The 57,671-nt window shown below is 27.4% G+C and carries 55 protein-coding genes (2 of these 55 running past the window's edge); 7 read left to right on the top strand and 48 right to left on the bottom strand.

Annotated elements, in window-relative coordinates:
- The 20 genes from ABIV_RS04360 to ABIV_RS04265 form a co-directional block, all read right to left on the bottom strand.
- Positions 1–536, bottom strand: partial view of a glycosyltransferase family 2 protein gene (locus ABIV_RS04360; RefSeq protein WP_114838739.1) — the 5' portion only. The gene continues 415 nt to the left of window position 1, outside the view; 536 of the gene's 951 nt are visible here — the first part of the coding sequence; its start codon is at positions 534–536; its stop codon lies beyond the left edge, outside the window.
- The gene (locus ABIV_RS04355) at positions 529–1,503 is read right to left on the bottom strand and encodes an SDR family NAD(P)-dependent oxidoreductase (protein ID WP_114838738.1); all 975 of its coding nucleotides are present in this window, start codon (positions 1,501–1,503) and stop codon (positions 529–531) included. The genes ABIV_RS04360 and ABIV_RS04355 overlap by 8 nt, the downstream gene beginning before the upstream one ends.
- Before the next feature lie 63 nt (positions 1,504–1,566).
- Positions 1,567–2,709, bottom strand: a complete 1,143-nt coding sequence (locus ABIV_RS04350; RefSeq protein WP_114838737.1) for a glycosyltransferase — start codon at positions 2,707–2,709, stop codon at positions 1,567–1,569.
- Entirely contained in the window at positions 2,706–3,830 is a 1,125-nt protein-coding gene (locus tag ABIV_RS04345; protein WP_114838736.1) for an N-acetyl sugar amidotransferase, read from the bottom strand. Before ABIV_RS04345 ends, ABIV_RS04350 begins: the two co-directional genes overlap by 4 nt.
- 12 nt (positions 3,831–3,842) lie before the next feature.
- Positions 3,843–4,451, bottom strand: a complete 609-nt coding sequence (locus tag ABIV_RS13740) for an acyltransferase (RefSeq protein ID WP_114838735.1) — start codon at positions 4,449–4,451, stop codon at positions 3,843–3,845.
- Complete coding sequence (locus ABIV_RS04335; RefSeq protein WP_228254333.1) at positions 4,448–5,707, bottom strand: lipopolysaccharide biosynthesis protein; 1,260 nt, start codon at positions 5,705–5,707, stop codon at positions 4,448–4,450. Before ABIV_RS04335 ends, ABIV_RS13740 begins: the two co-directional genes overlap by 4 nt.
- Entirely contained in the window at positions 5,708–6,793 is a 1,086-nt protein-coding gene (locus tag ABIV_RS04330) for a DegT/DnrJ/EryC1/StrS family aminotransferase (protein ID WP_114838734.1), read from the bottom strand.
- Positions 6,794–6,802: 9 nt separating this feature from the next.
- Positions 6,803–7,381: an acyltransferase gene (locus tag ABIV_RS04325; protein ID WP_114838733.1), complete on the bottom strand. Its 579-nt coding sequence runs from the start codon at positions 7,379–7,381 to the stop codon at positions 6,803–6,805.
- Positions 7,381–8,346 carry a Gfo/Idh/MocA family protein gene (locus ABIV_RS04320; protein WP_114838732.1) on the bottom strand — a complete coding sequence of 322 codons (966 nt, stop codon included), beginning with the start codon at positions 8,344–8,346 and terminating at the stop codon, positions 7,381–7,383. Before ABIV_RS04320 ends, ABIV_RS04325 begins: the two co-directional genes overlap by 1 nt.
- Before the next feature lie 3 nt (positions 8,347–8,349).
- Complete coding sequence (locus tag ABIV_RS04315; protein WP_114838731.1) at positions 8,350–9,624, bottom strand: nucleotide sugar dehydrogenase; 1,275 nt, start codon at positions 9,622–9,624, stop codon at positions 8,350–8,352.
- A 93-nt stretch (positions 9,625–9,717) separates the two neighbouring features.
- Positions 9,718–10,773, bottom strand: a complete 1,056-nt coding sequence (locus ABIV_RS04310) for an NAD-dependent epimerase (RefSeq protein ID WP_114838730.1) — start codon at positions 10,771–10,773, stop codon at positions 9,718–9,720.
- Position 10,774: 1 nt separating this feature from the next.
- Positions 10,775–11,980 carry a glucose-6-phosphate isomerase gene (locus ABIV_RS04305; RefSeq protein WP_114838729.1) on the bottom strand — a complete coding sequence of 402 codons (1,206 nt, stop codon included), beginning with the start codon at positions 11,978–11,980 and terminating at the stop codon, positions 10,775–10,777.
- Complete coding sequence (locus ABIV_RS04300; RefSeq protein ID WP_114838728.1) at positions 11,980–12,717, bottom strand: Gabija anti-defense Gad2 family protein; 738 nt, start codon at positions 12,715–12,717, stop codon at positions 11,980–11,982. The genes ABIV_RS04305 and ABIV_RS04300 overlap by 1 nt, the downstream gene beginning before the upstream one ends.
- A gap of 11 nt (positions 12,718–12,728) precedes the next feature.
- On the bottom strand, positions 12,729–13,940 hold the full coding sequence (locus ABIV_RS04295; protein WP_114838727.1) for a nucleotide sugar dehydrogenase: 1,212 nt from the start codon (positions 13,938–13,940) through the stop codon (positions 12,729–12,731).
- A gap of 64 nt (positions 13,941–14,004) precedes the next feature.
- On the bottom strand, positions 14,005–14,940 hold the full coding sequence (locus ABIV_RS04290) for a glycosyltransferase family 9 protein (RefSeq protein WP_114838726.1): 936 nt from the start codon (positions 14,938–14,940) through the stop codon (positions 14,005–14,007).
- A complete protein-coding gene (locus ABIV_RS04285) occupies positions 14,930–15,997 on the bottom strand; it encodes a hypothetical protein (RefSeq protein WP_114838725.1) in 1,068 nt (355 codons plus the stop codon). Before ABIV_RS04285 ends, ABIV_RS04290 begins: the two co-directional genes overlap by 11 nt.
- Position 15,998: 1 nt before the next feature.
- Positions 15,999–16,610, bottom strand: a complete 612-nt coding sequence (locus ABIV_RS04280; protein ID WP_114838724.1) for a YrbL family protein — start codon at positions 16,608–16,610, stop codon at positions 15,999–16,001.
- Positions 16,611–17,543, bottom strand: coding sequence for a hypothetical protein (locus ABIV_RS04275; protein ID WP_114838723.1), 933 nt, complete (start codon positions 17,541–17,543; stop codon positions 16,611–16,613).
- Positions 17,536–18,477 (bottom strand): glycosyltransferase family 9 protein, encoded by a 942-nt coding sequence (locus tag ABIV_RS04270; protein WP_114838722.1) that lies wholly within the window; start codon positions 18,475–18,477, stop codon positions 17,536–17,538. Before ABIV_RS04270 ends, ABIV_RS04275 begins: the two co-directional genes overlap by 8 nt.
- Positions 18,477–19,223, bottom strand: coding sequence for a lipopolysaccharide kinase InaA family protein (locus ABIV_RS04265; RefSeq protein ID WP_114838721.1), 747 nt, complete (start codon positions 19,221–19,223; stop codon positions 18,477–18,479). Before ABIV_RS04265 ends, ABIV_RS04270 begins: the two co-directional genes overlap by 1 nt.
- 141 nt (positions 19,224–19,364) lie before the next feature.
- Here ABIV_RS04265 and ABIV_RS04260 point away from each other — a divergent pair, with 141 nt between their 5' ends.
- The gene (locus tag ABIV_RS04260) at positions 19,365–21,002 is read left to right on the top strand and encodes a phosphoethanolamine transferase (protein WP_114838720.1); all 1,638 of its coding nucleotides are present in this window, start codon (positions 19,365–19,367) and stop codon (positions 21,000–21,002) included.
- Between the two features lie 14 nt (positions 21,003–21,016).
- Here ABIV_RS04260 and ABIV_RS04255 read toward each other — a convergent pair whose 3' ends face one another.
- From ABIV_RS04255 to ABIV_RS04215, 9 genes are read right to left on the bottom strand one after another with little or no spacing between them, the layout of a single operon-like run.
- Positions 21,017–22,141 carry a glycosyltransferase gene (locus ABIV_RS04255; RefSeq protein ID WP_114838719.1) on the bottom strand — a complete coding sequence of 375 codons (1,125 nt, stop codon included), beginning with the start codon at positions 22,139–22,141 and terminating at the stop codon, positions 21,017–21,019.
- Complete coding sequence (gene rfbH / locus ABIV_RS04250; RefSeq protein ID WP_114838718.1) at positions 22,135–23,466, bottom strand: lipopolysaccharide biosynthesis protein RfbH; 1,332 nt, start codon at positions 23,464–23,466, stop codon at positions 22,135–22,137. Before rfbH ends, ABIV_RS04255 begins: the two co-directional genes overlap by 7 nt.
- Position 23,467: 1 nt before the next feature.
- On the bottom strand, positions 23,468–24,355 hold the full coding sequence (locus ABIV_RS04245) for an NAD-dependent epimerase/dehydratase family protein (protein WP_114838717.1): 888 nt from the start codon (positions 24,353–24,355) through the stop codon (positions 23,468–23,470).
- Positions 24,352–24,906 carry a dTDP-4-dehydrorhamnose 3,5-epimerase family protein gene (locus ABIV_RS04240; protein WP_114838716.1) on the bottom strand — a complete coding sequence of 185 codons (555 nt, stop codon included), beginning with the start codon at positions 24,904–24,906 and terminating at the stop codon, positions 24,352–24,354. The genes ABIV_RS04245 and ABIV_RS04240 overlap by 4 nt, the downstream gene beginning before the upstream one ends.
- On the bottom strand, positions 24,906–26,000 hold the full coding sequence (rfbG, locus tag ABIV_RS04235; RefSeq protein ID WP_114838715.1) for a CDP-glucose 4,6-dehydratase: 1,095 nt from the start codon (positions 25,998–26,000) through the stop codon (positions 24,906–24,908). Before rfbG ends, ABIV_RS04240 begins: the two co-directional genes overlap by 1 nt.
- The gene (rfbF, locus tag ABIV_RS04230; RefSeq protein ID WP_114838714.1) at positions 26,000–26,773 is read right to left on the bottom strand and encodes a glucose-1-phosphate cytidylyltransferase; all 774 of its coding nucleotides are present in this window, start codon (positions 26,771–26,773) and stop codon (positions 26,000–26,002) included. Before rfbF ends, rfbG begins: the two co-directional genes overlap by 1 nt.
- Before the next feature lie 14 nt (positions 26,774–26,787).
- Entirely contained in the window at positions 26,788–27,351 is a 564-nt protein-coding gene (locus tag ABIV_RS04225) for a YrbL family protein (protein WP_114838713.1), read from the bottom strand.
- An 8-nt stretch (positions 27,352–27,359) separates the two neighbouring features.
- Positions 27,360–28,457 (bottom strand): glycosyltransferase family 4 protein, encoded by a 1,098-nt coding sequence (locus tag ABIV_RS04220; RefSeq protein ID WP_114838712.1) that lies wholly within the window; start codon positions 28,455–28,457, stop codon positions 27,360–27,362.
- A complete protein-coding gene (locus ABIV_RS04215) occupies positions 28,447–29,190 on the bottom strand; it encodes a glycosyltransferase family 2 protein (RefSeq protein ID WP_114838711.1) in 744 nt (247 codons plus the stop codon). The genes ABIV_RS04220 and ABIV_RS04215 overlap by 11 nt, the downstream gene beginning before the upstream one ends.
- Positions 29,191–29,275: 85 nt before the next feature.
- Here ABIV_RS04215 and ABIV_RS04210 point away from each other — a divergent pair, with 85 nt between their 5' ends.
- On the top strand, positions 29,276–30,346 hold the full coding sequence (locus ABIV_RS04210; RefSeq protein ID WP_114838710.1) for a glycosyltransferase: 1,071 nt from the start codon (positions 29,276–29,278) through the stop codon (positions 30,344–30,346).
- Position 30,347: 1 nt separating this feature from the next.
- Here ABIV_RS04210 and cptA read toward each other — a convergent pair whose 3' ends face one another.
- The 14 genes from cptA to gltB form a co-directional block, all read right to left on the bottom strand.
- Positions 30,348–32,027, bottom strand: a complete 1,680-nt coding sequence (cptA, locus tag ABIV_RS04205) for a phosphoethanolamine transferase CptA (protein ID WP_205526952.1) — start codon at positions 32,025–32,027, stop codon at positions 30,348–30,350.
- Positions 32,028–32,117: 90 nt separating this feature from the next.
- Positions 32,118–32,711 carry a YrbL family protein gene (locus ABIV_RS04200; protein ID WP_114838708.1) on the bottom strand — a complete coding sequence of 198 codons (594 nt, stop codon included), beginning with the start codon at positions 32,709–32,711 and terminating at the stop codon, positions 32,118–32,120.
- Positions 32,708–33,829 carry a glycosyltransferase family 4 protein gene (locus ABIV_RS04195; protein WP_114838707.1) on the bottom strand — a complete coding sequence of 374 codons (1,122 nt, stop codon included), beginning with the start codon at positions 33,827–33,829 and terminating at the stop codon, positions 32,708–32,710. Before ABIV_RS04195 ends, ABIV_RS04200 begins: the two co-directional genes overlap by 4 nt.
- A 7-nt stretch (positions 33,830–33,836) precedes the next feature.
- The gene (locus ABIV_RS04190; RefSeq protein ID WP_114838706.1) at positions 33,837–35,168 is read right to left on the bottom strand and encodes an O-antigen ligase family protein; all 1,332 of its coding nucleotides are present in this window, start codon (positions 35,166–35,168) and stop codon (positions 33,837–33,839) included.
- A complete protein-coding gene (locus ABIV_RS04185; protein WP_114838705.1) occupies positions 35,165–37,171 on the bottom strand; it encodes an LTA synthase family protein in 2,007 nt (668 codons plus the stop codon). The genes ABIV_RS04190 and ABIV_RS04185 overlap by 4 nt, the downstream gene beginning before the upstream one ends.
- Before the next feature lie 3 nt (positions 37,172–37,174).
- Positions 37,175–37,960: a BUD32 family EKC/KEOPS complex subunit gene (locus ABIV_RS04180; protein ID WP_114840445.1), complete on the bottom strand. Its 786-nt coding sequence runs from the start codon at positions 37,958–37,960 to the stop codon at positions 37,175–37,177.
- Complete coding sequence (locus ABIV_RS04175) at positions 37,951–38,307, bottom strand: diacylglycerol kinase (protein WP_114838704.1); 357 nt, start codon at positions 38,305–38,307, stop codon at positions 37,951–37,953. Before ABIV_RS04175 ends, ABIV_RS04180 begins: the two co-directional genes overlap by 10 nt.
- A complete protein-coding gene (locus ABIV_RS04170) occupies positions 38,308–39,216 on the bottom strand; it encodes a lipid A biosynthesis lauroyl acyltransferase (RefSeq protein ID WP_114838703.1) in 909 nt (302 codons plus the stop codon).
- Complete coding sequence (gene waaC / locus ABIV_RS04165) at positions 39,200–40,204, bottom strand: lipopolysaccharide heptosyltransferase I (RefSeq protein WP_114838702.1); 1,005 nt, start codon at positions 40,202–40,204, stop codon at positions 39,200–39,202. Before waaC ends, ABIV_RS04170 begins: the two co-directional genes overlap by 17 nt.
- Positions 40,201–41,673 (bottom strand): Ppx/GppA phosphatase family protein, encoded by a 1,473-nt coding sequence (locus ABIV_RS04160; protein WP_114838701.1) that lies wholly within the window; start codon positions 41,671–41,673, stop codon positions 40,201–40,203. The genes waaC and ABIV_RS04160 overlap by 4 nt, the downstream gene beginning before the upstream one ends.
- Positions 41,673–41,927 carry a YfhL family 4Fe-4S dicluster ferredoxin gene (locus tag ABIV_RS04155; protein ID WP_114838700.1) on the bottom strand — a complete coding sequence of 85 codons (255 nt, stop codon included), beginning with the start codon at positions 41,925–41,927 and terminating at the stop codon, positions 41,673–41,675. The genes ABIV_RS04160 and ABIV_RS04155 overlap by 1 nt, the downstream gene beginning before the upstream one ends.
- A 41-nt stretch (positions 41,928–41,968) precedes the next feature.
- The gene (locus ABIV_RS04150) at positions 41,969–42,703 is read right to left on the bottom strand and encodes an inositol monophosphatase family protein (protein ID WP_114838699.1); all 735 of its coding nucleotides are present in this window, start codon (positions 42,701–42,703) and stop codon (positions 41,969–41,971) included.
- 4 nt (positions 42,704–42,707) lie between these two features.
- The gene (locus tag ABIV_RS04145) at positions 42,708–44,081 is read right to left on the bottom strand and encodes a glutamate synthase subunit beta (RefSeq protein WP_114838698.1); all 1,374 of its coding nucleotides are present in this window, start codon (positions 44,079–44,081) and stop codon (positions 42,708–42,710) included.
- Between the two features lies 1 nt (position 44,082).
- The gene (gene gltB / locus ABIV_RS04140) at positions 44,083–48,519 is read right to left on the bottom strand and encodes a glutamate synthase large subunit (RefSeq protein WP_114838697.1); all 4,437 of its coding nucleotides are present in this window, start codon (positions 48,517–48,519) and stop codon (positions 44,083–44,085) included.
- Between the two features lie 283 nt (positions 48,520–48,802).
- On the opposite strand from gltB, the gene ABIV_RS04135 reads away from it, so the two are divergent.
- The 4 genes from ABIV_RS04135 to ABIV_RS04120 all read left to right on the top strand — a co-directional run bounded on the left by ABIV_RS04135 (position 48,803) and on the right by ABIV_RS04120 (position 52,974).
- Complete coding sequence (locus ABIV_RS04135; RefSeq protein WP_205526951.1) at positions 48,803–49,861, top strand: TRAP transporter substrate-binding protein; 1,059 nt, start codon at positions 48,803–48,805, stop codon at positions 49,859–49,861.
- Positions 49,862–50,005: 144 nt separating this feature from the next.
- On the top strand, positions 50,006–51,064 hold the full coding sequence (locus tag ABIV_RS04130) for a TRAP transporter substrate-binding protein (RefSeq protein WP_205526950.1): 1,059 nt from the start codon (positions 50,006–50,008) through the stop codon (positions 51,062–51,064).
- Positions 51,065–51,067: 3 nt separating this feature from the next.
- Entirely contained in the window at positions 51,068–51,691 is a 624-nt protein-coding gene (locus ABIV_RS04125) for a TRAP transporter small permease (protein WP_114838696.1), read from the top strand.
- Positions 51,691–52,974: a TRAP transporter large permease gene (locus ABIV_RS04120; RefSeq protein WP_114838695.1), complete on the top strand. Its 1,284-nt coding sequence runs from the start codon at positions 51,691–51,693 to the stop codon at positions 52,972–52,974. Before ABIV_RS04125 ends, ABIV_RS04120 begins: the two co-directional genes overlap by 1 nt.
- A gap of 295 nt (positions 52,975–53,269) precedes the next feature.
- On the opposite strand, the gene ABIV_RS04110 is transcribed toward ABIV_RS04120, so the two are convergent.
- The 4 genes from ABIV_RS04110 to ABIV_RS04095 are packed head-to-tail and all read right to left on the bottom strand — an operon-like array spanning position 53,270 to position 56,736.
- Complete coding sequence (locus ABIV_RS04110) at positions 53,270–53,578, bottom strand: AzlD domain-containing protein (RefSeq protein WP_114838693.1); 309 nt, start codon at positions 53,576–53,578, stop codon at positions 53,270–53,272.
- Positions 53,571–54,254 (bottom strand): AzlC family ABC transporter permease, encoded by a 684-nt coding sequence (locus tag ABIV_RS04105; RefSeq protein ID WP_114838692.1) that lies wholly within the window; start codon positions 54,252–54,254, stop codon positions 53,571–53,573. The genes ABIV_RS04110 and ABIV_RS04105 overlap by 8 nt, the downstream gene beginning before the upstream one ends.
- 46 nt (positions 54,255–54,300) lie before the next feature.
- The gene (locus tag ABIV_RS04100) at positions 54,301–55,131 is read right to left on the bottom strand and encodes an AraC family transcriptional regulator (RefSeq protein ID WP_114838691.1); all 831 of its coding nucleotides are present in this window, start codon (positions 55,129–55,131) and stop codon (positions 54,301–54,303) included.
- Between the two features lie 48 nt (positions 55,132–55,179).
- On the bottom strand, positions 55,180–56,736 hold the full coding sequence (locus ABIV_RS04095; RefSeq protein ID WP_114838690.1) for a cache domain-containing protein: 1,557 nt from the start codon (positions 56,734–56,736) through the stop codon (positions 55,180–55,182).
- A gap of 62 nt (positions 56,737–56,798) precedes the next feature.
- Here ABIV_RS04095 and ABIV_RS04090 point away from each other — a divergent pair, with 62 nt between their 5' ends.
- Positions 56,799–57,479 carry a response regulator transcription factor gene (locus ABIV_RS04090; protein ID WP_114838689.1) on the top strand — a complete coding sequence of 227 codons (681 nt, stop codon included), beginning with the start codon at positions 56,799–56,801 and terminating at the stop codon, positions 57,477–57,479.
- Between the two features lie 2 nt (positions 57,480–57,481).
- Here ABIV_RS04090 and ABIV_RS04085 read toward each other — a convergent pair whose 3' ends face one another.
- Positions 57,482–57,671, bottom strand: the final stretch of a protein-coding gene (locus ABIV_RS04085) for an EI24 domain-containing protein (RefSeq protein ID WP_114838688.1). 629 nt of this gene lie beyond the right edge of the window; the window shows 190 of its 819 coding nt (coding positions 630–819); its start codon lies off the right edge, out of view — the gene reads right to left on this strand; the stop codon is at positions 57,482–57,484.

Below are 57,671 nucleotides of genomic sequence, written 5' to 3'. Positions count from 1 at the left end.
GTCATTTTTTCGATAGGTATATTCTTTAATACATCATTTTTTATTGCTGTATATCCACATTGAGGATCCATTGAAAAATAATATCCCGTAGCAAATTTTGTTAATATAGTTAATAATGAATTTCCAAGAAACCTATAGGTTGGCATAGATTCTATATTTTGATGCAGTAATCTATTGCCTTTAACATAATCATAGTCTTCATCTATTATTTTGTCTAATAATGCAGGTAAATCATCTGGATGCATCTGATTATCACCTGCCATCACAGCTGTAATATCAATATCATCTTCTTTACTTTTAACATATCCATCTATTAAAGACTGACCAAGTCCCTTATTAGTTTCATGATGAATAATTATAATTCTATTATCTATTTTTTGTCTTTCTTTTAATAACTTTAGAGTTTTATCTTTACTACAATCATCAATAACATACATTTTATCTACATAATTTGGCATACCATCTAATGTTTCTAAAATCAGCAATTCTTCATTATATGCAGGTATTACAATTCCAATTTTATTTTCTCTATACATTTTTATTTACCATTTTTTTATACCATTTAAATGTTTCTTCAAGTCCTATATCAAAATCTAAATATTCATATTCAAAACCAATATTTAATAGTTTTTGATGACTTACCTCAAAATCTTTGATATCACCTGTCTTCCAGTCTTCATATTTAATTTTAGAATTAGCATTAGCAAGTGAAATAGTTTTTTCTGCCATATCCTGTATAGAAACTTTTAAGCCTGATGCACAATTATAAGCTTCACCTTTTCCACCCTTAATTGCAACAATTTTATTAATATTTACAACATCCTTAACATATGTAAAGGATCTGATTTGTGTTCCATCACCATATATAGTCAAATCTTCATTTTTCAATGCTTTCTCACAAAAAATTGCTATGACACCTCCATATTGTCCAGAGTTTTGTTTAGGCCCATATACATGGTAGTATCTTAAAATAGAAATATCCATATCATATAAGTCACTAAAAACTCTTGCATATTTTTCACCTGCTAGTTTACTCACTCCATAATATGATGTTGGATTTAAAGGATGACTTTCATCTGTTGGAAAATATTGAGCAACTCCATATACTGATCCTGTTGATACATGTACAAACTTCTTAACTTTATAATCTCTTGCTAATTCTAATAAGTTAAATGTTCCTGCAGCATTAACTTCAAGATCTCTATGTGGATCTTTTAAACAAATAGTCATTTTTGAACATGCTTGATGAAATACAACATCTACACCATCGAAGTACTTTTCAAGGTCCTTTTTATTTGTAATATCACAGTTAGCTTCAATTAGTTGTTCCTCATATATTTCTTTTAGATCTTTAAGGTTTAGATTTGTTCCAGCACTATAGTCATCTATACTAATAACTACCAATCCATCTTCTAATAAGGACTGAACTAAATTGCTACCTACAAATCCGGCACCACCTGTTACAATTGCTCTTTTAAATTTACCCTTTAGGCTATATTTCATATATATTTCCTTTCAAAATAGATATTGATATCTAATTAATTATACTTAATTTTTAACAAAACTCTAATTATAGTCTAATATTTCTATTAATTTTTTCAATCCATATTCTCTTGAATAATTATAACTATCAAATTCTAATTGACTCATGGATAAACAATCTTTTAAGATTTTTCTTAAAATATACTCAATCTCTTTTTCATTATTTTTAGCCCAAAAAACAAATGGATATTCTTTCGTAATATTATTTAATTGTCCTGTTCTAACTTCTCCTTCTGTGATTATTAATATAATTTTATTTAAAGCTATATAATCAAATATTTTTGTTGTGGATTCAAATAAATGTCCAGAAGTAAAAATTGTACAAACATCAAAACTTACCATTGTTTCTAATGTTTGCTTATATGACATAAATCCTAAAGAGCTTATTTGTTTAGATTCTTCCTTAATATATTCACTTTTTTCACCAATATGATAAAACTTAATATTATCAAATTTTTCTATACACTTAAAAAATACTTTGGGATTTCTATCTGCATAAAGTTTTCCAGCATATGTAAATTTGATTACATTATCTTCTGATTTTTTAATATATTCTTTTTTCTCAATACTCTTAAATAGTTGTTCATCATAACCATTATCTATTATTTTTATTTTATGCAGATATTTTTTATAGTTTTCAAATAACTCGATACAATATTGATTTACTGTAATAATACAATCTGCTTTAGATAAAAAATAATCTTCTATATTTCTCAATATAAAATGTTTAATTTTTTTAACAAATGTATCTTTTACTATTCCTCTAGGATTATTTGCAAATGGATCACGAAAGTCAATGATCGTTTTTATTCTTAATTTTTTAAAATCATTTATTATAAAAAAATGTAAAAATGGATCTCCAGTCAAAACTACAAAATCATATTCATTTTGTTTGATATTATTTTTTACAAATTTTTTTAAATCATACAGCCAAGAGGCACCTTTATCAAATCGGATAACTCTTCTTAATAATCCTTGATTTGTATTTTTTACATAAAATACATTATCAATAGTATCAAATTCTTCAGTTTGAGATATTGTGGTAATAACATCACATATTGATATATTACTATCAACTCTTTTTAAATGCTTTGCCCAATATGAAATTCTTTTAGCGCCAACACTTGAAAAAGGTTCGAAATAATAAGCTATAAATAAAATTTTCATCTTTTTATAATTCTTTTAATAACTTCGACAAGATATCTATAGTAAACATACCACAATTTATTATAATCACTTTTATAGTCTCGATGCTCTTTTAATGGTAAGTTCATTATTTCATTCCACTTTTCAAGTGTTATATCTAGTTTTTTACATATGTATTCTTTATCATTTTCTAGTTCATTCAAATCATATAAATCATTTTTAAGTTCCATTAAAGCTTCATTTCTAGTTATTTGATTTGAAACTATAAGATTAGATAAATGAGCTTTTCGTTTATCAAAACCAAATTTTGTTGGTAAATAATATGCTTGAAAGAATTTTGTAAACCTAGATTCAAAATGTTTACCTCCATAATCTCTCCAACCTAGTTTTTCTTGAATAAACTTTTTTACTTCTTCTTTATTATAATAGACATAATTCAAAATTCTATGAGATTTAATAGGAAAAATCCAACGATAAATAAATATTCTATCAAATAGTGAATACCTCGGATATTTTTTTAAAGGCATTTTTCCAAACTTTTTATGTATATCTAGTATATGTGTCAAATCATTGCTATCATAAGACCAATTTCTAGGAAGTATATACTCTGTAACAATATTATGTCCACTTATAATATGTTTTATTTTATTTTGTTTTGCAATTTTGTTTAGTAATGCAGGAAAAACATGGTCTTGAGGAATATCACAATCTGGAATAGAGGCTTTAAAAAATGCAAGTTGTAAGTCTTTCATTTCTTCCCAATCAATAACATGTGTATGTAAATCTAAATTTAATTTATTCACAACATTTTCAATATTTTGAACAGCTATTTCAGAATTCCATCCTGTATCTATATGTACAACCAAAGGTCTTAGTCCAAGTTCAACAACAAGATATGCAAGATATGTACTATCCACACCTCCACTTAAACCTAAAATACAATCATACTTTTTACCTTTACCATCTTGTTTGATCTGTTTTACAGTTTGATTTAATACTTCTTTTGCTTTTTCTCCATGAGGAATAGTCTTTACAACACTATCATATTCTCTACAATAATTACACACTCCATTTTCATCAAAGGTTATATCTTCAACCGTAGTATCTAACACACACTTAGAACATTCTCTTTTACTTTTCATACATTATCTCTTTTATACATTTAAATATTTATCTTTATATTCGTTAAATTCATGAGTATTAAGATACCCGTGATATTCATAATTATTCTTAAAAGGTTTACACTTCTCTTTATCAATTTTTTTAATAACTTTTGCTGGATTACCAGCTATTATACAATATCCTTCTGAAAATGATTTTGTTACAACACTTCCAGCTCCTACAATAGTAAAATCTCCTAATTCTACACCTGGCAATATCATTGAGTTCATACCTACCCAACAATATTTTCCAATTATTACTGATTTTACTTCATGTTTTCTAGTATCATAAATGTTATGATTAGCTGTTATTATTCCAACATTTGAAGAAATTTGAGAATAATCACCAATATATATTTTACCTATTCCTTGAATGTAACAGCCAGGCATATATCCAGGAGAAGTATCTATTCCTGCATAAATATTCTTCACACCTGTTACAATACTTGTGAAATGCATAGGCCAATATGCTTCTTTATTAAAACCTAAAACTCTTTGATAAAACCACATTTTAAACTTTACTGGTGTTTGAGAATAAGATGTTTCTAACATTCTTTTTGATAAATCTTTAAAAAAAAATTTTTTAATAAGTTTAGATATCATTTTTGTATACCCTTTGATAAGAAATATGAATATATTAAATAAACTAAATAAATAATTGAATATCCTATTGAAAAAAACATTATTAAAATTTTTTCATCTTTATAAAGTAATCCAATATAAATAGAAATAACTACAATTATTAAAAGTAATATTTGACCAATTAAATCATTTTTTTGTTTTTTTGCAATATAAAAAGTATAACTTAAAGGATTAATAATAAATTTTAAATATAACATAGGAATAATAATCTGTGCAAATTCTCCTGCAACTCTCCAGTTTGCACCAAATACAAAAGAAAAAATTTCTGGCGCAAAAAAAAACAAAATAGAAAAAGGAATAATTCCAATTAAAAATAAACTCTTAAAAGTTTTAATAAAGATATCTTCACAATTTCCATATTTATTATAATCTTCTGTTGCCCTCTGCTTAAAGACATCTAAAATACTATTTGAAAGAAGACCTATTGGCATCATCAAAACTTTATACATTAAAGAATAAAAACCAACTGTACCTAAACTAAAATACTTACCTAAGGCAAAAAGAGGTAATTGATTTGAAAGAATATTTACTAATACAGAAGGAACATCATATTTAGGAAAATTTTGATATTCTTTTGCTACCTTATTAATAGAATTATCTTTAAAATTAAAATATTTATTTACTGTTTTACTTTTGACAATAAAATATATAGAAACTATATAACTAATTATATTTCCAATAAGTAATCCAAAACCATTAGAAATAGTAAATCCATATACAAGTTGAGTAGAACTATTAGTAGTTGATACAATTACTTTATTTGTTGATAGTCTTTTAAAATTTTTTTCTCTAATTAATAGATAGTTATAAATTTGATATAGTCCAACTAAAAAAATAGAAATAGGTAAGAAGTAAAGCCAAGTTGATATTTCTGGATTATCTAAAAAAGCTGTAATTGTATTATTAAAAATAAAAATAGATAGAAATACAAAAAATGTAATAGTTATTAATATTAATATAATAAGTTTAACAATAGATTTCACATCATCTTCTTCATGAGGAAGCATTATTGCCATTTCATATCGCCCTGTAGCAATTACTGCAAAAATTGAAGCTATTGCCATATAAAGTGCGAATACTCCAAAATCTTCAGGTGCATATATTCTTGTAAGAATAGGACTAATAGCTATAGGTATTGCTTGTGCAATAGTAGTTCCTGTCATTAAAGTTATTACATTTTTAGCAAAATCAGATCTTGGTCTTAGTTTATTTATCAACTAAAAATATCCTATAATATATTCTATTTCCTCATCTGTTAAATAAGGATTCATTGGTAAACTCATAATCTCTTCTGAAACTATTTCAGAAATTGGAAAACCACCTTTTTTATACCCTAGATATTCAAAACACTCTTGAATATGTAAAGGCTTAGGATAATGTACAGCAGTTGGAATTCCTGCTTCTTTTAATTTTTCTTGTACACTATCTCTATTTTTCACTCTTACAGAGTATTGTGCCCAAGCAGAAGTTGCTTTTTTATCAACATATGGTAAAACTAAATCTTTTCTAGCTAAAGATTTTGTATATTTACTTGCAACTTCTTGTCTTAAAGCTAAATCTTTTTCATAATATTTTAATTTTACATTTAATATTGCAGCTTGGATAGTATCAAGTCTTCCACCCATACCAATATATTTGTGATGATACCTTTTGCTTTGTCCATGAACTCTTAATGATTTCATTTTTTCTGCTAGTTCTTCATTAGCAGTAAAAACTGCTCCTCCATCACCAAAACACCCTAGTGGTTTAGCAGGAAAAAAAGAAGTAGTTGAAATATCTCCCCATACAGAATCTGTTATATTATTAAAAGTAGAACCAAAACTTTGTGCACCATCAATTATCACTTTTAGATTATGCTTATTTGCTATATCTTGAATTTTTTGCATATCTGCTGGTTGTCCATAAATAGATACAGGAATTATTGCTTTAGTTTTAGAAGTAATTTTCTCTTCAATTAAAGAAGCATCTAAATTATAAGTCTTTTCATCAATATCTACAAAAACAGGAGTTGCTCCCAGAAATGCAATTGTTTCAGCAGTTGCAATAAAAGTAAAAGGTGTAGTAATTATTTCATCACCAGGTTTGATATCAAGTGCCATCATAGCAAGAAGTAAAGCATCTGTACCTGAACTACATGAGATTGCAAATTTTGCTTTGGTAAACTCTTGAAGAGACTCTTCTAATTGAGTTATTTCTTCTCCCATAATATAGTTTGATTTATTTAATACTGCTTGAATAGCTTCATCAATTTCTGTTTTATATAATTGGTATTGGTCTTGTAATTTTGCAAAATCTATTTTCACTAATTTTCCTTATTTCTCTAGTAATGAAACTTCATTATTTTCTAATTTATATTTTGTATTATCAAAAGTATCTACGGCAATGTTATTTTCATCAAACTCTAATCTATTTCCAGCAACAGAAACCCAACCGATTTGCCTTGCAGGAACACCAACCATAAGTGCAAAATTTTTTACATCTTTATTTACAACACTTCCTGCACCAATTAATGCGTATTTACCAATTGTATTACCACATACTACTGTTGCATTTGCACCAATAGAGCAACCTTTTTTAAGAAGCGTTACTTTAAACTCTTCTTTTCGTACTATAAAAGATCTTGGGTTAATAACATTTGTAAAAACCATTGAAGGTCCTAAAAAAACATCATCTTCTACTTCAACACCTTCATAAATAGAGATATTGTTCTGAACTTTAACACCATTTCCAATATTTACTTTTGGTCCAACAACACAGTTTTGTCCAAAAGAACAATTATTTCCAATTGTTGTACCACTTAATACATGTGAAAAATGCCAAATTTTAGTATTTTCACCTATTTTTACATTATCATCTACATATGATGATTCATGGGCAAAATAATTAGACATTAGATAATCTTTTTACAAAAAGGGTGATAATCTTCTTTTAAACCAATAGGTGTCATTTTTCTAATTTGAGAAACAATATCTATCGATCCATAAGCTTCATCTAAACCAAATCCATTACCAGCCAAAATCTCTTCGTAAGATCTTGTATGTAAATCTTTAAATCCTCCAGAGAACTCTATCTCTTCACCTTCAACAGTGATTGACCTAAATGTTGTTTGCCCTTGAGCCTTTACTTCTTCTGGGATGTAATCATAATTTACAGATAAGAACCATCTTACATTTGCATTTTTAAGTCTTAATAATCCTGCATTTGCATCTGGTTGTTTTAAGTGAACAATATTCTCTTTTACTTCTCCAAAAATCCAAGCTAACATATCATAAAAGTGTACCCCAATATTAGATGCGATTCCTCCTGACTTATCTTCATCTCCCTTCCAAGATACAAAGTACCATTTACCTCTACTTGTAAGGTAAGTCAAATCAATATCATAAATCTTATTTGGATTTACTTCTAACTCTTTTTGAACTTTCTCTTTTAAAGCAATAATAGAAGGATGAAGTCTTAATTGTAAAATATTATTTACTCTTTTTCCTGTTTCTTGTTCTATTATTTTTAATTGATCAATATTATGAGGATTTAATACTAATGGTTTTTCACAAATTGCATCACAACCACTTTTTAATGTAAATCTTATATGTGCATCATGAAGATAGTTTGGTGTAGTTATTGCGATATAGTCTATTTTCTTATCATTTTCTCTATGATATTTATCGATGAATCTATCAAATCTTTCAAACTCTGTAAAAAAACTTGCTTGAGGAAAATGAGAATCCATAATTCCTATTCCATCATAAGGATCAAGTGCTGCAACTAGTTCATTTCCCGTTTCAGTTATTGCTTGCATATGTCTTGGAGCAATATATCCTGATGCACCAATTAGTGCAAATCTTTTTTTATCTGACATTAATTATAACCTCCATGTAGGATTTTTTACAATCCCCTTTATATCTATTAATATTTCTTTACCTTCACTTATTGATTTAAAATCATTTTCAGAAAGAGAAATAAATTCATTGTGAGCTACAGCTATAATAATTGAATCATATTTTTTATTTTCTGTAAAAGGATTTTTTTCCATAAGCTCATGATTAAAATGATATTTAGTTTCCTCTAAATCAACCCAAGGATCATAAATATCAATATTTGCACCATATTCTCTTAATTCATCTACTATATCTGTAACTTTTGTATTTCTTAAATCAGGACAATTTTCTTTAAAAGTAACTCCAAGTATCAAAATATTTGAATCTTTTATTTTTTTATCATTTTTTATCATTTGCTTAACAGTTTGTTCTGCTATATATTTACCCATCCCATTATTAATTTGTCTTGCACCTAAAATTAAGTTTGGTTTATAACCTAATTCTTCTGCCTTAAACGTTAGATAATAAGGATCAACTCCAATACAATGTCCACCTACAAGTCCTGGTTTTAATTTAATAAAATTCCATTTTGTAGCTGCAGCTTCAATCACTTCATTTGTATCGATTCCAATATTATCAAAAATAAGTGCCAATTCATTAATAAGTGCAATATTTACATCTCTTTGTGTATTTTCTATAACTTTAGCCGCTTCTGCAACTTTTATTGATGTAGCTTTAAAAGTACCTGCTGTAATAATTGAAGAATATAAATCATCTACAATTGTAGCTATTTCAGGAGTACTTCCAGAAGTTACTTTAAGTATTTTTGTAACTGTATGCTCTTTATCTCCTGGATTAATTCTTTCAGGAGAATACCCACAAAAGAAATCTTTATTAAACTTCATTCCCGATTCTTTTTCAAGTTCAGGAACACACACCTCTTCTGTAACCCCAGGATAAACTGTAGATTCATAAATAACAATATCATCTTTTTTAAGAATCTTTCCTATCATTTGAGAAGATTTAATTAAAGGAGTTAAATCTGGCCTATTTGATTTATCAATCGGTGTTGGAACTGTTACAATATAAACATTAGAATCTTCAATATCTTTAATGTCTAATGAAAATTTCATCCCATTTGAAATTGCTTCTTTAACTTGATCTTCTGAAAGCTCTAATGTTCTATCAAAACCTAAATTTAGTTCATTTATTCTAGATTCATTTATATCAAAACCTACTACTTGATATTTATTACTAAAGGCATGAGCTAAAGGTAATCCAACATAACCTAATCCTATTACACATATTTTTTTATTCATTTATTTCCTTCTTAAACTAATAAATAATAATTCCATCTAAACATATAAAGCCAATAGAGGCGTATTTTAAATGGAATTTTATCTTTATATAACTTAATTTGTGATTTTATAAAATCCTTTATACCACTTTATAAAATTACCTATTCCATCACTTAAATTTATATTTGGTTTATAGTTAAAATCCTTTATTAAATCATTTATATCTGCAAATGTACTTTCCACATCCCCATCTTGCATAGGCAAAAACTCTTTTTTTGCTTCTTTCCCTATTTCTTTTTCTAAAATACTTATAAAATCCATAAGCTTAGTAGGAGAGCTATTTCCAATATTGTAAATTCTATATGGTGCACTAGAAATATCTGAAGGAATTATATCTTCTAAATTAATGCAAGGCTTAGCAGGGTTATCTATTACATTAACTATTCCATCTACAATATCATCTATATATGTAAAGTCCCTACTCATATTACCATGATTAAATACTTTAATATCCTTATTTTGAGAAATCGCATTTGCAAAAATAATTGGTGCCATATCAGGGCGTCCCCAAGGTCCATAAACAGTAAAAAATCTTAATCCTGTAGTACTTATTCCATAAAGATGAGAATATGTATGTGCCATCATTTCATTTGACTTTTTTGTTGCAGCATATAAAGATATGGGATGATCAGTATGATCAGTAGTTTTAAAAGGTTGAGATTTATTCAAACCATAAACAGAAGAACTACTAGCATAAGATAAATTTTTTACATTAAAATTTCTACAAGCCTCTAAAATATTTAAAAAACCTTTAATATTACTATCAATATAAGCATGAGGATTTTCCAAAGAGTATCGTACTCCAGCTTGTGCTGCTAAATTACATACTGCATCAAATTTCTCTTTTTCAAAAAGTGCATTTATATCATTTGTATTAGATAAATCCATTTTTATAAACTTGTGATTAGGATATTTATCACTTTTTATCAGTTTATTTGATGTAATTTCATTTTGTAAAATTCCAAGTTCATTTAATCTTGCATATTTAAGATTTACATCATAGTAATCATTAATATTATCTAGTCCTACTACTTCATCTCCTCTTTCAAGAAGTTTTTTTGCTAAATGAAATCCAATAAATCCAGCAGTACCTGTTACTAATATCTTCAAACTATTTTTCCTTTTTTAAACTTTTCTTTAAAATTATCTTCCCTGCTTCTACACCTGGTTGGTCATAAGTGTTTATTTGAACAAAACTTCCTACAATTGAAGTTAATAATTCATAGGTAAACATTAATTTTCCAATATTATATTCATCTTGCGATTGAATTGTTATAACATCATAAGGAATATCTTTTAAATCTTCAACTGCTTGAATTGTTGAGTCTGCTTGTTTATTTATCAAATTTTTAAACTTAATATTATTTAAATAATCAAGTTCTTCCAAACCTTCTAAAGAGATATTTGGAATAGTTAAATCATCATTAAAATCTTCAATTTTAATAAATGTAACTGTTTTATCTCTTTTTCCTTCCATAATTAGTTGTAAAAAAGAGTGTTGATCAACTGGACCTAAAAGTCCAACTGGTGTTAATGCTTGTTTAGTTCCATTTATATTTATTTTTCCTAAACTTTCACCCCAAAGTTGAACATACCATTTATTAAAACCATCAAGTAATGATGAATATGAAAAAATAACATTTATATTAAACCTATTTTTATTTTCAACTATAAATCTTGCTTTTTCCATAATAATTGAATAGTAATCTTCTTTTTCAAAAAAACTATTATAAATATCTTGACACCCTTTTAATAACTTATCTATATCAAGTCCCATTATTGCAAGAGGTAGAAGTCCAACATTAGAAAAAACTGAAAACCTTCCCCCCACATTTTTAGGTATGTCAAAAGTTTTAATCTCTTTTGATTTTGCAAAAGAGTTTAACTTACTATCTTCTTCTGTGATACAAATAGTATTTGAACTATCTAAAACTAAAATAGAAGAAAGATATTTTAAAATAGAGATAGTCTCAATTGTTGTTCCTGATTTAGAAATCACAATAAAAAGTGCATCTTTTAAATCAATTTTTCTTATTCTTCTTTGTAAATCAATTGGATCTGTAGATTCTAAAAAATGCAGTTTTTTATCATTTTCTTTATCTATTAAAAAATGATGAATTGCAAAAGTTCCTAAAGAGCTTCCACCAATTCCTACAACAACAATATGCTTTTGTTTTACTCTTTTTGCAAACTCTTTTATCTCTTTTGTTTCTTGAAAAGGTAAAGAGTAATAACCAATGTGCTCTTTCTCTTTTACAATCTTTGAAAAAATCTCTTCATTTGATTTTATTTGATAGAAACTCTTATGATATTTCATTATAGTTCCTCTTTTTTATGTTCTATAAAATTTGAAATTGCTTCTTTAATATTCTCTAATTTATTAGGATTTCCTTGAAGTCTTTCAAAGTGTTTATGAATATCTTCATTCTCTTTTACTTTTATATCAGCTATTTTCTCACAGATGTCTAAAAATACTCCATAAGGAACATCATCTCCACGCTTTAGAAAATGAATAGCTCTTTGTAAAGATACAAAAGGATTTATACTCACTTTTGATAAATTATTTACTCTTGTATTTATATAAATAATAAATTCTTCTCTCATCTCACAATCAATTACAGTAAGAAGTCTTTTTTTTGTATTATAAATACACTCAAAAGCAATTTTTGTTGAATCAAAATCAAAACCTTCAACAAGCTCTTTTAAAGTTGCATCTTTAAATTTTTCTCTATAAACTAATTGATAAATATCATTTTTATATCTGTAAGTATATGAATTATTTTCATATTCAAAATAGTCTTTATTTAAGGCATTGTTTATTAATTCTCTATCAGAACTTACTGGGAAAATCATATCTAAGTCCCTAAAGATATCTGTTTTAATACAAGAACCTGCTAGAAAAAATTTTACCTCTTCTTTTGAGACTACTTCAATTAGAAGTCTTTGAAAAAATTCATTAAGTTTTAAAACTATATTATCAAGTCTATAATCAAAAGCTAAAGCTTGGTCATAAGACAATAGTTCTTGATAATTTTTCCAAAAATCATATACCAACTATTTTTCCTCTAGCTATCTGAATTAAAAATATCTCTTGTGAAAACTTTCTCTTCCACATCAATAATATCATCTGAGATTCTATTTGCAACAATTACATTAGATTCTCTTTTAAACTCTTCTAAGTCTTTATAAACTTTTGAATTAAAGAAAGTATCTTCATCTAAATTAGGTTCATAAATAATGATTTCAATACCTTTTGCTTTGATTCTTTTCATAATACCTTGAATTGCACTTGATCTAAAGTTATCACTTCCACTTTTCATAACAAGTCTATAAATACCTACTTTTTTATTTGTATCAATATTTATAGGGTTTTGTGGGATTAAATGAAGTTTCTTAATTATACTTTCTGCTATAAAATCTTTTCTTGTAGTATTTGATTCTACAATTGCACCGATTAAATTAGATGGTACATCTTCATAATTTGCTCTTAATTGTTTTGTATCTTTAGGTAAACAATATCCCCCATATCCAAAAGATGGATTATTATAATGCATACCAATTCTTGGGTCTAAACCTACACCTTTGATTATTTGTTCTGTATTTAATCCATGACTTAAAGCATATGAATCAAGCTCATTAAAATATGCAACTCTCATTGCTAAATAAGTATTTGCAAAAAGTTTGATAGCTTCAGCTTCTGTTGAGTCAGTAAATAAAATATCAATATTCTCTTTTATTGCACCTTGTGCTAAAAGATTTGCAAAAATTTCTGCTCTTTCAGACTTTTCACCTACAATAATTCTTGAAGGATATAAATTATCAAAAAGTGCTTTTCCTTCTCTTAAGAATTCTGGAGAAAAAATTATATTATTTGTGTTAAATTGTTTTCTTAAACTTTTTGTATATCCAACTGGAATAGTTGATTTTATAATCATTGTAGCATTTGGATTTATCTCTAAAACATCTGCGATTACATACTCTATTGATTTTGTATTAAAATAGTTTGTTTCAGGGTCATAATCTGTAGGTGTCGCAATTATTACATAATCAGCACCTAAATATGCCTCTTTTTTATCAAGAGTTGCTTTAAAATTTAAATTATCTTTTAGTAAGTATTCTTCAATCTCTTTATCTTCGATTGGAGATTTTTTATTATTTAGTAGTTCTACTTTAGAAGGTATGATGTCTAGGGCTATTACTTCATTGTGTTGAGACAGAAGTAAACCATTTGATAGACCAACATATCCAGTTCCTGCAATTGCAATTTTATAACTCATTCTTGTCCTAGGGTATATATATTAATTTATTATTATACCCTTTTAAAATAATATTAATTTTAAATCAGTGTAAAATATTTAAAACATCCTGTGCAGTTATTAGCTTCATACAGTTATGATGTTTTAAAGGACAGACTCTTTTCATACAAGGAGAGCACTCTAAATTTTTAGAAATAATATTTTCATTTGGATTATTCCATTGATTTGTCTCTTTAAATCTTGTAGGTCCAAAAATAGCAACAGTTTTTATTCCATATGCTGCTGCAACATGCATTGGTCCAGAATCATTTGTAATAAAAATATCAAGTCCTGCTATTTTTTCTATAAGTTCAGGTATAGTAGTTTTTCCTGCAAGATTTTGATAGTTTTTAATTCCATTTGCAAGAAGTTCATCTTCAATATCTTTTGCAATATCAGTTTCAGCAGGACCACCAAAAATAACTATATCATGAGTTTTTGACATCTCTATTGCTACTTTTGCAAACTCTTGAGGATACCATCTTTTAGCACTTCCATATGTAGCACCAGGATTTATTCCTAAGGTTGGTTTTTCATATTTATAAGGAGTGAAATGTAGTTTTAAATCTCCTGCAATATTCTCTAATTTTAAAACATGATTTACAAAATCATTGTATCTAAGAACTTGATGTATCTGTTTCTTTTCTAATCTTCTATAATTAAATTTTTTCTTAGCACTTACAAAAAACATCATAAGTTTTGAAGAAAAACTTCTTCTAAAGGAGATTGCTAAATCAACTTTTCCTATTTTTTTTGCAAGACGATAAAGATTTAAATATCTATTTCCCTCTTTTTTTGTATTGTCTATAATAATCTTTTCTATATTTTTAAAATGACCTAAAGCTTGTGTTGAAACAAAAGAGCCAAGAAGAGTTATCTTTGCCTCAGGATAAGTTTTTATTAGATTTTCAATTGCAGGTGTTGTCATTATGGCATCACCCAACCAAGTTGGTATCTCTATAAATATTTTCTCAATTTTCATTTAGTAGCTCTTTTAATACATAAAATTGTGGTAGTTTTACTATCTTACCATCTCTATTATCAACAAGTCCATAACCAGGAGCTATAAGTTGATGCCAAAAAACTTTTTCTATTTTTTTACTCTTTTTTGCAATTTCAATATATTCAATCATATATTTTGAATACTCTTCATTGCTAACACACTCTTTTTCACTTGTTGGAGCATAAGGAGCTGTATTTGATAGAGGCCAATTTACTTCTGTAATATAGATTTTATCACTTGTTTTAGAAGATAATTTACATAAACAATATAGTAAATCTATCTTGTTTTTTGTATCAAAGAAACCATATTGAGTATTTGAAGGTGCTCCTCTTCTATCTACATAAAGTAGTGAGCTTAACTTATCATATTTAATATTATAAAAGTTAAACATAGCTCTTACATTATAATAGTATTCAAAATCTATAGTACTTGGACCTATAAGAGTTAAATTCTTAAATTTCTCATCTCTTAAATCTTGTGCTACCTTATAAAACTTTAAATACTCTTTTACAGCAAAAAATCCCCATTTAGCTCTATTTATAGTAGTTCCTATTTGATATTCACTTACAAAAGAACTAAATTTTGAAAAGATAAGTTCTAAATCTTTTTTTAAAAGCTCTTTATTTTCTATATGCGCTCTATCTTGCATAAGATTAAGTACAATATTTTTTGAAGAGAGTCTATTAAAACTTTTTGCAAACTCAACATAAGAATCTAAATTTTGTATATCCCAAAGAGGTACTCTTATAATAAGATTTTTAACTCCAAGTTCTTCAATTAGCTCTTGCTGAGTATTATTTTTATCATCTTTATCTAAATTTACTCCAAGTCCAATAAACTCTTTATTTGAAAGTTCATTTTTCCCTTGAAATAATTTCATAATCAAAATAGAGAAAGGTAAAACTAAAATAGAAGAAAAAAACATTTTAATATAATCAAAGATAAACTTTTTTCGCATAGCTTTTTTATAAGCCTTATCCTTTATAACACTTGGTTGGTCAGAATAGTTATCCCAAAAGAAAGGTGCTTTATTCATACTAAAGCCTTGTAAAAGGACGTTTACCAAGCTTTGCTCTTTTAACATCCTTTTCATACATCTTCATAAATTTATCCCATTGTCTTTTGATTTTATATTTTGTGTAAGCCTTTGAAATTTTATAAAGAGTAAACTTTATACCTGTTCTTTTTGCTCCTAAGCCATCTACAATTATTAGTTTATAACTACTATCTGAAACTTTTGGACAAAAAATATTTGTAAGACTGGTATCAACAAAAAGTATTAAATTTTCTTCTAAATAGTTTTTTAACTCTGTTATTAATAATTCTTGTTCAGCTAAAGGTATAATCTTATTTGCTAAATAGTATCTAAAACTTTTACTAGGTGTTCCATCAAAATCTAAAACTCTATCAAAAATTAATCCTTTTCCTAGATTAGTACTTACATAACCATAACAATCAGTGATTTGAGATAAATCAAGACCTTTTCTTTTTTTTATATAAGTCATATATGAATATTCTAATTCATTTTGATTATTATGTTCTTCTGTTTTATGAACTATTTTAATAACTTTGCTATTATCTTCAGGATGAATATAACAATCTCTCTCCCCACCTTTGGCAATAAGCAAGCTTTTTGTTAAAGTAATCACTTATTTCTCCAATACATTATTATAGGTATGTTCCAAGAAAAACTTACATTTTTCTAATTCTAAGCCTGTATTTATATAAGTATAAATAAAAGATGGTTTTGCCAAATAGATTTTAAAATTGTAGCTTTTATATTTTTTTACATCTCTTTTTTTAAGTTCATCTTTTCTACTTAATATAATTTTTGGTTTTGCATCTAAATGAATAGTCCAAAAAACTGTTGGAATTAGAGATAAAAGTCTTCTCCAATTTTTTCTTAAACTTGTTTTCCTATCTAAAAAAGAGATATTTTCTAATAAATAATCATTAAAGAATCTATCTACAAAAACTATTTTTTTTCTAAAGTTTGAATTAAAAACTAAAAAAGGGTAATAAAATAATCCAGCTAATAAAACCAATAGATAATGAACATCATCATGTTGGTCTTTTTCAGGTTTTACCCCTAATTTTCTTTTTAAAAAAATTCTATTTATAGGATACATTACATTATAAATAATAGAACGCCTAACAATTTTTTTAAATCTTTTATATAAAATATCTTTCTTTTTTATATCAATAACAGAAGTTAACAGCGTAGTCTTCCCTACTCCATCAGGTCCTACAATTGGATATATTTTTCTATTTTTATATTTATTAAAACTTTTTTTGTACTCTTTTTTCTCTTTTGTAATATCATAAGAGTATTCAACTTCTATAAAAAAAGTTTTAATCTCTTCTTTGTCATAGATTTCTATAGTTAAAAAATCAAGTTCTTCTCTTAAAATATTAAAACAAATTCTATTTTTAGAACAGAATCTAAATAAAATTTTCAAAAAACTATTTAACTCTTCATTTTTTACTAAAACTCTATTCTCTTCTTTTAGTTCAATATTTAAGTTTTTTTCTTTTACTTTTTCAAATAAAGTTATTACTATATCTTCTTTAGGTTCAAGCATTAAGTAAGTCCATTAAGCAGTTTTCTATTTTTTTATAATCATCTTTTGAATAATCACTTGCTAACATAAAATTATTTTGCTTGTTCTGTTCACTTACTGTTGCCCATCTTTTTGAACTTGCAAAAAGTGAATCCCCAAAGAAAGAGATTGTTTTTGTATTAGTTGCTCCAGCAAGATGCATAGGTCCTGTTGAAGTACTAACAAAAAGTTCTGAAGAGGCTATATATTTTGTGAACTCATAAAGTGACATTTTTGAATCAAAAAGTTCTATCTTCTGTTTTTCGTTAAGATTTAATCTTGATGAAATATACTCTTTTGATGATTTGTCATCTGGTCCAAAAGTGAAAACAACTTTGTATGAAGTTTGAAGGGCTTTCCTTGCAAGTTTAATATAATCATCTAAAGATAAGTTTCCATCACTACTTCCACCAAAACCAGGATGAAAAATAACTCTTTTTTTTGTAGCTTGAAATGAAGAATCTGTAATAAGTAATGGTCTAGAAAACTCTAATCTAATATTAGGGAAAATAGCTTTTGCCAAATCCAGATTATACTCCCATTCTGTTTTTTCTACCTTACTTCTTCTTTGAGTTATTCTTTTAGTAAAAAATATTTGAGCTATTTTTGTAGCAGGAGCAACTCTAATTCTTATGCCACTTTTAAATAAAAGTTTTCCCAAAGCAGTATCTATATAAGCACTAATACTTGCATCGAAATTTTTTTCTTTTATCTCTAATAGAGTCTTTTTTAAATTATCTTTATCAAATAAAATTACATCATCAATAAACTCAATCTCTTTTGCAAAGTCAAAATTTATTTTACTTACAAGTGCAGTAATTTTTGTATTTGGGTATTGCTCTTTAATAGCTTTAAAAAGAGGTAAGGTTACAACAAAATCACCTATTTTATCATGTCTAGTAATAAGTAAATTCACTATTTTTTACCTCTGATTTTTCTTTTAAACTCTACAAAGCTTTTTAATTTCACATCACATTTTTTTAAAATATCTATTGCTTCTTTTTCTTCTACATTTGCTAGTTTTGCATATGTTGAAGCTATTAAAATAATATCATCTTCATCTAACCAAAGTTTTGCAAAATTATCAAGTCCTGTATATAAATCAATGGCTTTAAACTCCAGTCTATTTATATCTACAACAGAAAATTCATAATCTTCACCTTGAATTGAAACTAAAGTATTTCCTGCTGAAAAATCTTTGTGATAAACATTGTTTCTATGTAGATTAAAAGTAAACTCTACAAATTTTTTTATAATCTCTTTTCTGTTCTCAAGTTCTTTATTTCTAAGAGGCTCTCTAATAGTAAAATCATAATCATATTTTTTAGCTATAAAAAAACTCTCTTTAAATAAAAAATTTCTATAAAATTCTATATAACCAATAGGTTCTGGAGTATTTAAGCCTAAACTTCTTAATTTTACTGCATTTTTATATGACTTTTTTGCCTTAGAATCTCTAAAGTATGCATAAACTATTTGGTTGATTTTATTAGGAACTTTAAAAGCTTTTACAACAGTTTGTAAATCATCATATTTAATTACTTTTAACTCATTTCTAGCTTTATGAATAGTATTTGAGTTTTCTTGAAAATATTTTTTTATATTTAATAAAAAATCTTTTGTATTTTTATATTGTTCATTTAGTTCAAATTTAAATTTCAACTTTTTCCTTGCTTTAATAAATGTTAATATTTTATCAAAACTTTCTATTTCTTTCTATTAAATAACCGTATTATTATAGTTTAATGAAGTTTTAAGTATTATTCCACGCTAGATTTTAAGCTAACTTTCAGAAGGATTTCAATGAATAACTTTTTTTCAAAACTTGTCTACAACATTTTTTTGGCACTAATAATTACATCTTTATTTGTTTGTGTTGAACAAATATACAGAATATATAATGATATTTTATCTTTTAATTTAAACCTAAAAAGTTTTGCTGAACAATTTATGATTAATCTTCTTATTGTTTCAATAATTAAAACAAGAGCTATTTTAATTACTTATGCTTTAATTGCACTATTTGTTTGGTTTCAAATTGCACACTTCGCATATTTTGGTACTTGGATTTTCCCATTAGAATATTTACTATTTTTTACAAAATTCAAAGAAACATATGATACATTTAGAACAGTTACAGATATAGCAATTGTTCCGACAATTATGATTTTAACTCTTTTTGTAATTATTTATTTTTTATTAAAAAACTCAGAAGAAAAAAGACTTAAAATTCCATTTTTATCATTTATTTTAATCGCTTTTATAATCTTTGTTCCAATTAGAGTTTATGTAAAAGACTCAAAAAAAGGACATAGACCAAATGTTGAGTATTATCCACTAAAAAATACAATTACTAATTTAGGTTATCTATTTGGAAATATAATTCCTAAAAAAGCTATAGGAAATAGTGGTTTAGAACAACCTATTACACCTACTCCAAATCTACTTACAGAAAATCCAGATATAAATGTAATTATGATTATGGGAGAGTCATTAAATAGAAACTTTATGTCTTTATATGATTACAAAATCAAAACTACTCCATTTTTAGATTCAATAAAAGATGATGAAAACTTTGTATATAAAAAAGGGATTGCTTCTGGTGTTGTAACAGATGTTGCTGTACCATCTTTTTTCAATATAATAAAAAGACCAGATGGTGTTCCACAAATTATTTCTACAAATACTTGTCTATTTAAAATGGCAAAAAATAATGGTTTTCAAACATATTTTTATAGTTCTCAAGCACAAGATCAATTAGCTCAATTAAAAAGTTATATTTGTACAAAATGGATTGATGATTATGTTGATGGAACAAGTGTTACAAAAGATATAGATAAACCAGCTTTAGATACATTTTTACTTGATAAAATTGAACAAGTTGATTTTTCAAAACCTAGTTTTGTTGCTTTACAACAAAGAGCTTCGCATACTCCTTTTATAGATACTTTTCCAAAGGAGTTTGAAATTTTTACAAAAGATAATATAGAAGATAAAACAATTATTCAAAATACAATTGATTATGCAAATTCAATTCATTATACTGATTATATTATCTCTCAATTAGTAAAAAAAGTAAAAGAAAGAACTGATAGACCAACTTACTTTATTTTTACTTCTGACCATGCTTCAAATGTTGGAGATCCAAATAGACAAGGTCATGGAAGATTAAATTATGATGCTGTATATCAAGTACCATTCTTTGTTTATGGGATTAATAATGCAAAAGTATTAAAAGATAAATTCTCAGATTTTGAATTTATTTCACACTATCAAATGGGAAATGTAGTTAGTAATCTTTTAGGATATGAAGAGAAGTATGATTATTTTAATGTAAGAGAAGATTACTTTGTATGTGATTCAGATATCTCAGGATTATCTGGTATCTTAAAAATATCTTTTGATGAAGAGAGTAAACAAACAAAAACACTAATAGAGTAACTACTCTATTAGTCTTAAGATTCTAAAATCTTTTGAATATCCTCAATATAAGCCTCTTTTGAAAATCTTTTTTGATATAAATTAAACCCTTTTTTTGAAACACTTTTAATTAACTCTGGATTATTAGAAATTTTAAAAATTGCTTTTGCTATCTCTTCTGGGCTAGGCTCACAAAAAAACATAGTTTCTTTATTTTCAAAATATTCACCTAAGGCTTTTGTTTTTTGCGAAAGAACAGGTATTTTCATAGAAACTGCTTCAACAGCTTTATTTACCATTACTACTTTTGCTTTTTCACTATCTCCAAAATTACCAAAGGCAATATCACAATTTTCAATCAAAAACTTATCTAAAGATTTATCTGCAAAAGTTTTTGTATTATCAATTTTTACAACATCATTTAATTCTAACTCATCAATCATTTTTTGATAAGCAACTGCTTTCTTATCAGCTGTTCCAAAAAGATGATACTCAAAAGAGATATCACTTTGTTTTAAATATTTTGCAGATTCAATAATCTTATCTAAACCATGAAGAGGGATATAACTCCCCCACCAACATAAAATTAATTTTTTCGTTTTTAAATTTGCATAATTTAATTGTGCTATCATTTTTGATTCTGTAGCAAGAGGAATTAAATGTATTTTAGTTGTTGTATTACTTCGTTGTACTACATCTAAATAATACTCTTTTTCTGAGTTATTTAAAAAAATTAAGTCACTACTTAAATCAATAATATTTTGGTCAAACTTTTTAAGAGCTAATGCATTTTTACTATTCTTATCAACTCTTTTTTTATCATTAACATAAGTATCATATTTAGAAATATAAAACTCTGTAACAACTTTTTTATTCATTAATTTTGCAAGCTTTAATTTTAAATAACTGATTTTTCCCATAGGTAATATAAAAATAATATCAGAGATAAGAAATTTAGAAAAACTACTTAATGAGTTTAAAAAATTAGGTAAAAGTAAAAATATTTTTTTTAATAAATTTTTACTATTTACTTTAAAAAAATGTGTATCATCATAAGAAAAGCTATATTTATTAGAACCTGAAATAAAATCAAGTAGTAATCTTGCTCTAGTAGAACCTGTTAAGTTTCCTATGATATAAACACGTTTTTTTTCTAACATTTAATAGTAGCCTCTTTTATCTTTTTAATCATATATTCTAATTTCTCATCACTCATTCCTGGATATACTCCTATCCAAAAACTATCATTCATTATCTTTTCTGTATTAGGTAAATCACCAATAACTCTATAATCTACATTTTCTTCTAAATGATCAAAAATAGGATGTCTTAAAATATTACCTGCAAATAAATTTCTTGTTTGAATATTACTATTTTCTAAATATTCAACTATATTATTTCTAGTAAAGTTTGCTTCTTCTGTTAAAGTCATCATAAAACCAAACCAACTAGGATCACTATTTGGTTGAGCTTCTACTAATTGAATCTCTTTAACATCTTTTAATCCATCATAAAGTTTTTTATAATTTTCTTTTCTTTTTTCAACAAATGAAGGGAATTTTTCTAATTGTGCACATCCTACAGCTGCTTGCATATCAGATACTTTTAAATTAAAACCAAAGTGAGAATATACATACTTATGGTCATATCCAACAGGTAAAGAACCAAATTGTTGAGTAAATCTTCTATTACATGTATTATCTACTCCACTTTCACACCAGCAATCTCTACCCCAATCTCTTAGACTTAGCATGATTTTTTTAAGAAGAGGATTATCTGTATATGTTGCACCACCTTCTCCCATTGTCATATGATGAGGAGGATAAAAACTTGAAGTTCCAATATCTCCCCAAGTTCCAGTAGGTCTACATTCATATAAAGAACCTAAAGCATCACAGTTGTCTTCAATTAACCATAAATTATGTTTATCGGCAAACTCTTTTACAGCTTTTAAATTAAATGGATTTCCTAAAGTATGCGCAATCATAATTGCTTTTGTTTTAGGACTTAAAGCTTTTTCTAGTTCAGTAACATCAATATTTGCATGAGTTAATTCCATATCTACAAATACAGGAACTGCTCCATATTGTACTATTGGAGCAATTGTTGTAGGAAAACCAGCTGCAACAGTAATAACCTCATCACCTCTTCTTACTTGTCTCTCTTTTAACAGTGGAGATGTTAAAGCATAAAAAGCTAAAAGATTTGCACTACTTCCTGAGTTTACTAAAAAAGTCCATCTTACATTAAGATATTTTGCAAGTTGTTTTTCAAACTTCTTAGAATAATCTCCATAAGTTAACCAGAAATCTAAAGAACTATCTACTAAATATTGTAACTCAGTTTCATCAAAAACTCTACCTGCATAATTTACTCTACTTTTACCTTCAATAAACTCTTGATTTAAACTTGGTTTGTGTACTAATTCATAATACTCTTTTGTTTTATTTAATATCTCTTGTTTTAATTCTTCTTCTCTTGTCATTTTATAATTCTCCAATAGTTTTTTTAATTGCTTCTTCTAAAGTATATTTAGGACTCCAAGATGGAACAAGCTCTCCTTTTTCCCAAGGTTGCATAACTTCTCTTTGTCTATATTCTCTACCACCCCAAATAATATTAAGTTTACTATTTGTAGCTTTTTCAAATATTTTTGATAACTCTTTTAAACTAGCTCTTGTCTGTGACTTAACGGCAAAAACTTTATCTTTAAAGCTTACTGCCTCTTTAGAGTTTAAATGAGAAATTAAAATCTCATATGCCAAAACTACATCCTCAATATATGAGATATCAATTAGTTGTTCCCCTGCTGACATTTCCAGAGTTTCCCCTGATTTTGCTATTTTTGCCCATAAATTAAAAACTTTATTTCTTGTATCATTTGGGCCAAAGGTATCATTTAACCTTATTGTAGTAAAAATTAAATTTGAAGTTTGAGTATAATATTTTGCAATATTTTCAAAAGCTTCTTTTGTTGCTGCATAAAGATTAACAGGATTATAATCTTTATTTTCATAGTTTTGCCAAAAAGTACCTGTGTTAATAAACCACTTTACTTCACTTTTTTTGCAAGCTTCTAAAATCAATGTTCCAAACTCAATATTTGAACTAATTAAATTTGCTATATCACTTGTTTTATGTTCTGATAAAAAAAGAGAAGCTAAATGTATTACCCCATCAAATTTCTCTTTTTCAAAAACTTCTAACAAGCTATCTATTTTTTTATTATATGTAATTATTTTTGCTTCTTTATGTATTGTAGAACAATCACTATTTTCTCTAACTAAGCAAAATATCTCTATATCTTTTTTTAACAAAAGTGATACTAAGTTTTGTCCTATAAAACCTGTTGCTCCAGTTATTAATATTTTCACTTTTCTTCCTTATAAAAAAAGTTACTTTCATATTCTTCTAAAGAGTTAAAAGACATATCTCTATCTGACATTTTAGGGCAATCACATTGCCAATCAAAACCAAAAGAGTCATATCTTATTCCCTCATCATTATTAGGAGCATAAGTTGTTGTTTGCATATAAGTTACATTAGTATTATCTTCAAGTGATTTAAATCCATGTGCTAAACCTTTTGGAATAATTAAAATTTTTCCATTTTCACTTGATAGTTCAATACTAAAACTCTTACCAAAAGTAGGAGAACCTTTTCTTAAATCTAAAACCACATCTAATATTTTTCCAAATGGTACATAAACAATTTTTATATGATCATATGGAGGTGTTTGAAAATGCATTCCTCGAATTACATCTTTATGTGAAATTGAATAGTAAGTCTCTTTAATTGAAATATTTAAATTATGTTCTTGAAAAAAATCATTATTAAAAGTTTTAATAAATTTTCCTCTTACATCTTCAAATATTCTTGGTTCAAATATTTTTAATCCAGGTATTTTAGTTTCTACTATTTGCATTAAATTGCCCATTTTAGTTTTTTTGTTTTTGCAGCTTTAATATAAGCTTCTAAATCCTCTTTAGTAAGATTTTTCTCTTCTTCATAAAAAGATTTATACCATTTTACAGTTTTTTCAAAAGTAGTATCACTATCCCAAACATCATTCCATTTTAATAATATATGAGCTTTAGAACAGTCTAGTTTTAAAAGATTTGCTTCATGTAAGGCATTTGGGTCTTGATTTATTTCATAATCAATTTTATCCCAATATTTTTTTACATTTTTTACTACTTGTTCTACAGTTATACTTCCCTCATCACTTGGTCCAAAGTTCCAAGCACTAGCAAACTCTACTTTTTCTTCAAGAAGTTTTTGCCCAATATTTAAATACCCACTTAATGGTTCAAGTACATGTTGCCAAGGTCTTGTAGCATATGGATTTCGAATACTTACTTTTTTATTTTGAGAAACAGAAAGCATAATATCAGTAATTAATCTATCTTTAGCCCAATCACCACCACCAATTACATTTCCAGCTCTACAAGAAGCAAGAAGAGTATTATGTTTTTTCTTATAATCTTTTATATTAAAATAAGAGTCTCTATATGAGTTTGCCAAGATATCAGCACACCCTTTTGATGAACTATAAGGGTCATATCCTCCCATTGGATCATTTTCTCTATATCCCCAAACCCACTCTTTATTTTCATAAGCTTTATCACTTGTAATATTTACAATAGCTTTAACATTAGCCTTTCTACAAGCTTCAAAAACCTTTAATGTACCAATAACATTTGTTTCATATGTTTCAATAGGATTTTCATATGATAATCTTACTAAAGGTTGTGCAGCTAAATGAAATACAATATCAGGTTTATACTCTTCAAAAACTTCATTTAACTTATCTAAATCTCTAATATCAGCAATAATTGAAGTGATATTTAAATTTAATAAAGAGATATGATTAGGAGTTGTTGGAGCGTCTAAAGAATAACCAATTACTTTAGCACCCATCTGCTCCAACCAATAACAAAGCCATGAACCTTTAAAGCCAGTATGTCCTGTAACTAAAACTGTTTTATCTTTATATATTCCACTAAATAAGTTTTGCATTACCAAACTTTCCACGGTGCTTTTTTTGTTTCCCAAAGTTTTTCTAGTTGTTGTTTATCTCTTAAAGTATCCATTGGTTTCCAAAAACCATCATGTTTATAAGTATAAATTTCTCCATCTTTTGCTAAATTCATTAAAGGTTCTTGTTCAAAAATTGTACTATCTCCTTGTGTAATATAATCAAAAACTTTTGGTTCACATACAAAGAAACCAGCATTTATCCAACCACCCTCACCTTTTGGTTTTTCTTTAAATTCAATTACTTGATTATCAGAAGAGATTTCTAATGCTCCAAATCTTGCATCTGGTTGAGCAGATGTCATTGTCATTGCTTTTCCATGAGATTTATGAAACTCTACTAATTCTTCTATATTAATATCACTTACTCCATCTCCATAAGTTAACATAAAAGGTTCATCTCCTACAAAGTCTTGTGCTCTTTTTACTCTTCCCCCTGTCATACTATCAACTCCTGTATCAAGAAGTGTGATTTTCCAAGGCTCACTAGAATTATTTAATACTTCCATTTTTCCAGTTGAGATATCAAGTGTTACATCACTTTGATGTAAAAAATAGTTTGCAAAATATTCTTTAATATAGTAACCTTTGTATCCAAGTAAGATTACAAATTCATTAAATCCATATTTTGAGTAAATCTTCATAATATGCCATAGAATAGGTTTTCCACCAACTTCAACCATAGGTTTTGGTCTTAAATCTGTCTCTTCTGCTAATCTTGTTCCTAATCCACCAGCTAATAATAATACTTTCATTTTTTACCTTTCTACTATTTTAATAAATATTTATTTACAAATTTTTCCCATCTTCTACTAATTCTTCTTCTAGCAAAATATGGGATTTTATTTGGCAAAGTAAAATGAGATACATCTCCTAAGCCATCAATTAAAACTAAATCAAAATCTGTTTCACTATTTTTTCTAAGCAATATATTTTTAGGCATCATTCCATAATTAAAAATAATACAGTTATCCAAAAAATATTGTCTATACTCTTCTAACTCTTTTTGATAAGCTTCTACACCGTTTTCTTTTAGATAAAAAGCAAAACTTTTAGAAACTTTTCCATCATAATCACGAATTAGCTCAATAACAAAACCAGCTCCCTTATTAGTTTCAACTTCACCATAAAACTTAGGTAGATGTTTAAAGTTTTTCATTCCTCTTTTTTCTAATTCTTTATAATAAGAGATTTCTTTTTGTGATTGCTTACTCTCTTGTCTTTGATTACCTTCATAAGTTACTTTTACTGTTTTCTTATTATCTTCAGGGTGCAAATATATTGCTCTTTCATTACCCTTTGCTATAAAATCTTCATCTTTTAAAAATAACACTCATTCTCCTAAAGTTGGCTAAAAAATTTACTTAGTTTATCAAACTGTTTTTTATTATCAAAAAGCTCTTCTGCTTTTTTTTGCCCTGCTTTTGCAAGCTCTTTTCTTAAAGTTTCATCTTTATATAATTTTTCTATTTTTAAAGCTAAATCTTCATAGTTTCCACTTTCAAATAGTAAGCCAGTTTTTTCATCATCTATTATCTCTAAAACCCCACCAGAGTTTGAACCAATAACACAACTACCATTTCTCATAGCTTCAATAGTAACTAAACCAAAAGTTTCATTTCTTGAAGTCATTAAAACCACATCACAAGCTTGCATAAATTTTGCAGGCTCTTTTGTAAAACCTACAAAGATAACTTGCTCTTCTAAATTAAAATCTATAACTCTTTGTTTTAACTGTTGTAAATACTCTTCACTCATAGCATGACCCACAATATAAGCTTTTATATTTAAATCTTTCTGCTTTAAAAGCTTCATAGCTTCTATAAGTAGATGTTGTCCTTTAAACTCATTGATTCTTCCAATAAGTCCTAACATAAAAGAGTCTTCTACTTTTAACTCTTTTTTAAACTCATCTTTTTGTTCAGCACTTAAAGCTTCGCTTTCATTTGCTCCAAGATATAAAGTTAAAGTTTTAGGTCTAATATTTTGAGGAATAAACTTTTTTATTTGCTCTTCTAAAGCTTTTGTAACACAAATAATTGTATCAATATTTTTATATAAAAACTTATGATAAAAATCACTTTTAAATCTTGTCATTGTCATATGTCTTGTTTGTACAATCTTTGGTTTTCTTTTTGAAAAGATTTTAGCAAGCACAACAATTGGAAGATCTTTTGTCCAATGAAGATGAACAATATCAATATTTTGTTTATCAATGATTTTTGCTAATTTTAAAGATGCACTTATAGAGAAACTACTTTTTCTATTTATTTCAAACTTTTGAACATCTTGAATGAAATCTTTAAGTTTTGATTTTGAAGCGACTACGCACAAAACATCAAAACTCTTTGATAATTCATTTGTACATCTACTCATATAAAGTTCTAAGCCTCCTAAATCAGGAGATAAACAAACTTCTAAAATCTTTTTATTTGTCATTCTTTTGCATCTCAAGCATTAAAGCATATTTCATATATGAACTAAAGGCTGAAATTACAGCAACATTCCAACCATGAATCCCATGAAAAGCTCCACCTTTTAAAACTAAAGCTTTAAATAAAGCGCCAACTCCATGAATAAAAGGGTCTAAAGAGTTTGCTCTTTTTCCTGCATCATATGAGATTTGTGCCCCTCTTTTTATAAACTTTTCAGTTGTTCTTATCATCTGCGCATAATCTTCATAAGAGTAATGAAGCATATCAGCTTTTAAATCACAAATATTTTTAGCTTCAACCTTTGCATGACCTTTTAATTTTGAATATCCACACTTAGTTCTATTATAAAGTCTTGTTACTCTATCTGGATACCAAAGTTTAATAAAGTTGTCTCCTACATAAGTCTTTCTAGCAAAAGAGAATCCATCATATTGTGTATTATCTAAATCAAGTTTTTTAATCTCTTCAATTGCATTTAAATCTAATCTTTCATCAGCATCAATACTTAGTACCCAATCATATTTTGCAAGTGGCTCACCAAAAGCTTTTTGAGGGCCATCTCCTAAATACTCTTGTTTTATAACTTTTGCACCTAAGCTTTGCGCAATTTCACAAGTTCTATCAGTACTTAATGAGTCAACTACTAAAACCTCATCACAAACTTCTTGTACTGATTTTATTACAGCCTCTATATTTTTTTCTTCATTTAATGTAATTATATTTGCAGTGATTTTCAAATCTTGCGACCTTATCTTAAAATAGTATATATTATATAACAAGTTTAATTTAAATAGGATATAATCGCCTTTTTAAAGGTAATTAATGAAACAAAAAACTGCAGTTATATGTCTATCAAGAGTAAATGGAGGAATGGAATTAGCCTCTGTTAAATTAGCAAGATTATTAAGTAGTGAAGTTGAAGTTGAATTTATAGCAAGAGATAATAGTTATATTCTAAATAAAGAAGAACACTTTAAAGGCTTTAATATAAAAGTGCATGAAGTAACATTTTCTAGTAATTTTAGTTTTAAATTAATAAAAAGTGTTAGAGAAATATTAATTAATAGCCAAATTAAAAATGTTATCTTCTTAGGCGCTTCTGAGATGAAATCTCTTTATTTTGCAACACTTGGCTTAGATATAAATTTTATTATTAGACAAGGTTCTAAAAAAACCACTTCAAAAAAAGATATTTTTCATAAATTATTTTATAGTAAAGTTAACTATTTTGTTGGAAACTGCGAGTATATGAAGCAAAATATAATTGATATTTTACCAATTGCTAAAAATGCACAAGTAAAAAGAATCTACTCTTCTTTAAGACTTGAAAAAAACATATCATTTAAAGAGTTTAATAATAAAATTGACTTAGTTCATGTGGGAAGGGTTCATCCAGGAAAAGGTCAATTTGAAGCTATAAAAGCTTGTGATATTTTATTTAAAAATGGTTTTGATTTCAACTTGAAATTCTTAGGAGATATCCAAGATAAAAACTATTTTGAAAAGATGAATAACTATCTTGAAACTCTTGAATATAAATCAAAAATAAAGTTTGTAGGATATACAAGTGAAGTAAAAAAATATCTTCAAGAAAGTGATGTTTTTATCTTCCCAAGTTTAGGAGAAGGTATGAGTAATGCTATTATTGAATCACTTGGATTTGGGCTTATTCCAATTATTTATAATGATACTTCTTCTCCTGAGTTTAAAGATTTAGGTTTTCATATTCATTTAACTTCAAATAATAGTGTTGAAGAACTTGAAAGTATTGTATTAAATGTAGCTAAAAATTTAAAAGAAGAAAAAATCAAAGCAAGGCAAAACCATCCAAAAGCTTTAGAGGTTTTTGCATTACAAAGAGAGCAAAAGGAGTATTTAGAACTTTTAAAATAGTTTATAGGTTTCTAATATCTTTTATATCTCTTAATTTATTTTTATTTGAAGGGTTACCTATTAAAACAGGTTTTTCTAAAAACTCTTCATTTATAACACTTTTTGAAGAATCAAACTCTTTAAAATTTAGTCCGGCTAAATCTGTAAAAGTATAGATTAAATCTGAAGATGAATACTCTCTATTTGTATATTTCTTTAAACTCTTAAAATCTTTAATTTTCTCTTTAAACACACTATTTTGATAGATTATAAAAGGTATTGAATACATTGAAAGAGTTGGAGCATCTTCATTTCTACCTAATTTTTTTACATTTTTATTATCAAATACCTCTTCCCCATGATCAGATAGATACAGTAAGGCAGTAGAATCTTTACTATTTTTTGCATCTTCAATAATTTTTGAGACTACATAATCATTATAAAAAACTGCATTATCATAATCATTATAATATTTCTTTTCTCTATCACTTAATCTATTATCATCTATTCTGTAATTATCAAATACTGCAAAATCTTTTGGATATCTATACTCATACTTATTGTGTGTTCCTAAAAGATGAACAACAATAAATTTCTTTTTAACTTTAGTATCTGCTAATACATTTTTAAAAGGCTCTAAAACAACTTCATCATAAGAGTAACTATTTTGTTTTTGATTATTATTTAAATAGATTTGATTATCACACATTTTAGAAAAAGTTGTAAGCATAGTATTTCTTTTTGTTTGTGTTTGCTGGTTAGTTATCCAATATGTTGAATAACCTGCTTGTTTCATAATATTTATAAGATTTGGTTTATTTAAATATAGATTTGGATTTTTTTCATCAGCAAAACTTAGAGCTTGTTGTAATACTTCAATAGTATATGGTCTTGGAGAGTATACATTATCAAATAAAATTAAATCATCTTTTAACTTATCTAAATTTGGTGTTGTATCTCTATTATAGCCATAAATTCCCATTCTATTTCTATTTGTTGATTCCCCTAATACTAAAATAAGAGTTGAAGCCTCATCTTTATAAGTATCTTTTAAATTCTCAACGGGTTTTAAAGTACTATTTCTTTCTAATAACTTCTCCATCTGATTTAAATCATTTTTATAGTTTACATAACCTAAAACAATATTCCAAGGTGTAGAAGCTTGCATTCTTGTCATCTGTTTATAAACAGCTATCTCATAAGGTTTTTTTTCAACATAATATAGTTCTAAAAATTTATGAAAAGGTACTAAAAGAGAAAAAACTATAAAAAGATAGATAACTTTTGAAGAAGTTTTAATCTCAGGTAACTTCTTCCAAAAGTAGTATGATAAGAAACTATAAGCAGCAATAAAAGGAATAATCCACCACTGAAAATAAGTCTTTAAAAACTCAGTGCTTTCCACAAGATTTGATTCAAAAATAATAAAAATAACACTTTGAGAAAACTCTTGCCCATATAAAAAGAAATAGTTTAAACTAAATAAAGAACCTAACCATAAAAAGATACCTATATAAGCAGCTATTTTCTTTGCATGCTTTTGAAAAAGTAAAATAGGAATTAGCCATAAAAAAGTAGCATAAACACTCTCTCTTAAACCAATAGAACCTGTTACATCAAAGATGATACATAATAAATTATAAATAGCAGAAAAATAGAAAAAGAAAAAGAAGTATTTTAAGGTATTGAAAAAAGTACTCACACAAGATCTCCCAAAATAAATTTGGAATATCTTATAAAGAAAAGATGAACTAAAGATGAAAGAATTATGAATAAAAATTCATATTAGATTCTATTTTAGTAAGCTAAGAAAATATTTATTAAAAGAGTATTTATGAGGCAAAGACTCTTCAAATCTTTTCCATAATCTTTTTATCTTTTTTTGAGTGAATAAAGGGATATATTTTGAAAAAGGTAAAAAGTCATTATTTACTACCCCATCAATCAAAATAAGTCTAGCTTCATTTTCATTTATTTTTTGATAAAGCATATTTTTTGTGTTTAAATCTTTTACTACAATATTCTCTTTTAGGGTATATTGTTTTAAATCTTCAAGAAGTTTTATTGGAGTTATTAAAGTTTTTGTTTTTTCATCTTTTTGTAAATAAAAAGATAAGGTTTTAGAAACATTTCCATCATAATCTCTAACTAAATCAAAGACTTCACCTTTTCCTAAAGAAGTAGCTACACTACCATAATATTTTGCTAAAAAATCCCAAGAGATTTCTCTTTTTTGTAAGAATTTATAATATTTAATCTCTTTTATAGTCTCTGAATAATCATTTGAATGAGTTATTTTTATACATTTATTTGAATCCATTGGATGAACAAAACAACTTCGATTTGTTCCTTTTCCAATTGGTTCAATACTATTTAAATCAATCATTTAGAACTTTGAATATAATCTAAAATCTTTTGTGCTCTTGCACTCCAAGTATGATAATTTAAAAACTTTTCATAGGCATTATTTGCTAGTTTTTCTCTTTTTATTTTATCTTCAATTAATTCATTAACTGCATTTTCCCAAGCATTTATATCTGAACTATCAACTAATAAAGCACACTCATCATTTAAAGCTTCATACACAACTTTAAAATTTGAGCAAATAATCGCTTTTTTTGAAGACATATATTCAAAAAGTTTAATAGGAGACATATATTTACTTGACCTATTTCCCTCATTATCACTTTGATAAGGAGCTAAAAGAATATCACACATATTTCTATATTTATAAGTCTCTTTAGGTTCTACAAAACCATGGAAAATAAGATTCTCTAAATTCTCTTTTGATTTCCAAAATTCAATATCTTTATCTTTTCCACCAATAATATGAAATGTTGCATCTGGAATCTTTTTTGCTAGCTCAATAATAATATCAATTCCTCTTCCTTTAAAAAGACTTCCTACATATCCAATTTGAACTCTTTTTTCATCTAAAGTTATACTTGAAGGTATTTTGTCATCAGGAATAATATTTGTACCATTACTTGCTGCTAAAATTGAATCTAAAGCAATACTACAGCTTTTATTGTACATCTTTCTAAGTTCATTAGAGTTTACAACAAGCTTTGCTTTGTTTTGATTATTTTTAATAAACTTATCAAAGAAAAAGTCATTAAAACCTTTTCCATCATAAGGTTCATGTTTTTCAAAAAGAGTAAAATATTTACTTTTTTGAGTCAGATAAAAAGCAAACATATCATCTCTTCCATAAACAATATCAGGATTGATTTTTTGAACCTCTTTTAAACATCTATATGAATAAATTCTTTTTTTAAGATATTTAATATTAGGAGAAAAAAGCTTTTTTAACTCAAAGTTTTTTTCAACTCCATAATATTCAAATAAATCCTCTATATTTTTCTCTTCAAGCTTTTTTGTCCAAGGAGCTAAAAGTGTAACTTCATGTCCTAAAGAAGCAAAAGCATTACACATCTTCATTACATGAATACTATTTGCTGTTCTTGAAGGGATAATTGATCTTGAGATATATACTATTTTCATTTTTTTCCTATCTTGTTATACCTATAATTAAAAATAAAATAACAAAAGCACTATATTTAAAGAATAGTTTTTTATCAAAATTATTAAAAGTAATAGTTTGCTCTTTATTAGCAATCATCGCTGAAATTAAAACTACTATTAATGGTAATTCAAAAGTTCCGTAAAACATTCCTCCTACCATAAAGACTAAAGTAGAAGCTACCAAAATAACAATTATATCTTTTTTTTCTCTTGATGTATTTTTATAACTTAATAAAGAATATATTAAAAAGAAAAAAGAAGCTAAACCAATAATTCCTATTTGCATTGGAATTTGAACATATACATTGTGAGGTTTTGCAATTTCTCTTAATCTCTTTTCTTCATCTGGAATTTTTGCTCTAAGCAAATCCATATGATCACCTGTTCCAGCACCAAATAAAAAGTTTTCTTTTATTACTTCAATTGAGTATATTGTTAAACCTATTCTTTGTGCTGTTGAACCATTTTCATAATACTCTTTATTTTCAATACCCTTTTCAAAATTAGTAATTGCTACATTTACTCTTTGATTTACTGTTTCAGAAAAGTTATAAATAGATAAACAAACAATAAAAACTAAAAAAACTGAAGATAATAGAAGTTTTATATTCTCTCTATAAGTGATTACTATTGTAATAAAAATCACTACAACTAAAGTCATATATCCTGTTCTACTTGCAATAAACGACATATTTATTAAAGCAAAAACTAATCCTACTAAAGCAATAACTTTTTTAAATTTTTCTTCATTTTTAAAATTTAAAATATAATAAAGTAAAAAACCTACAAAAAAAGAAATACCAACTCCATGTTCTCCATGAGCTAAAAATGGTGCAGGACTATAGGCAAAAGTTTCCCAAACTTCATATTTACCAATTGAAAATACATAAGGTAAAATTTGAAGATGAACTAAATATGAAAAAATAATAGAAATAAGCATTCCAAATAAAAATGCAAGTACTATCCTAGGAACAAACCTAATATCTAAAAAAGATAAGAAAACTAAAGGAAAAAGTAGATACTTTAATCTATCCATTTGGTCTTTACCATAATCAATATTATCTGTATATAACATTCCTATTGCATGTAAAGCATAAAATATTAAAAAAGCTTGAACTATTCTATTTGAAAAAGCCTCTTTTAAATAAAAACCAAAATCTCTTCGATATAGAAAAAGTGCCAACATAGTAAAAAACAAAGAGCTCTTTGCTCCATTATGTATAGGAATTAAAAAAGCATATAAAACTAAAAGATGATTAAGCCAAAGGGTAATTTTATCTTTAGTAGTTTGAGAAGGTGCTCTTAAAATGTTTGTCATTCTTTTCCTTTTTTATAGTAATAATTAATTAAGTGCTGAGTTATAGCTAAATTTGCTTTATAATAATTTAAAAGTTTACTATTTGTTTGTTCTTCGATACTATTTAATTTTTCAATTTTATCTTTGTTTGTTACTATCATTGAACCATTAAAACCATAATGTTCTAAAGAAGAATCAAATAAGTTTTTCCCAATTGATAGATATTCTTGTTCTTTTAAAGTTAAATTATAAATTGTTGGAAAGATATCTTTATGGGAACCTGTTACCTTAGTATCTACATCTATTTTATTTTTTAAACTTTCTGGTAAATAGAAATAAAGAGGTATATTTTTAGAATTTAGTAGTTGATTATCATCATACTTCATAATTCCATCAATTGTATTATTATCAGCTGTTACAACAACTATTGTATTATCTTTAAATTTACTCCTTTTAAACTTATCAAGGAAAATTCCAACTTGGTCTACTGCATAAGCATAAGACTTAAATCTCTGTTGAGCTAACTCAAAATCTCCTGTAATATGATTTTTTATTGCATCATTAAATTCAAGACTTTTTGACTTATACTCTTTTGGAACATTATATGGAGGATGATTATTTGTACTAAGAGCTACTATAAACTGTTTTTTATCACTATTTTCAAGTTTTTTTAAAATATGTGAATAAAGATATTCATCAAAAATTCCCCAAGGATGAAAATAGTCTGCTTTAGGTTTATCAATATTTTCTAAATGTTTAAAAATGTTAATTTTACCTTCTAGATTATCATAACCTTGATGTTTTACAAACTCTCTTAAACTTCTCCAAGTTAAATCTCCACCATAAATAAAACTTGTTTCATAATTATTCTCTTTAAATAAAAAAGCTGGACCATAAGAAAAACTTGTTTGTTTATATATCGATTGAGAAAAAGCAAAAGATGTAGGTCTATGCGGAATATTTAATAATAGAGCTTGTAAACTTGAAATTGTCCCATCGCCAGCTGAAATCATATTTGTAAGTAAGATGTCCTCATCAAAATGTTTTTTTAATTCACCTAAGATATTAAAATCATCACTTTGATATTTTAATATTGGCATTCCAAAGCTCTCTACCATAATTACTACAACATTGTACTCTTTATCATCAACTTTTTTTGTTTTAAAAGTTATATTTTTAAGTAAATCCTCTCTATTAATATTTTCTGTTCCCGTATATACTTCAAAAGCTTTTTCTATATTTCCTTTATACCCTGTTGCTTTAAGTAAATCATATTTTCTTGCTAGATATTTTTTTCTTGCACTTAAAGCATTTGTAAAAGCTCTAAAACCATTATGAGAAACTTTGTTTATAAATTCATCACTTGAAACATTTGGAATCATTTTACCCAAAGGATACATTCCTAAAGTTCCCCTAACTGCTAAAAAGTTTAGGACAAAAAGAATTAGAAAAATTAAAGCAGATATTTTAAGAGTAAAAAATGAGTTATAGTTTTTATTTGAAATAGAGAATATTTTTTTAATACTAAAAAATAAAAATGCTAGATATGCAAAGAAAATAGCTAAAATCAATACTACATTATAGTTTTGCCAAAAAGTAACCATTAAAGCTTTTGTATCATCATCTAAAAGACCAAAAAATAAAATATTTATATGCTCTTTAAAATAAGAGTAAAAGCCAAAATCTGCACACAATAAAAGACTTACTGCAACATAACAAAAAAACAGATAATAGACTAGAAATTTAGAGAAATAGTTTAATAAAGACTCTTTTTTTATATAATATAAAACTATTAAAATAATCGTTGGTAAAGTTTGAATATAACCAATTACTGTTAAGTCAACTCTAAATCCAAGAAAAAAAGCTTTTAGAATATCTAAATAGAAACCTTGAAAACTATCCAAAGGTGAATAATAAAAGAAAAACACTGCCCTATAAAGTGACATAATTCCTAAAAATAGAATATGTGCAAAAATAAGTTTTTTAAAAATATTTAAAACATTTGACATTATTGTTTGATTCATTACTTAGCCTTCTAGATTTTTAAGAATTAAAAGTAGTTTAAAGAAACCTTCCCCATCTCTTCCCATAATATTTTTTATAAATTTAACTTGACTAAGAGTAATAAGAAAAGAGAGTTTACTTGCCAGTTTTTTAAGTCTTTTTCTAAAATCTTTATTTTGAGGTACAAGTTGTATATATTGATTTATAATAAAGTTATAATCAAGCTCAAAATTTGCCCTTGTTTTTGTTAAAGAGAGTAAAAAAAGAATTAAATCTCTAAATTGTAAAGTTTCTAAAGAGATACTTTTATCAAAACTATCTTCAAAATCTATTACTGTAACTTTATCTTCTTTATAGATAAAATTTCTAGCTTGTGCTCCACCATGAAACTCTTTATTATTATGAATTAAAGCTAACTCTTTTAACATCAATTCCATATAGTAATACATTTTTTCTTTTGTAATATCTCTTTTTCTAATATATGAATTTACCATTTTACCAGAATCTTCTAATACAAAAAACTCTTCATTTTTAAAGATTATATTAGGAGTGCAAACTCCTTTTTCTTTTAGTCTCTCTATCTTTGTAGTTTCATAAAGTAAACTCTGTTTTTCACTTTTATTTTCAACGGGAAGAAGAATATCAATGTCTGTTAACTTGTAAAATAGTTTATGAATAAAGTTTGATTTTGTAGCTCTTGCTCTTTTTAACCAATACTTTTTAGTAGCATATTCAAAAGAAAAAATCTCTTCTTTATTATCCTTAGATAAAGAAAAAATCTCTTCTTCTAATTTTTTATCTAGGCCCATATTAAAACTACTATCCATGTAATAGTATGTAAGCCTATTGTAAACATTACAGCTGTAGAACCAATATCTTTTGCTGTTTTAGCTAAAGGAGCATGTTCTTTTGTTACAAGATCAACTACATTCTCAATTGCAGAGTTTATTAATTCAACGATTAAAACTAAAATACCAGTTACAAAAAGAATAAGCTTATAGATTAAAGAGACATCAATTAATAAAATTCCTATGATAATAAAGATTGCACAGAAAAGCTCAAGTTTAAAAGAGCTCTCTGTTTTAAAAGCATGTATAAATCCATCAAGTGCATATTTTGTATTTTTAAAAAGGTGATATTTAGGTTTGTTATTCATTTAACTTCTTTTATATAGATTTTTATAAAATTTTTTCCATCTCTTATGTTGCCAAAACCATAATTCCGGAGTTTTCTTTATCTGTTCTTCTATTATATTAGCTTGTAATTGAGTTAACTCTTTAACTTTATCTTCACTTTTATATTCAATTTTTAAAGGGTCAATTGCTTCATAAACTTTAATTGTATAATCTCTAAAATCATTCATAACAGCAAACATTGGAATAATTACTGCATCAAATTTTAAAGCTAATCTTGCAGTTGAATCTGTAGCCATTACTTTTTTATTAAAAAACTCTATTTCCATTCCATTTTTCATATGTTGGTCAATGGCTACTGCTACATTGTGATTTTGTTTGAAAGCTTTTAGCATTCCTTTAGCTGCAACTTTTTTTTCAAGCATTACGATATTATTTCTATCTCTTGCTTTTATGTACATATCATTTATTAAAGGATTATCCATCTTTCTATTAACAACTGCTAAAGTTCCATATTTTAAAGCTGTATAAGGAATAGCAATTTCCCAACCACCATAATGTGCAGTTATAAATATAATTTTTCTATTCTCTTTTATTGCATTTAATATTACTTCTTCATTCTCTATTTTTGCTTTTGAAAGTAGTTTCTCTTTTGAGATAGATTGGTTTTCTATAAACTCATACATATTAAATAATAAAGACTTATAAGATTCGTATATTATTTTATCTTTTGCCTCATCACTTAATTTATCTTCAAAGGCTAAATCTAAATTTACCTTTGCAATATGTTTATGTTCTTTATTAAATTTGTAAGCTAGTTTGGCACATAAAACTAAAAATTGTTTTACAAAGCCTTTTGGTAAGATAGTAAAAATAAATTTAAAAAAGTTGTAAATATAAAATATTAAATATTCTTTAACACTTGCCTTCAAATAATATTTCCTTAATCATGCTAGTAATTTTTTCTTCATCTATGTTTTGTATTGAAAAATCTTCTCTATTGAGTTTTTCTGGGTTAACTTTTGATTTTGATTCAATAATCTTATTTAAATCTGTTTGATAAGTATTTCTATATCCAGGTGTACAACCAAAAATAGTTATTGATGGAATATTTAGTGCCCACGCCATATGAGTTGGCCCAGTATCATTTCCAACCACTAAATCAACTTTTGCAACTAATGCTTTTAAATCATTTAATGTCAATTTTGGTAAAACAACTGCTTTTGAGTTAGAAGAGATATATTCAGCCATACTCTTTTCCTCTTCATTTCCCCATGCAATTAAAAAGTTTTCATCTAAACTATTGCATATTTTAGCGAATTTCTCTTTAGAATATATTTTTGAAGGCCAACTAGCACCAACGATTAATAAAATATTTTTTTTGTTATTCTTTAGATACTCACTAAAATCAAATCTTTCATTAAAAAATAAAAAAGGCTCTTTTTTTAATAATTGTTCTTTTGAAACTTTTATTTCTAAAGGTTTTAAGATAACATCTAAATTTCTTTCTATAACATTTTTTGAGTAATCTGATTCAATTTTATGAGAATATAAAGAGGAAGCCAAACTCTCCCTTGTAGATGTTTTACTAAAGCCTACTCTTTTTTTACCAAGTAATTTAGCAACAATTGCAGACTTTATAAGACCTTGGGCATCTATAACTAAATCATACTTATTTTTTGAATATTTTTTAATCAATGAAAATTGAGAAAAAAACTTCATCTTATTTTTTTTAATTGATTTTAGGTTTACAGGATAAATATTATTTATATGTGGATTATCTCTTAATACTTCTGCAAAAGCTTCTTCGACAAACCAATCTATTTTTATAGAAGGATTTATTTTTTTAATAAATTGCAAAGTTACCATGGCATGAATAATATCACCCATGGCAGAAAGTTTAACAATTGCTATTTTCATAAAACTACTTTAACTTTAATACCTTCTGGTGTTTCAAGCTTTTTAATATCACTCTCTACTACATAAATAGATTTCTCAAAAGCTACTCTTAATTTACTATTCTTTAGCTTGTAAGTCACTTTAGGGTTAGACATATCTTGATTTATTGTTAGATTTAAACTAATCATAAAAGATAGCCAATGCATAGTTTCAAGATTTGGTAAAAGAGTTGAATACTTCTCTAACTCAGTTTCTTTAGGTAATCTTTTTTTAGAAAACTTTATAATATGTGCAACAGTTACTCTTGAAGAGTGTTGAAAATCATAATTTAAACCATTTAAAATAAAATCAGCTGTATTGTCATTTGATTTATAAAAGTTTAAAGTTGTACCAATAGAATGAAGTTTAGAAGCAATAACTAAAAGAGTTTTATATTTGTCATCTAAATTATGAATTGGTTTTAATACATCAAAAATTTGTTTTGCATTATTTCCTAAGTAAGCACTTTGCCTAGGACAAATTTCAAATCTATCAAGTAAACTTCTAACACTTACATTAAAATTTTGTGGGAATTTACAATTACTATTTCTTAAAATATCAGCTAAATATACACCTTCTCTTACTCCAACTCCTGAAGTAATTACAGTTTTTGTATTTAACTCATCAAGAATAGTTTTGAAAATAAAAGCACCCTCTTTTATTGTGTCATATCTATCTTTTTTTATTCCAATATGCTTTAAAGTATTATTATTTTTTGCATTAATAATTTTGTCAAAAACATAAGAGTTTAAATCTACACTATATGAAAAACCATGTAAAATATCTAAAGGATACTCATTTTTATTCATAATGATTTTACTAAGTGACCTTATACTTCCACCTATTCCAACAACTGTTTGAGGAATATCATGTCCACAATTTTTCACTTCTTCAAGTTTTTCTAGAATAAAATTTCTTGCACCAGTATAATCATTTTTAGAAAAATATAGCTCATTTAATCTTACTGTTCCAACATCTAAAGAGATACAATCAACTATTTGCCCATCTTTTATAAAAGCAAATTCAGTTGAACCTCCACCAATATCTATAGTAACAAACTCTTCACCATGTATTAAATTTAATGCAGCAATTCCACCATAATAAGCCTCTTTAGGTCCATCAATAACTCTTATATTTAAACCTAATTCATTTTTAACTTTATTAATGAAAACCTTAGCATTAGGAGCGTCTCTTAATGCAGAAGTAGCAACACAAATAATTTTTCTTGATTTTAATGCTTTAGAAATGTTTAGGAAAGATTGCAAAGAATTAAAAGCTCTTTGCATTGGAGCTTCTTGAAGATTGCCACCATTTTCATAGCAACCCTCAGAAATTTTAACGCGACTCTTCGTCTCATTTATTAAGTTAAAAGAAAATCTACTACTCTTTTCCAAAACAACCATACGCATTGAGTTTGACCCAATGTCTATAATAGTTGTTACTTTAGCCATTACGCTTCTTCTTCTTGTAACTGCTCGTATTTAAACTTTAACTCTTCCATTGTCTCTTGATTGTCAGGATCAACGATAATACAATCAACAGGACATACTTCAATGCATGCTGGTTCTTCAAAATGACCTACACACTCTGTACATCTGTCTGGATCAATAATATATATTGGATCTCCCTCTTCAATAGCGTAGTTTGGACATTCTTCTCTACATGCATCACACGCGATGCAATCATCAGTAATAATTAATGACATAAACCATTTCCCCAAGTAAAATATAGTGTTGGAGTTATAACCTAAAAAAGTTTAATTATTTCTTTAATTAGTATAAAATCAGTATAGTTTTTAGTTATTATTAAGAATTCATCATTTTGATAAATATATAGTTCTTGATTTATATATAATGAAGCAGCAATATCAAACTCTCTTAACTTCCCAGCAAAAAGTACAAACTTATAGTTTCTTGCATTTGCTAAAGATAAAGCAGCCGCCCCTGGGCTTCGAAATTTGATTGAATTTTCTTTTAGTTTTTCTGTAAGAGATGGATAATCATAAGCTCTTTCAAAAATAGCTATATTTGGATTTTCAATTTCATAAAAACCAAGATATTGTTCACTTAAAATATTTATCTTATTTACCTCTTCATCTTCTCTAAAAATTAATACGGCAGTAGATAAATTACAAACATATCCTGCAATATATTTATCATTTTTTTTGACAGCTACAGAAGTTCCATAATACTCTAAACCTGAAGAGAAGTTATGACTTCCATCTAAAGGGTCAATTATAATTTTAATATTTGAATTATTTGATACTCGACCTATCTCTTCAGAAAAAATATCCCCAAAAGATGAGAGGTATTTTATAAAAATATTTTCAGCAATAATATCAATTTGTAAAGTTTTGTCTCCCCCAAAACCAATTTGAGAAGACTCTTGTAAGTCAGCTTGAGTCATATGAGTATTTATATACCCATATAACTCTTTATTTGCTTGAATAACTGCTTTTGTAAACGAGTTATAATCAAACATAGGATTAAGATAGAGCTTTAACTATCTCTTTTGCTGCTTCTCTACCATCAAGAGCAGCAGTTACAGCTAAATGAGCACCTCTTTGGCAATCTCCACCAGCATAAACTTTTTTGTTTGAAGTTACATAGTTGTTTGTTTCAACTGCTCCCCATGAATTTGTTTCAACATTTAAGTCTTTAAAAAATGCAGGAACTTCAGGAGAGAAACCTAATGCCATAATAATAACATCTGCTTCTTCAACATATTCACTTCCTTCATCAATTACAACTCTTTGTCTTCCTGATTCATCAGGATCACTCATAGAAGTAGTTAATAACTCAACACCAGTAGCAATTCCATTTTCAACAACAATAGATTTAGGGCTTACATTAAATTGATATTCAACACCCTCTTCTTTTGCATTTACAACTTCTTTTTTACTTCCTGGCATATTTGCTTCATCTCTTCTGTATAAACATTTTACAGATTTAGCTTTTTCTCTTACTGATGTTCTAACACAGTCCATAGCAGTATCTCCACCACCAATTACAACTACATTTTTATCTTCCACATCAATATATTCTACATTTTTGTTTCCAAAGTTTCTTTTTTGAATTCCAGTTAAGAACTCCATAGCTAAGTGTACATTTGAAGCATTTTCACCTTCTACACCTGCATATCTTCCCTCTTTTGCTCCAACTGCTAAGTAGATTGCATCAAACTCTTCTTCAAGCTCTTTTGCACTCTTATCTTTACCAACCTCGCAATTTAAGTGAAGTTTCATTCCTGCATCAACTAACCAGTTAATTCTTCTTTCAACTGTAGATTTATCAAGTTTAAAACCTGGGATACCATAAGTTAAAAGTCCACCTGCTCTATCTTCTCTTTCAAACATCTCTACTTGAAAACCTTTTCTTAAAAGAAAAGTAGCTGCTGAAATTCCTGATGGTCCAGAACCAATGATTGCAACTCTTTTATCAAGAATATTATCTGTAAAAGTTGGCTTCATTCCATTTTCAAAAGCTCTTTCATTTAAGTGTGTTTCAATAGCACCAATTGAAATAGCTCCATGTCCTGTATTTAAAGAACAAGCACCTTCACAAAGTACATCTTGAGGACAGATTCTTCCTAAGATTTCTGGGAAAGGAGATGTTTCATTTGATAAAGCAAATGCAAGTTGCATATTTTTTTCAGATGTTTGCTTTAACCATGCAGGAATATAGTTTCCTAATGGGCATCCTGTATGACAGTATGGATCCCCACACTGCATACATCTATCTGCTTGCTCTCTTGCTCTATGTTTTTCAAATACTTGATAAACTTCATCATAATCTTTTAATCTTTGTAATACATCCCTCTTCTCAGGGCTAATTCTTTCAAATTTAGTAAAATTTAACATCTTAATCTCCCTCCTCAGGGTTTAGAGGTAACACTGTCATATTTTTAGGTTTAACCATCCAGAAGTTTCTAATTTCTGCTCTAAAGTTTTCTAAAATCTCTTCAGCTCTTAAAGACTCAGTCTCATTTAAATAATCCATTAATAATCTTTTTAAGAACAGTCTTTCTCTTTCTGTATCATCTGTATCAATTCTAACTGCTTCAATTAATTCTTGATTCATTTTATCTACAAATAGTTTTTCAGGATCATAAATAAATGATAATCCACCAGTCATACCAGCACCAAAGTTAACACCAGTATTTCCTAAGATAACTACAATACCACCTGTCATATATTCACAAGCATTATCTCCAGTTCCTTCAACTACTGCTGTACAACCTGAATTTCTAACACCAAATCTTTCACCAACAGCAGCTCTAACATAAAGTTTACCACCAGTTGCACCATAAAGACAAGTATTTCCAGCACCTGCAAATTCTGGACCTTGATGAGGAGTATTTACAATGATTTTACCACCATTCATTCCCTTACCAACATAGTCATTTGCTGCACCATCTAAATAAAGGTTCATTCCTTTTGATAAAAGTGCTCCAAAAGATTGTCCTGCAATACCTTTTAAGAAGATATTGATTGAACCATCAGGTAGACCTTCGTCACCATAATATTTAGCAATTTCCCCAGAAATTAAAGTACCAAATGATCTATTTAAGTTACAAATAGTCTCTTTAACTTTAATTGGTGTTGTTGGTTGCTCAATAGTTCTATGTACTTTTTTAAGTAACTCTTTCTCAAATTTGTTATCATCAAATGGTTGATTAGAATCTTTTTGACAAGTATCAACACCCTCAATTCTTCTAAGAACATTTTGGAAATCAAATTTTTGAGCAAATTCATCATCAATAACTTTTAATAAGTCAGATCTTCCAACTACTTCTTCTAATGTTTTATATCCAATAGAAGCAAGAATTTCTCTAACATCTTCTGCAATAAATGTAAAGTAAGAGATTAATCTTTCAACTGTACCATTGAAGTGTTCTCTTAAATCTTCATCTTGTGTTGCAACACCAACAGAACATTTATTTGTATGACAAATTCTTAAAATTTTACATCCAAGAAGTGTTAATGCAGCAGTACCAAAGGCATAAGACTCAGCACCAAGCATTGCAGCTTTTACTACATCAAGACCAGTCTTTAATCCACCATCTGTTTGTACATGAACTGATTCTCTTAAGTGGTTAGCTTTTAAAGCATTATGTGCTTCAGAAAGTCCTAATTCCCAAGGGTTACCAGTATGTTTGATAGATGTTAAAGGAGCAGCTCCTGTACCACCATCAGCACCAGAGATAACGATTCTATCTGCATAAGCTTTTGCAACACCTGCTGCAATAGTTCCTACACCAATTGTAGATACTAACTTAACAGTGATTTTAGCTTCTGGATTAATTTGTTTTAAGTCAAAAATTAATTGAGCTAAATCCTCAATAGAGTAAATATCATGGTGTGGTGGAGGTGAAATAAGTGTAACACCCTCAACAGTATGTCTAAGTGAAGCAATAAGTGGAGTTACTTTATGACCTGGTAATTGTCCACCTTCACCTGGTTTTGCACCTTGCGCAACTTTAATTTGAATCTCTTCTGCAGATCTTAAATAAGCTGGTGTAACACCAAATCTTCCCGATGCAACTTGCTTAATTTTAGAGTTTTTGATAGTTCCAAATCTTTTTTGGTCTTCTCCACCCTCTCCTGAGTTTGACATACCACCAATTGTATTCATAGCAATAGCCATAGCTTCGTGAGCTTCTGGTGAAATAGAACCACAAGACATAGCAGCAGTAGCAAATCTTTTGAAAATATCTTCTTTTGTTTCAACTTCAGATACATCAATAGCTTCTTTATCTGAATTAAATTCAAAGAAGTCTCTAATAAATTTTTTATCTCTAGTTTCAACTAACTCTTTTAGTTTTTTGAAATCAGTAATATCTTCTTTATCTTTAGCTTGTTTATTATGCATTGCTCTTGTAGTAGCTGGACCATAATCATGATATTCACCATCATTTATATATTTGTAGAATCCACCTAAATCTAATGGGAAAATATGTTTATTATCAAAAAATGCATTGAAATGTGATTTTTCAATTCTTTTTTCAATATCTTCATATGTAAGACCAGCTAAGTCAGAATGTGAACCTTCAAAACAGTCATTGATAATTTCATCACTTAGACCAAGAACATCAAATAATCTTGAGTTTCTATATGAAGCAATTGTACAAATACCCATTTTAGACATAATTTTAAGTAGTCCAGCATTTAATGCTTTTTGAGTATTTTTAAGTAATCTTTGCATCTCATATTTTGAAGATACTTTAGTTTTATGTAATTCAACAACTGAAGCATACATCATGTATGGATAAATTGCTGTTGCACCATATGCAATCATAACAGCTGCCATATGAGGGTCATAAACTTCTCCAGATACAGCTACAATTGAAACTTTATGTCTAATTCCAGCATCAAGTAAAGACTCATTTACAAATCCAACTGCCATTGCCATTGGAATAAGTTTTACTTTTTCATTGATTTTTCTATCTGAAAGAATTACAACTGAAACATTATCATCTTTAACTGCTGCAATAACTTTGTTTGCTAACTTTTTTAAAGAAGCTTTTAAATCACTTTCAAAAGTTGTAGAAAAAACTCTGTTTCTATAGTATTCATCAAATCTTGGAGATGTAGGATTACCAAAAGAGTTTAATACTTCAAATTTTTCTTTCATTAAAATAGGAGATGCTACTTTTAATCTTTTTGCATCTTCTGGTTTTTCATCAAGAATATTATGAATATGACCAAATCCAGTCTCTAAAGACATAACGATTTTTTCTCTATATGGGTCAATTGGTGGGTTAGTTACCTGTGCAAATTTTTGTCTAAAGAAATCAGTAAAGTTTCTGTTTACAGTAGAAAAACATGCTAAAGGAGTATCATCCCCCATAGAACCGACTGGTTCTTTACCATCTTTTGCCATTGGATCAATCATTTGATCTAATACTTCATAAGTAATATTAAAATATTTTTGTTTTTTCTCTAACTCTTCCAGCTCATAATCATCAGTATCAATAAAAGACTCATCAATATACTCTTGTAAGTATTCCATGTCATTATTTAACCATTTACCATAGTTTTGTGATGATTTTAAATAGTTATTAATATCTTCTTCTTTTAATACTTTCCCGTGTTTAAGGTCAAGTCCAATCATCTGCCCTGATTGTAATCTTCCTCTTTCAAGAATATTATCTTCATCTAAATCAATTGTTCCATACTCTGATGTAATATAAATTTTATGATTTTTTGTAATAATGTATTTTGAAGGTCTTAATCCATTTCTATCTATTAAACATCCAATATGTCTTCCATCTGTTAATGAAACTGCTGCAGGTCCATCCCAAGCTTCCATTACTGTAGAAGTATATTCATAAAATGCTCTTAAATCTGAATCCATATGTGGTGCATTTTGCCAAGGTGCAGGAACTAAAGATCTTGCTGCTTTGAAAAAATCAACACCATTTACAACTAAAAATTCAAACATATTATCTAATGATGCTGAATCTGAACCACCTACTTGTAAAATTGGTAAAATTCTTTTTAGTTCTTCATCAGTAAATACTTCTGATTTTAAATTTTCTGATTTAATTTGAACATTTACTCTATTTGCTTCAACTGAGTTAATCTCTCCATTATGAGCAATTGCTCTAAATGGTTGTGCTAATCTCCATTGAGGTAAAGTATTTGTTGAAAATCTTTGGTGAAATAAAGAGAAAGAAATTTGAAAATCATTATCTCTTAAATCAATATAAAACTTTTTTATGTGCGTAGGCATTACAAGCCCTTTGTACGCAATTACTTTAGATGAAAATGTTGGAATATAAAAATCTTTTTTATCTACTAATTTGTGTTCACATTCTTTTCTTGTTAAATATAACATGGCATCAAATCTTTTTGATGTCATAAGCGCATTTGGTCCAACAAATACTTGAATAATGTGAGGTAAACTCTCTAATGCTTGCTGCCCTAATGCATCAGTGTCTACTGGAACTTCTCTTGTTAAAAGAACTTTTAAATCATTCTCTTCACAATGTTCTTTAAATGTTTCGATATCTTCTAAATCTTTTGTAAAAATCATAGCTACTGCATATGTTTCAGGTAAATCAATACCTTGTTCATTAGCTATTTTTCTCATAAATTTATTTGGCATAGATAATAATAAACCTGAACCATCTCCAGTTTTACCATCTGCTGCCACTGCACCTCTGTGCATCATTCGCTCAAGCGAAGTAATAGCATCTTCTAAATTCTCATGGCTTGGCTTATTTTTTAAATCTGCCATTAAACCAAAACCACAATTGTCTTTAAAAGAAGTAAGTAAATCTAAATTACATCCCATCTTTATCCTTTTAAATTTGTATCTTTATATTCCTCATAAAGTTGGGGATTATACTTTTTTTTTGTTTAAAGCATGGTTAAGGTAAATATCTCCTTAAGAGTAGTTCTTTTGGTAGTGCTTTTTCAAGATTTAATATAATTATTTATTTTGGTAACACTTGTTACATTTCAAATAGTTACTAAAAAATTATTTTTATAAAGTTTTTTAGTTTTTTCAGTTTTATACATAAGTTTTACATATCTTTTGATTATACTTTTTCTAATTCAATTTAAGGAGAGAAAAAATGACTAAAACAATGAAAGGGATAGTATCAAGTGCTGCAGTAGCATCAATGTTATTATTCACAGGTTGTGGGGACAACAAAGAGGAGACTAAAACTGCAGAAGCTGCAAAACCAGCAGCAGCTGAAAAATTCGTACTTAAATTCTCACACGTTGTAAGTCCAAATACGCCAAAGGGAAAGGCAGCTGACTACTTCGAAAAAAGACTTGAGGAACTTTCTGAAGGTAGAATTGATGTTCAAGTTTACCCATCTTCTCAATTATATAAAGATAATGCAGTATTAAAAGCATTAAAATTAGATTCTGTTCAAATGGCTGCACCGTCATTTTCTAAGTTTGGTAAAATTGTACCTCAATTAGCTTTATTTGATTTACCATTTTTATTCAAAGATGTTGATCACTTACACAGAGTTCAAGATGGAGAAGTTGGTCAAAAACTAAAAGATATGGTAACTGAAAAAGGTTATGTAGCTTTAGCTTTCTGGGATAATGGTTTCAAACAATTATCTTCTTCTAAAAAACCTTTAATCTTACCAGAAGATGCAGAAGGTCAAAAATTTAGAATTATGTCTTCTAAAGTATTAGAAGCTCAATTCCATGCTGTTGGTGGAAATCCACAAATGATGCCTTTCTCTGAAGTTTATTCAGGATTACAACAAGGTGTTATTGATGCAGCTGAAAACCCAATTTCTAACATCTATACTAAAAAATTCCATGAAGTTCAAAAATATTTAACTATTTCTGATCACGGTTATTTAGGTTACTTAGTTGTTATGTCTCAAAAATTCTGGAACTCTTTACCAGCTGATTTACAAGAAGATGTTAAACAAGCTATGAAAGATGCTACAGATAAAGAAAGAGAATTTGCTGCTCAATTAAATAATGAGCAATTCGAATTAATTAAAGAGTATGCTGATAAAACTGGTAAGTTAGAAATTATTAACTTAAACGAAGAGCAAAAAGATGCTTGGAGAAATGCTGTTAGTAAAATTTACCCTGAATTCTATGATGCTGATAACATCGGTGAAGACCTTATCAAGGGTGCTTTAAACACTAAATAATTCTACTAGACTATCGGTTTTTCCGATAGTCTTCACTCTCTAACCTATATTTTAACTTAAATTTTTAAATTTCTTTCCTATGTACATAATAGGTACATAACTTTAGATTATAATCCTTTTATAGACTAAAAAAGGAGAGAAAAAATGACTAAAACAATGAAAGGGATAGTATCAAGTGCTGCAGTAGCATCAATGTTATTATTCACAGGTTGTGGGGACAACAAAGAGGAGACTAAAACTGCAGAAGCTGCAAAACCAGCAGCAGCTGAAAAATTCGTACTTAAATTCTCACACGTTGTAAGTCCAAATACGCCAAAGGGAAAGGCAGCTGACTACTTCGAAAAAAGACTTGAGGAACTTTCTGAAGGTAGAATTGATGTTCAAGTTTACCCATCTTCTCAATTATATAAAGATAATGCAGTATTAAAAGCATTAAAATTAGATTCTGTTCAAATGGCTGCACCGTCATTTTCTAAGTTTGGTAAAATTGTACCTCAATTAGCTTTATTTGATTTACCATTTTTATTCAAAGATGTTGATCACTTACACAGAGTTCAAGATGGAGAAGTTGGTCAAAAACTAAAAGATATGGTAACTGAAAAAGGTTATGTAGCTTTAGCTTTCTGGGATAATGGTTTCAAACAATTATCTTCTTCTAAAAAACCTTTAATCTTACCAGAAGATGCAGAAGGTCAAAAATTTAGAATTATGTCTTCTAAAGTATTAGAAGCTCAATTCCATGCTGTTGGTGGAAATCCACAAATGATGCCTTTCTCTGAAGTTTATTCAGGATTACAACAAGGTGTTATTGATGCAGCTGAAAACCCAATTTCTAACATCTATACTAAAAAATTCCATGAAGTTCAAAAATATTTAACTATTTCTGATCACGGTTATTTAGGTTACTTAGTTGTTATGTCTCAAAAATTCTGGAACTCTTTACCAGCTGATTTACAAGAAGATGTTAAACAAGCTATGAAAGATGCTACAGATAAAGAAAGAGAATTTGCTGCTCAATTAAATAATGAGCAATTCGAATTAATTAAAGAGTATGCTGATAAAACTGGTAAGTTAGAAATTATTAACTTAAACGAAGAGCAAAAAGATGCTTGGAGAAATGCTGTTAGTAAAATTTACCCTGAATTCTATGATGCTGATAACATCGGTGAAGACCTTATCAAGGGTGCTTTAGCAACGGAGTAAAATATGGTTTTTAATATTTTAAGTAAACTTATAGGATGGATTAATCAATCAATTGCAGTAATCGGTATTACAGCCGGTGTTGCAGTTGCATTTATTAATGTTGTGGCAAGATATGTATTTGATGCCTCTTTAGTTTGGGCTACAGAATTAACTGTATTCCTATTTTTATGGAGTGTATTTTTTGCAGCAGCTTACTGCTTCAAAAAAGATGCACATATCGCTGTTACAATTGTTTTAGATATTGTACCAAGTAAACTTGCAAAAATAATGCTACTGATTTCACATACAGTAACACTTGTTTTCTTAGCTACTGTTTCTTATTTTGGTTATGAATATCTATTATTAGTTATTGATTTAGATGAAAAATCAATCGACCTTTGGGATATGCCAATGTGGATTATCTACTTAGTTATCCCTATCTCTTTTGCTTTTGCATCATATAGAGTTGCTGAAAGAATTTATATCATTGCAACTACAAGTCATGACAAGATTTTAAAAGAGAGTGAAGCAGAGCAAGTTTTAGCAGGTATGGGAATGGGTGCTAAAGAGCATGCTGATAATGAAAATGTTAAAGAGTTAAATAAAATGGTTAAAGAAGTAGAAAAGAAAACGGGAGGAATGCTATAATGAGTGTTGCTGTATTATTTGGTATATTTTTCTTCCTTGTTGTTCTAGGTGCTCCAATTGCAATCTGTTTAGGAGCTGCAACGTTTGTTACGTTAATTTTGTTTACGCCAATTTCTCCAATTGAAATTTCGGCAATGATGTTTGAAAAAGTTGAACACTACTCACTTATGGCAATTCCAATGTTTATCTTTGCTGGTAACTTACTTTCTAAAGGAAGTGCAGCTCAAAGAATTATTGAATTTGCTAAGTCTTGTGTAGGACACTTACCAGGTGGATTACCAATCTCTGCTATTTTTGCATCTATTATTTTTGCAGCAGTTTCTGGTTCATCTCCTGCAACAGTTGTTGCTATTGGTTCTATTATGTTTGGTGCTATTATGCAAGCTGGATATCCAAAAAGATATGCTGTTGGTACTATTGCAACTGCTGGTTCTTTAGGTATTCTTATTCCACCATCAATCGTTCTTATCGTATATGGGGTAACTGCTGAAGTTTCAATTGGAAAACTATTTATGGCAGGTGTTATTCCAGGTTTAATGCTTGGTATTATGATGATGGTTGTTACATATATTGGTGCTAGAAGATTAGGATTTGAAAGAACTGAGCCTAAACCAATCAAAGAGAGATTAGCAAGAATGAAAGATGCGTCATGGGGACTTATGACAATCGTTCTTGTAATCGGTGGTATTTATGGTGGTATCTTCACTCCAACTGAAGCTGCAGCTGTAGCTTGTGTATGGGCATTTATTGTTTCTGTATTTATCTATAAAGATATTAAATTAACAGAAATTTGGGGAACTGCTTTAGAGTCAGCAAAAACTACTGCAATGATTATGTTTATTATTGCAAATGCAATGTTATTTGCTCACTTCTTAACAATTGAGAATATTCCTCAAGCAATTACTGAGACTTTAGTTGAAGCAAATGTAAATAAATATATGTTCTTAATCGCTGTTAACTTACTTCTAATTTTAGCTGGTTCATTCATGGAGCCTTCAGCTATTATTATGATTATGGTACCTCTGTTACTTCCTGTTGCTGTTGCACTTGGAATTGACCCAATTCACTTTGGTATCATTATTACAGTAAATATGGAGCTTGGAATGGTTTCCCCACCAGTTGGTCTTAACCTATTCGTAACCTCTGGTCTTACAGGAATGAGTATTAAAGATGTTATCGTCGCAGCATTCCCTTGGACATTAACGATTTTAGCCGGATTAATTTTAGTAACTTATATCCCTGAAATCACATTATTCCTACCAAACTTAATGTATGGTGGATGATAAACAAATTGTTTGAAATTAAATCACTTAAAAAGCTAGGAGTTTTTACTTCTAGCTTTTTTTATTTCTAAGATACTACAAAACATTACAAAATAAAATATTTTATAGCTATTCTTTTTTTTCAAGTTAAAATTCTATAGACAATATAAAGAGGTAATTATGGAAAAGTATACTTATTTTACTATAGGATTAATTTTTGTAGGAATAAGCAGCTACATCTTTTTTAGAAAAAAGAAAAAAGATGGAAAGATGAACGAAAAATTGACTTTTTAAAATAAAAGCCTAAAAAAGGCTTTTATGAAAGATAATTTCTAAATAAAGCAATAAATAGTATTGATAAAAACATAGATAAAAAAACATTATTAGTTTTATACATAATAAAAACAATCAATAAAGTAGCTAATACTCCCCCTACTCCTTCTTTTACAATACTAGGGAAAACTAAAGCTAAAAGTAAAGTCGAAGGAAGATAATCTAAAAAAAGTTCTATATTCCTATTTTTTGAAAGTTTACTTGAAAGAAGAATACCTGAAATTCTTAAACTATAAGTTCCTACTGCAACTAAAAATATTATAAGTAAAGCACTAAAAGTAAAATCATTCATATCTTTTATCCTTAGAGAAAATCACAGCTGAGAGAGCTCCTAGAATTGCAGCTAATACTATATAAATTTTTCCATCTATTAATTGCTCAAAAGCAATAGCACTTACTATTGTTATAAGCCAAGGAATAATATTTTCTTTTCCTTTATACATACTAATAACAAGAGCTAAAAATATTGCTATAAAAGCAAAATCTAAACCATATTTTTCTGGGCTTTGAATAAAATCACCTAAAAAGTATCCCATTGAAGTACCTAGAAACCAAACAGAGAAAATACATACTCCACCACCAAGTAAAAACATAGGTGTAATCTCTTCTTGTTTTAATCTTTGCATAGTTATAGCCCAAGACTCATCTGTAACAAAATGCATAAACTTAAATTTTTGCGTTTTTGTTGTACCTAAAAATAGAGTATTTAAAGAGGCTGTTACTAAGAAATATCTTAAATTCACAAGAAGTGCTGCAACTGTAACTCCTATAATATCTAAACTTGTACTCCACATATCTACAATTACAAATTGAGAAGAACCAGCAAAAATAAAGATATTCATCAAAGCTAATTGATAAAACTCAATATCTTTTTGAATACAAAGTACACCTAAAACTGCACCATAAGCAAATACACTAACTCCAATTGGAAGGTTTGCTAAAAATCCATTTCTAAAATTATTATCCATAAAGAAATAGTAACAAATAAAAAAAGTATTGTCTTGTATAAAATTGCTAATTAAAAAAGTTTCGGTATGAACCTGGAGTTAAACCCATGATAGCTTTAAATCTTTTATTTAAATGGCTTTGGTCATTAAAACCACAAATATATGCAGTATTTGAAAGAGTTTCACCTTTTTGTAATAACTCTTTTGCTTTTTCTATTCTTTTTAGCATTAGAAAATTATGCGGAGAGATAAAAGTTTTATCTTTAAAAGTTCTAAGAAAATGGTATTTTGATACATCTAATGCAGAGGAAATATCATCCAATGTTAAATCTAAATGATAATTATCACTCATATACTCTTTTGCTTTTTTTATCATAGAATCATGATTTGAAGAGCTTTTATCTATTGTAAATTTAACATTTCTTGAAACTAAGGATTTTATAGAATCAATAAGTTCACACTCAAAATCTAAGTTTGTAAGATATTGATTTTCACTAAAATTTAATATCTTTAAAAATCTACTTGAAAGCTCTTTATCAAAATAAGCACCCTCTTTAAAATATGCTTCTGTTGAATAAAAATTTTCATCAACAAGTTCTTTAAAAAAATTTGGTTTTAAGTAGATAGAATAAAGTGTATAATCTTTATGGTAAAAGGTTTGACAAGCATGAGTTTCATCTGGATTGACACTAACTATTGTTGAACTATTTAAGCTCTTTTTTTCTCCATCAACAAAAGCATCCATACTTCCATTTTGAATTAAACCTATAGTAAAATCTTCATGTACATGTTTATCAAAACCATAATTTTTAAAATATGCTTTATGAAAAGTTATATCTTCACTAAACTTTGGTTTCCAAATTTTTGTACTAAATTCTGTCTCTTTTTCAGTTTTCATAATACATCATTATATAGATTTTTATAAATTTATTATTGTACTAAATTGCTATTTTGGTAAAAATATCTCAAATCTAGCACCAAATTTGCTATCTCTAACTCTTAGTTTACCATTCATATTTTTTTCAACAATAATTTTTGACATATAAAGTCCTATTCCTGTACCATCACTATCTTTTTTAGTTGTGAAATATGGCTCAAAAACTTTACTCTTTGGTTCAACTTTTATTCCTCCACCGTTATCTTCTATAAGTAAGATTACATTATTATCTGACTCTTTTGCATATATTTTTATCCAAGGTTCTTCAACCTTATTTTGGATTAAAACATCTTTTGCATTAGTGATGATATTTAATACAACTTGTTGAAACTCATTTGCATAAGTATTTAATTTAATATCTTCTGGAATATCAATATCCATTAAAATACTATTGTTTGATAAAGCACTTGAAATAATAGTCATAATAGAATCCATTGAACTTCGTAAAAAAAACTCCTCTTTGGACTTTTTAGGCATAAAGAAGTTTCTAAAATCATCAATAGTATGAGACATAAACTCTAAAACAGCTTCTGCTTCTTTTACTTTTTTATTCATAGTTTTTTCATCAAGTCGTTCCATATAATACTTAAATTTGATATTCATAAAAATAGATGAAAGCTCTGATAAAGGCTGTCTCCATTGGTGTGCAATATTTGAAATCATCTCCCCTAAAGCAATGAATTTAGTTTTTTGAACAAGAAGTTGTTCATGTTCTCTATTTTTTTCAATCTCATCTTCAACTCTTTTTTCTAAGGTTTCATTTAACTCATTTAATTCATCAGTTTTAGCTTTTACTCTTCTTTGATAAGACTTTAATACATCATCAATTTTTTGAGATACTAAGATAGAAATAACAATTGCAATTGATAAAAACAGAGCAAATAACAAAATATTTTGAACTACTTGATTTTGAATACTTTTTTGAAGAAGCTCTCTATTTTTTGATATTTCTTCTTCAATATCATCAGTATAAACCCCAACAGCAATAACCCATTTCCATCTAGGAAAATATCTAAAATATGAAAGCTTTTGATTAGAGATATCAGAGTTCACTTTTTTATAAGCATATTCAGTAAGAGACTCCCCTTTTTTTCTAATATCTTTCATAAACTCTTCACGAAACTTTTTACCATTTGCATCTTCATAGTTTGTAGAGATTAACTGACTTAATAAATCGGGTCTATTAGGGTTTACTAATAGCTTAGCAAAGTTATCTCCTCCATTTATATCTAAAATTTCATATACAAATATATAGTTACTTTTATCTTCATCAAAAGAGATATTGTTTAAAAGTCTTACAGTATCTTTTTTTAACTCTTCTTCATTTTCTTCATCACTTTTTGTTGCATTATATTTAATAACATCGATAATTGTATCTATCTCTTTTCTTAACATTATTTTTTGATTTTTATAATAATCTTGAACAAATTTATCCATTTGTTTATCAAAGTCTTCATAAGTCTTTTTTACATAAAAATAAGAGATCATAAGAATCATTGTTGTCATAATAATAATAAAGACATAAATTGTTATTTTTGAAATGTTTTTCTCTGTAATTAACTGCAAATTCTAAACCCTAATGCTATTTTCGATATGATACCATACTTTTTATAATAGGGGTTTTTTGTATGGACCAATCGTTAATCTCAAATTTAAAAAACTTCACAATACTATATATTGAAGATGAAGCAGGTATTAGAAAAAACATCACAGAGATATTAAAAGATCTGTTTAAAGAGACATATGTAGCTAAAAATGCTAAAGAGGGATATAGACTCTATGAAGAGAATAAACCTGATTTAATTATCACTGATATAAAAATGCCAAATGAAAATGGTATTGAATTAATCAAAAGAATTAGAAAAGTAGATAGTAAAGTTAGAGTAATTATAACTTCAGCACATACTGATTTAGAATATATGCTTGAAGCAACAGAACTTCATTTAGTAAAGTATATTATTAAACCTCTTACAGAGGCTAAACTAATTGAAGCTTTAGAAGCATTTATAAAAAGCTTTGATAATGCAAGGGTTTATACACTTCAAGAAGGATGGCTTTTTGATGAGAGTAAATCTTTAATTCAATCTTTTGATGAAGAGTTTAAACTTACTAAAAAAGAGAACCAATTTCTAAAGTTATTAATCCAAAAAAATAGAATTATTACCTATGAAGAGATGGAAAATATCATTTGGAATGAAGATATAATGACTCCAAATGCTATGAGATTATTTATTAAAAACTTTAGAAAAAAACTTCCAAATAATGTTCTTAAAAATGTTCAAGGAACAGGATACAGAATAGTATTATAATACTATTTCTCTATCTGTTTTTTATCACTACTATTTATTATACTATCCTCTAAACTTCTAATTTTCTTTAACTCTTGAAAATATCCATGTCCTAAATAGATAATATAAAATACTGCTGTAAACAGAGTTATAAAAGGAATCATTGATAAGATATATAAGAAAAGTGTTCTTCCTCTAAAAGCTGCTGCTTTT

This window comes from Halarcobacter bivalviorum (assembly GCF_003346815.1).
Classification (GTDB): domain Bacteria; phylum Campylobacterota; class Campylobacteria; order Campylobacterales; family Arcobacteraceae; genus Halarcobacter; species Halarcobacter bivalviorum.
Note: the sequence above shows the minus strand (reverse complement) of the source record. Positions and strands in the feature narration are given on the sequence as shown.

Excerpts from the sequence above, each read along its gene's own strand:
- ABIV_RS04105 (WP_114838692.1), bottom strand. The coding sequence starts at position 54,254 with ATGGATAATAATTTTAGAAATGGATTTTTAGCAAACCTTCCAATTGGA.
- ABIV_RS04350 (WP_114838737.1), bottom strand. The coding sequence starts at position 2,709 with ATGAAAATTTTATTTATAGCTTATTATTTCGAACCTTTTTCAAGTGTT.
- ABIV_RS04195 (WP_114838707.1), bottom strand. The coding sequence starts at position 33,829 with ATGAAAATAGTATATATCTCAAGATCAATTATCCCTTCAAGAACAGCA.
- rfbG (WP_114838715.1), bottom strand. The coding sequence starts at position 26,000 with ATGCAAAACTTATTTAGTGGAATATATAAAGATAAAACAGTTTTAGTT.
- ABIV_RS04255 (WP_114838719.1), bottom strand. The coding sequence starts at position 22,141 with ATGTTAGAAAAAAAACGTGTTTATATCATAGGAAACTTAACAGGTTCT.
- ABIV_RS13740 (WP_114838735.1), bottom strand. The coding sequence starts at position 4,451 with ATGATATCTAAACTTATTAAAAAATTTTTTTTTAAAGATTTATCAAAA.
- ABIV_RS04285 (WP_114838725.1), bottom strand. The coding sequence starts at position 15,997 with ATGAATAAAGCACCTTTCTTTTGGGATAACTATTCTGACCAACCAAGT.
- ABIV_RS04260 (WP_114838720.1), top strand. The coding sequence starts at position 19,365 with ATGAATAACTTTTTTTCAAAACTTGTCTACAACATTTTTTTGGCACTA.
- ABIV_RS04275 (WP_114838723.1), bottom strand. The coding sequence starts at position 17,543 with ATGCTTGAACCTAAAGAAGATATAGTAATAACTTTATTTGAAAAAGTA.
- ABIV_RS04175 (WP_114838704.1), bottom strand. The coding sequence starts at position 38,307 with ATGAATAACAAACCTAAATATCACCTTTTTAAAAATACAAAATATGCA.
- ABIV_RS04180 (WP_114840445.1), bottom strand. The coding sequence starts at position 37,960 with ATGGGCCTAGATAAAAAATTAGAAGAAGAGATTTTTTCTTTATCTAAG.
- waaC (WP_114838702.1), bottom strand. The coding sequence starts at position 40,204 with ATGAAAATAGCAATTGTTAAACTTTCTGCCATGGGTGATATTATTCAT.
- rfbF (WP_114838714.1), bottom strand. The coding sequence starts at position 26,773 with ATGAAAGTATTATTATTAGCTGGTGGATTAGGAACAAGATTAGCAGAA.
- ABIV_RS04305 (WP_114838729.1), bottom strand. The coding sequence starts at position 11,980 with ATGAAATATCATAAGAGTTTCTATCAAATAAAATCAAATGAAGAGATT.
- ABIV_RS04090 (WP_114838689.1), top strand. The coding sequence starts at position 56,799 with ATGGACCAATCGTTAATCTCAAATTTAAAAAACTTCACAATACTATAT.
- ABIV_RS04295 (WP_114838727.1), bottom strand. The coding sequence starts at position 13,940 with ATGAGTTATAAAATTGCAATTGCAGGAACTGGATATGTTGGTCTATCA.
- ABIV_RS04125 (WP_114838696.1), top strand. The coding sequence starts at position 51,068 with ATGGTTTTTAATATTTTAAGTAAACTTATAGGATGGATTAATCAATCA.
- ABIV_RS04145 (WP_114838698.1), bottom strand. The coding sequence starts at position 44,081 with ATGTTAAATTTTACTAAATTTGAAAGAATTAGCCCTGAGAAGAGGGAT.
- ABIV_RS04220 (WP_114838712.1), bottom strand. The coding sequence starts at position 28,457 with ATGACAAATAAAAAGATTTTAGAAGTTTGTTTATCTCCTGATTTAGGA.
- ABIV_RS04210 (WP_114838710.1), top strand. The coding sequence starts at position 29,276 with ATGAAACAAAAAACTGCAGTTATATGTCTATCAAGAGTAAATGGAGGA.
- ABIV_RS04290 (WP_114838726.1), bottom strand. The coding sequence starts at position 14,940 with ATGAAAATTGAGAAAATATTTATAGAGATACCAACTTGGTTGGGTGAT.
- gltB (WP_114838697.1), bottom strand. The coding sequence starts at position 48,519 with ATGGGATGTAATTTAGATTTACTTACTTCTTTTAAAGACAATTGTGGT.
- ABIV_RS04100 (WP_114838691.1), bottom strand. The coding sequence starts at position 55,131 with ATGAAAACTGAAAAAGAGACAGAATTTAGTACAAAAATTTGGAAACCA.
- ABIV_RS04120 (WP_114838695.1), top strand. The coding sequence starts at position 51,691 with ATGAGTGTTGCTGTATTATTTGGTATATTTTTCTTCCTTGTTGTTCTA.
- ABIV_RS04315 (WP_114838731.1), bottom strand. The coding sequence starts at position 9,624 with ATGAATAAAAAAATATGTGTAATAGGATTAGGTTATGTTGGATTACCT.
- ABIV_RS04355 (WP_114838738.1), bottom strand. The coding sequence starts at position 1,503 with ATGAAATATAGCCTAAAGGGTAAATTTAAAAGAGCAATTGTAACAGGT.
- ABIV_RS04130 (WP_205526950.1), top strand. The coding sequence starts at position 50,006 with ATGACTAAAACAATGAAAGGGATAGTATCAAGTGCTGCAGTAGCATCA.
- ABIV_RS04200 (WP_114838708.1), bottom strand. The coding sequence starts at position 32,711 with ATGATTGATTTAAATAGTATTGAACCAATTGGAAAAGGAACAAATCGA.
- ABIV_RS04135 (WP_205526951.1), top strand. The coding sequence starts at position 48,803 with ATGACTAAAACAATGAAAGGGATAGTATCAAGTGCTGCAGTAGCATCA.
- ABIV_RS04110 (WP_114838693.1), bottom strand. The coding sequence starts at position 53,578 with ATGAATGATTTTACTTTTAGTGCTTTACTTATAATATTTTTAGTTGCA.
- ABIV_RS04240 (WP_114838716.1), bottom strand. The coding sequence starts at position 24,906 with ATGCAAATAGTAGAAACTAAAATACCTGGATTAAAAATATTTGAACCA.
- ABIV_RS04345 (WP_114838736.1), bottom strand. The coding sequence starts at position 3,830 with ATGAAAAGTAAAAGAGAATGTTCTAAGTGTGTGTTAGATACTACGGTT.
- ABIV_RS04190 (WP_114838706.1), bottom strand. The coding sequence starts at position 35,168 with ATGACAAACATTTTAAGAGCACCTTCTCAAACTACTAAAGATAAAATT.
- ABIV_RS04185 (WP_114838705.1), bottom strand. The coding sequence starts at position 37,171 with ATGAATCAAACAATAATGTCAAATGTTTTAAATATTTTTAAAAAACTT.
- ABIV_RS04160 (WP_114838701.1), bottom strand. The coding sequence starts at position 41,673 with ATGGCTAAAGTAACAACTATTATAGACATTGGGTCAAACTCAATGCGT.
- ABIV_RS04320 (WP_114838732.1), bottom strand. The coding sequence starts at position 8,346 with ATGTCAGATAAAAAAAGATTTGCACTAATTGGTGCATCAGGATATATT.
- ABIV_RS04150 (WP_114838699.1), bottom strand. The coding sequence starts at position 42,703 with ATGTTTGATTATAACTCGTTTACAAAAGCAGTTATTCAAGCAAATAAA.
- rfbH (WP_114838718.1), bottom strand. The coding sequence starts at position 23,466 with ATGACAAGAGAAGAAGAATTAAAACAAGAGATATTAAATAAAACAAAA.
- ABIV_RS04155 (WP_114838700.1), bottom strand. The coding sequence starts at position 41,927 with ATGTCATTAATTATTACTGATGATTGCATCGCGTGTGATGCATGTAGA.
- ABIV_RS04325 (WP_114838733.1), bottom strand. The coding sequence starts at position 7,381 with ATGTCTAATTATTTTGCCCATGAATCATCATATGTAGATGATAATGTA.